Consider the following 56,074-nt stretch of genomic DNA (forward strand, 5'->3'; position numbering starts at 1 on the left):
TAAAACTTATCCACAACCCAAATGCAGGGGGTTAAACTGCAACGAGTGGGGTCAGGTTTGAATGAAAAACCGGGGTCAAGATTGGATGAAAATCAACAGTCCAGTTGCAATGATGGTGACTGAGCTCAAATATCCAAGACCGAACCCGAACTTCGCCATTTCCAGGACCCGGCCCGTTTTGGAAACGGTCGGATTTTCAGATTTCTTCATCGCGTCGATGTGTTCGTCAATGAACTCATTGACCGCGGCGCCCATGTTGTAAATGCCTTGAATAGCCTGAGCCATTTGACTCAGAAGCATTCCTGCTGGATGCAGTTTCCTGACATTCAAGAATGCCTTAACGCCGACTGACATATGTACCCCCATTTTGAAATGTTCTTTGCGGTTTACGCACCTGTTTGCAAGATGATACTAGTGGGATTGGCTCCAAAGTGGAGCATTGAGCTTGACTTGGCTCAATGCTCCTATTTACAGCAAACCACTCGCAACCCGGCGCTCAGCTTTTTGAACCAAAAGTCTTCCTCCAAATCAGCACGGCCACAAGACCAGTGATGACGAGCAGCGCTAGCTTTATGCCTGCTGCCAATATCCCAACCCATACCGACAGTGCGCCTAGTTTTATGAAGGCGAATGACACTCCGAGACCAATGATTGCTAGCCAGAACATGATTTCACTCCTATTGAGCAGTTTTAATGAACTGCAGTATTCATCTGGTGAGTGACAGGTCGTGTCGTTTCAACATTTGAAAACTAATTTTTATCTGGAGAAAGCACTTGCAAAGGCTATGGTTTGCAGTCGGATGACCATATCAACTTGTACTTCTAGAAGCGCAACACGAGTTTCAAGGCCAGCCCGCGACGCGGGGGCAACAAAATTTGGGGCAAAGCGAGAAGCGCCATTAAGCATTCCATCGGTCACACCTGCAAGGAGCTGGCATACCGTGGAAGAGCGTTACGCCGCGCGAATTTCAATTGGAAACACCTGCAAAAAGGTATAAACATTGACGATTGCCTGACCAGTTTTCCTCGTTTGATGGAGCGTGTCAATGGGAGACCACGGTGTGCACTGACGCCGATGGTGGTCCCCGTAGCGATTCAGTGCTGGGTTTTTCAGGTTATGGGTGCGACTGTCTCAGCTTATGCCAGTTGGCTGAACTCTTTTAAGAGAGCGGCCGTTTCTCAACTTATGTGACTACCTACATTGTCGGGCGCTCTGTGACTGAAAAACTCAAGCACGGGTCCTTGCCCTAGAGTGAAAAAATGGAGTTCGATGGTGACATCAACTCCATTTTTTTGCTTTTTGCTTTTTCTTGACCGTCTACCAAGTCATCCCCGGTTGGGCGAAGTGATGGGTTAAAAAATCAAGGAGCGCTCGAACCTTGGGCGAAACATGTTTGCGGGTTGGATAAACCGCATAAATGCCAAGCTCCAGTGATCGAAACTCAGGCATCAATTCAACCAAGGTTCCAGCGGCCAAATCGTCACCCACCAGGAAGCTAGGCTGCAAGATAATGCCCTGGCCGGCCAGGGCCGCCGCTCGGCAGGTGTCCCCGTTGTTGGTATGAATGCATGGATTGGTTTTGACACTCACGGCTTCAAGGAGAGGGCCCGTGAAGTGCCACTCGTCTTTGGTCGACCAGTAGCTGTAGGAAATCACGGCATGGTCAGCCAGTTCGCCGGGGTGCTTTGGCGTGCCGTGCAGCTTGAGATACTGCGGCGATGCGCACAGCACCATGCGTGTAGTCGCCAGCCTCTTGCTCACCAATGACGAATTTTCCAGGTTGGCGATGCGGATGGCCACGTCATACCCCTCATCGACCAAATCGACCAGGCGATCCGCCAGCGTCACGTCCAGTTTGACCTTGGGATGTTGGGCCCGGAAAGCCCCCCACAGGGGTGCCAAATGCAGAACGCCAAAGGTAAACGGGGCATTGACTCTCAACAACCCGCTTGCGGCGCCACTACGGGAAGTGATTTCATCTTCAGCCTCTGCCAGTTCAGCCAGCAGTTCCTTGCTGCGGACATAAAAAATCTGCCCATCGTCGGTCAGTGAGAGCCGTCGGGTTGTGCGGTGCAGCAAGCGCACGCCCAGACGGGCTTCCATATCAACGATGTAGCGCGAGACCGCCGCCTTGGACATCGCCAGCGCATCGGCCGCTTTGACAAAACTGCCCGCCTCCACCACCGCATTGAAGGTTTGCATTTCAAGAAATCGATCCATTGATCCTCCAGTTGAAACAATTAATCATATTTATCGATGTTTATCTTCTTTAAATAATTCAATAAAGTCTACCCCATGCACTGCAAAACACACTCGGTCCAGCCAGTGCAGTGTCTGCAACAGACAAATTCAAGCAACCCAAAGGAGTCATCATGAAAGTAACAGTTATCGGCGCTGGCAACATGGGCGCAGCCTTCGTCAAACAACTCACGCGTGCAGGCCACCAGGTCAGTGTGAGCGCACGCAATTTTGAAAAAGCGCAGGCGCTGGCGGCCGCCCACACCGGTGCCACGGCCGTGGCTAGCGCCGATGCAGCCGCTCAAGCGGATGTGCTCATTCTGGCCACCGGCTATGCCGATGCCGTCCATGCGCTCAGAAGTATCGGAGACTTAAGTGGCAAGGTTGTCATCGACATCACCAACCCCCTGACGGCCGACTTCATGGGCTTGACCCTGGGTCACAGCAGCTCTGCTGCGGAAGAAATCGCCAAGGCCATCCCAGCGGCGGAAGTTGTCAAAGCATTCAATACCGTATTTGCCCAAGTGCTGGTCGACGGCGCTGATTTTGGCAACGGTCAAACCGTTCCGGTTTTTGTCGCCAGTGACAGCGAGCGCGCCAAGCAGACGGCCAAGGCGCTGGCCGAAAGCATGGGCTTTGACACGGTGGATGCCGGTGGCCTGAAGAATGCTCGCTATCTGGAGCCGTTGGCTGGGCTCAATATTTACCTGGGCTACGGCGCAGGTCTGGGCACATCGATTGCGCCGACCTGGATCAGGCGCACTTGAACAAGGACCCGACATCTGCAAGCGCCTAAGGCTTGCAGAACAACCGTACATCTCCATCCATCAACCCATTTCATTTTCAGGAAACCATCATGTCCAAGACCCTTCAAAATAGCCTCACCTTGGCTTCGCGCCTGTCGTTTGTGGCGCTCTTCCTTCCTGCGGGCATCAGTAAGCTCACCGGCTTTGCCGGCACCGTGGGCTACATCTCGTCAGTGGGCTTGCCGCTCGCCACCCTGGGTGCCGTTGTGGCGCTAACGGTTGAAATCCTGGGTAGCCTGGCACTGCTGGCGGGATTCGGTACCCGGCTTGCGGCCCTGATTCTGGCGGCATTTACGCTGGTCGCCAGCTTCTTCTTTCACGCCTACTGGGCGGTGCCGGCTGACCAGGCATTTGTCACACAGCTGCTGTTCTTCAAGAACATTGCGGTGGTGGGCGGTTTGCTGGCACTGGCGGCCAACGGCGCGGGTGCCTGGAGCCTGGATGCGCGCAACGAACGTTAATTCAGACTAACAACAAACGACTGGAATCGCCATGACCTCCACAGCCAAAACGCCCGTCCTTTTCATCTCGCATGGGGCACCCACCTTTGCCATTGAGCCCGGGCTGCTGGGCCCCCGGCTGCGCACCCTGGGCACGCAACTGCCTGAACTCAAGGCGGTGCTGGTGGTGTCACCTCACTGGCAGACAAAGGATGTGATGGTCATGCGCACCGCGCGGCCAGAGACCGTGCATGACTTTGGCGGATTTCCGTCCAGTCTGTATGCCTTGCAGTACCCGGTTGCAGGTGAGCCCGCGCTGGCTGACGAGGCGGTGCGGCTGCTGCAGGTGGCTGGCTTCGCTGCAGCCAGTGATGACCGTCGCGGCCTGGACCACGGTGCGTGGGTGCCACTGATGCACTTGCTGCCAAAGGCCAAAGTGCCGGTTTTTCAGGTCTCCATGCCTTTCAACTTGAGCACCGCGACGGCGGCCAAGTTGGGTCAGGCACTGGCACCGCTGCGCGACCAGGGTGTACTTATTGTGGCCTCCGGCAGCATGACGCATAACCTGTACGAGTACCGCCAATCGGGCGTCCAACCCGAAGCCTATGCCCAGGAATTCACCGCCTGGGTGCAGACCGCTGTGCGCGCCAAGGGATTTCAATCATTGATCGACTACCGTGCTGAGGCGCCCCACGCCGAACGGGCGCATCCAAGCGAAGAACATTTTCTTCCCCTCCTGGTCGCCATGGGGGCACTCACCCAGGGGGATGAAGTGACCCTGCTGCAAGGCGGCATCACCAACGGCGTTTTGTCCATGGAGTCCTACGCATGGGGGATTGCGTGATGGCACTGACCTGGAGTTGAGGTTCCTGACGAAACAGCCGATGCCGATGCCCCCACCCAAGTGGTACCCTTGCGTGGATTGGGTGGCGGCGAGAAGCATCATTGCCGGATTTGGGTTCCTTTCTGAGCACAGCGCCCGGACAGTCAAACGGGCTTCTTGTCCTGGTTACAGGGCATCACTTCAGGGACTTGATATGCCAGATGCCATTCGTCAGAGTTACGCAGCCATTCGCAGGAATGCGTCACCAGCCACCTCCATGGTGCTCCTGCACATCGGCGACGATCGAACCTGTGTCGCAGCCGGCATGGGTATCGAGCCCGATCAGGTGCTGGTACTAGATATCGGATTTCGTCGGATTTCCAGCGAATTTTTCAAACACAATCCGCCAACCCCGATGGAGATCGAGAACGCCATCATGGTCGTTGAGGACGAAGTGACACGTGCCCAGGAAATGGCCTTGGAACGCGCGCCACTTTATTCAACGGATGAAGTGGTTCACACCATGGCGAGGATCGCGGGCTGCGCGGATGCGTTGATGGACACCCTGACTATTGAACAGGTAGAGAGACTGTTCAACCAGCTTGCCGCCAGATCCGAAGGCAGGCCATCGTCACAAGTGGAAATACCGGATGACCCGACATTTGCTGCGGCCTTGTTGATCCTGCGGGAGTTCATGCATCACTTGCACTTTGATTACATCAAGTTCGAACGAAAGTCGCAACACGCTGACAGGTCGGCGCACGAAAAGCCCTGATCGATTTGTTGAAAAATCTTTTGAAAATCTTTTTCCGTCAATGCCGGGAGCCACAGGAAGAATGGGCCTTCAACCGCTGATGTAGTTCGTCAGCTGTGCGATGGTTTGCTCATGGTCGGCAATGATGTCATCCATGATGTCGCGCATGGATATCATGCCCAGCACCTTGGTGCCATCCACAACGGGCAAGTGGCGGATTTTCTTCTGGCTCATAAGAGTCATACAGGTACGGGTACCGGTTTTCGGCGTGACCGATATGACGTCACGGGTCATGATGTCCGCCACGGTCGTTTCTTTGGAGTTGCGCCCCTGCAGTGCAACCTTTCGGGTGTAATCACGCTCGGATACCACACCCACCAGCTTCCCTTTGTCCATGACGATCATGGCACCCACGCCATATTCGGCCAACAGCCGCAGGGCTTCAAAAACGGTGACCGTAGGCGCGACCTGATAGACCGTGGCGCTGCGCTTTTTGAAAAGTTCCAGAATGGGTTTCATGAAAGCTCCAGTCAATTAGTTGTCGCTGAATTTGCAGTGTAAACAAACTGCGACGCATTGCAATAGGTGGCAATCCCGCCCCGCAGGCACATCACACAGCCGCCAGTTTGGGCGACGCCTTCTTGCGCAGCGTACTGGCCCGCCTGGCTGACGGAGCCACTTTGGCAGGCCGCACCTTTTTGGCACGCGCTGCGAGCGCCAGCTTGCGCACACGTTCGATGTCAGCGTCAGAAAACACACCGTTCACGCCTGAAATGGCTGCGAGCTTCATGCCGTGCTTCAGGCCGAGGCGGTAGATTTCACGCACCTTCTCCCACTCGATGCCGCGGCCCACCGTGAAATTCTCGAACCGCCCTTCCAGGGCCAGCACAATGGTTTCAGCCAGGCAGGCGTAGGCTACGTTTTTGGGCAGGCCAATATTTTTCATCTGCACATCGCCCGGCAACAAAATCTCGCCCGATTCAATCACCAGCACATCAGGCCGCTTGGCCACCTCTTGCGGCGGCAAGTCCAAGGGGCGCGCCACATCCGTGATGACACAGCCAGGCTTGACTTTCATGATGTCGAGCACTTTCTTGCCCGCTCCAGACGTGGCGGTCACGATCATGTCCATCTCGGCGATGTTCCGGTCAGCACGCGCAGACAGGAACAGTCTCGCATCGGGCATCTCTTTCAGGATGGATTCTTTGAGTGCCAGCAACTTGGCTGTCTCGGGCGAAACCAGATACACCTCTTCAGCCGTGGTGGCCAACAAGCGGGCGCACACCGAGCCAATGGCACCGGTCGCGCCAACCACCATGGCCTTGAACTGGACCTTCTGCCCTTTCGGCGGCGGGGCCAGCAGGCGCATGCGCAGCACTGCATCATGCGCAGCCCACAAGGCGCCGGAAGCACTGTAGCTATTGCCGGTCGTGATGGGCAAAGGGGCACGTTTGGCAACCGTCAGGCCCGCATCACCCACCACCTTGGTGAACGCACCCAGCCCCATGATCTGAGCCCCCAGACGCTTCGCCACGTCGGCAGCGGCAAGCAAGCGGCGGTAGGTGAATTCGGGGCTGTGGGCCATGATTTCCCTGGGGGTCCCACCAACCGAGATCAGCCACCCTTCTGCTTCCACGCCAGTGGGCGACTTGATGCCACTCACCCTGGAATAAACAAAAGGGGGAGCATAAGCCAACACCTTCTCCAGCGAGTTCATGAATACGGGCGGCGACACCTGTGAAAGCAGCTCGATGGGCTTGACCTGTTTGAAATACTCTTGCGACAAGGGATGAATGACGAATGCAAAGCGATTGACGCGCTTGAAACCATTGGGGTAAAGGATGCGCGGCTCCAACTGCAAATCAGTGATGATTTCCAGGTAATCGTCCTCCAACAGATCCTGGGGAGCCTTGCCGGTTGCAGCAATGATCATGGCATCCAGAATATTGGGGCCCATGACGTGCTCATGCATGCTCGGAGAGCCATCGATCACCAGGTTCACACCCTTGTCCCTGAAGCGCTGAAGCCGCTCATCGTTGACCGAGGAGGTAATGATGGTCTTGCCAGCCAATTCTTCCACGCCAAACTCGTCGAGTTCATGCACGGCAGCGACCACGACAGTTGCCTTCTGCATGGCTTTTCGCAATACAAACTGCGTCCACTCCTTGACCGGTCCGGATGACATCACACCCGGCAGTGCCCAGTCCGATACATAGTGTGCCCCGCTGGTATAGAGCTCCAGTGCATTCAACGAGGTCAAGAGCTTGGGTACACCAAGCTGCAGCAAGGGGTCCGCAAACTGGAGGTTCTGCGTGTACTCCATCATGCATTGGGCCAGCTTGTAGTTGGTCATGCCCGAGAAGAACAGCACCTTGGTGTTATTGAAGTAGTTGCCGAGTTTGACCTGCACGTGGCGCAAGGCCCATTCCTGCAATATGTCATTCAAACGGCCGCCCGTCGTCACCGGGATGCGCTTGACGACTGCGGTCATGCGGGCACTGTCTTTTTCAATATAGCGGCGCGACCCGACGTTGTAACTGTCCTTCAGCACCCCCAGCCCCAGAACGTCGGCATTTTTCTCCCAGTGCTTGAGCAACTTCACCGCCCGTGCGGTGTTGCCATCGGCCCCCAGACGGCGCACATTGATCTGCTGACCCATGAAAGGGACTGCGAGTTCGAAGTCCTGATCACGGCTACCCAAACTGATGCTGACGACATTTTTCATAGGATTCCCAAACGGTGCCAATTCGATCTTTTTAGCGTAGAAGACCGGGAGGCAAATTGCTTCAAATCAAGTTTTCCCGTTTCCGGGCTGTCTGAGGAGGCAGAATGCCTCAAATCACGCTACCACCAGGGATTCACTGCGGTGTCTCTTCGTGCGTGTAGAGTCCGCAGTGAAGCGGTCATGGCCGTCAGTGTCCGTTCAGCCAGAATGACAGGATTCATGACGGAGAACAGGATTGGTAGCCAAATATGGCTATAGCCTCCGTAAAATCGGCAAATAAAGCTATGTAATTTATAGCAAGGCAAGCAGAATGAGTGACAAGAAACCTTTTGAAATCGCACGCGAAACGCTTAAGCAGCTGACCGTTCGCAAGCTGACGCCCACGCCAGCGAATTACCAGGCGATTTACAGCGAGATTGCAGGCGTCCCCACGGAACCCCCATTCCCCGCAGACCGTCTGCGGGACATTTCGCAGGCACTGCCCACCAAAACGCCAGGCCAGCAAAGGCAACGCGGCTTGCTGGATTCAGCCATTGGCCAGCTGAACTGGGAGGGCGTGAAGGCGGCCCTGATGGCTTACGGCGGCTTCAGCCCGCCAGCCATCGAACCCACGCCCTCCATGCCCGGTGCGGCTGCGGCACCCGTCCCGCTGGCGCTGACACAAAATGCGCCGCCCGCAGCGAATGCACCCGCACCTGCGCTGACAGGTGATTTTCTGGAACAGATTGCGCGTCTGATTGAATACGCCATGCCCGCCCTGGGCAGCGACGACGCCCGCTTCGCAGAGCAAACCCAAACCCTGCTCAAAGCCATGCGTCAACCGGGTGCCGATCTCCCCATGGTGAAGCAGATGCTGGGCAATTTCGGGCACCGGCTTTCTTTTGCCGCCGAAGACCAGGCAGAGATCAAGGTCACACTGCTCAAGCTGCTGCACCTCATCATTGAGAACATTGGCGAACTCAGTCTGGACGACCGCTGGCTCAAAGGCCAGATAGACGCACTGATGACGGCGTCGGCCCCGCCGCTGACCCTGCGCCGCCTTGATGATGTAGAGCGCCGACTGAAGGACGTGATCTTCAAGCAGACCGAAGCCAAAGGCCGGGCACTGGAAGCGCAGGAGGAAATGCGCCAGATGCTGGGAACCTTTATTGAGCGGCTGTCGCAGATGACCGAATCCACCAGCGTCTACCACGGCAAGATGGAGGAAAACGCACGCCTTATCGAACAGGCCAAGACCATCGCCGACATTGCGCCGGTCTTGAAGGAAGTGGTAGGCGCAACCCGCACCATGGCCCGCGACAGCTTGACGGCACGCGACGAATTGCGCGGCATGCGCGAAAGAGTGCAGAGCACGGAAGCAGAAATTGCCAAGCTGCATCAGGAACTTGACCGCGTGAGCGCCCAGGCACGCCACGACCCGCTCACCGGGGCACTCAACCGCAAGGGTCTGGACGAGGCCCTGGATCGCGAGGTGTCCAATGTGCGCCGCAAAGACACGCCCTTGTGCATGGCCTTGCTGGACATTGACAACTTCAAGAAACTCAACGACACCCTGGGCCATGCCACGGGCGATGTAGCGCTGACCCACCTGGCCTCGGTGGCACGCGAAGTGATGCGTCCGCAGGATACTCTGGCCCGCTACGGGGGCGAGGAATTCGTGATCTTGCTGCCTGACACTCCGCTGGACAGAGGCATCGAAGCCATGACGCGATTGCAGCGGGAGTTGACCAAGCGCTTCTTTTTGGCCGGTACGGAAAAAGTCCTGATCACCTTCAGTGCGGGCGTGGCGCAACTCGGGGCGGACGAGTCCGGCCCGGATGCCATCAAACGGGCCGACCAGGCCATGTACCTCGCCAAGCGCGCGGGCAAGAATCGCGTGCTGGGTTCCTGATTTCAAGAAAGCATTTATGACTTATCTCATCCTCGGTCTGATTATTTTTCTGGGCGTGCATTCCGTGCGTATCGTGGCCGATGACTGGCGCACCCGAACGCGCGCACGCATCGGTGCAATGCCATGGAAAGGCCTCTACTCAGTGCTGTCGGTGCTGGGTTTTGGCTTGATCGTCTGGGGCTTTGGCCTGGCCCGGCAACAACCGGTGCAACTTTGGAGTCCGCCCACCGACATGCGCCACGCGGCGTCGCTGCTGACGCTGATTGCGTTTGTCCTGCTGACAGCCGCTTATATCCCGCGCAACAGCATCAAGGCGCGCGTCCATCACCCCATGGTGCTGGGCGTCAAGGTCTGGGCATTGGCGCATTTGCTGGCCAACGGCAACATCGCACACGTCCTTCTGTTTGGCTCGTTTCTGGTGTGGGCCGTTCTCAACTTCAGTGCGGCCCGCCGACGGGACCGTACCGCCGGCACGACCTATCCGGCGGGCACAGCTGCTGCCACGCTCACCACGATCGTGGTCGGCACAGTTGCATGGCTGGCATTTGCCATGTGGCTGCACGGCCTGCTGATCGGCATACGGCCAATCGGTTGACCGGAAACGGGCCTGCACATGAGCATTCGCAATCTTGACTCGCTTTTCGATCCCGGTTCGATCGCCGTATTGGGTGCCTCGCTGCGCCCGGGCAGCGTTGGGGCAACGGTGTGGCGCAACCTGAGTTCTGGCAGCTACAAGGGGCGACTTTACGCAGTCAACCCCAAGTACCGTGAGCTGGCAGGACATCCTGTCGTGGCCCGCATCAGGGACCTTTCCGAAGCGCCCTCGCTGGCGGTGATCTGTACTCCACCTGCCACTGTAGCGGGCTTGATTACAGAGTTGGCCTCGCTGGGGACGCGAGCTGCGGTGGTGATGACGGCGGGCATGGACAACGTCCAAAAGAAAGCCATGCTGGATGCCGCAAGGCCCCACTTGTTGCGCATTCTGGGACCCAACTGCATTGGACTGCTGACACCGCATCGCGGCCTGAACGCCAGCTTCGCCCACATTGATGCGCTGCCAGGTGAACTGGCGTTTGTATCGCAATCCGGTGCGTTGGTGACCGCCATGCTGGACTGGGCACAAGGACGCGGCATTGGTTTTTCACATTTCGTTTCTTTGGGTGAACACGCCGACATCGACTTTGGCGACATGCTGGACTACCTGGCCAGCGACCCCAAGACGCGGGCCATTTTGTTGTATGTGGAGTCCATCGAATCGTCGCGAAAATTCATGTCGGCTGCGCGCGCGGCGGCTCGCAACAAACCAGTGATCGTGGTGAAGTCCGGGCGTTCTCCCCAGGGTCAGCTGGCAGCCGCCTCCCACACGGGAGCCCTGGCGGGGTCCGATATGGTGTTCGAGGCTGCCATCGACCGGGCCGGCATGTTGCGGGTCAATACCCTGCAGGAGCTGTTTCTTGCGGCTCAAACCTTGTCACGCTTTCGCACCAACGCCAATGACGCCATGACGATACTGACCAATGGTGGTGGCGCAGGCGTCATGGCAGCCGATGCCGCCGCCTATGCCGGTGTGAAGCTGGCCACATTCAGCGATGCAACGCTGCAAAAACTCGATGCCGTGTTGCCACCCAACTGGTCACACGGCAACCCGGTAGATATCATTGGTGATGCGCCTGTGGCGCGTTATGAGCAGGCACTGAAGATTCTCAATGACGATCCGCAGACGGGCGCCATCCTGTTCATCCATGCACCCACGGCCATTGTGGCCAGTGCCGACATTGCGCAGGCCCTGGTGCCCTTGTCAAGGCACGATGCACATGCGCCGCCACGCCTGATGAGCTGCTGGCTGGGCGACCATGCCGTGGCCCAGGCACGCCAGACCTTCCAGGATGCGGACATTGCCAACTTTGACACCCCTGAACAAGCGGTGCGCGCGTTTTCCATGCTGGTGCGGTACCGGCTCAATCAGGCTGAACTAACAGAAGCACCTCCGGCACTGCTGCCCGGCCAACGTCTCGATACGGGAGCCATCAGGACACTGGTGAAGGAAGCGCTGGCCAATGGGCGGGAGATGCTGACCGAACCCGAAGCCAAAGCGGTGCTGGATGCCTGCGGCATTCCGGTGGTACCCACGCAGCGCGTGCGCGCCACGGCAGCGGCGGCCGTGAAGGCTGCACTGAAGATGGGATTTCCAGTCGTCTTGAAAATCTTATCGGATGATATCTCGCACAAATCCGACGTCGGCGGCGTGGCTCTGAATTTGCAGGACGAGGGGGACATTCGCGTTGCTGCGAAAACCATGCTGGCCCGCGTCAAGCGACAGCATCCCGAGGCACGTATCCAGGGCTTCACCGTGCAGGCCATGGTGCGCCGCGCGCACGCTCAGGAGCTGATTGTCGGCAGCAGCATCGACAATGTGTTTGGCCCCGTCATTCTGTTTGGCCAGGGCGGAACTGCCGTCGAAGTGATGGCGGATCGGGCGATTGCCCTGCCACCTTTGAACGTGCCACTGGCCCGCGCATTGGTCTCGCGTACCCGTGTGTCGCGCCTGCTGGCCGGGTGGCGCGACACACCAGCGGTGGACGAGGCCGCCCTGCATGGGGTGTTGGTGGCCGTGTCCCAATTGTTGGCCGAGATTCCAGAGATTGCAGAACTGGACATCAACCCTCTGATCGTCAACTACGAAGGCGCCGTGGCCCTGGATGCACGTATCCGTCTCAAGGCACGCGGACCCGCCGGGGCCAGAAACTTTGCCATACGCCCCTACCCGGCAGAGCTGGAGGAAACCGTGCAGTGGCAGGGCCGTGCGCTGTGTCTGCGCCCCATCCGGCCGGAAGACGAGGCCCTGCACATGGAGTTTCTTCAAAACCTTGACCTCCAGGATATCCGCATGCGGGTGTTCTACAGCCGGCGCACCATGGAGCGCTCCGAACTGGCACGCCTGGTACAGATCGATTACGCACGGGAAATGGCGTTTATTGCGCAGGCACCCGGACCCGACGGCCAACCTCAAACACTGGGCGTGGTCCGCGCCATGACGGACCCCGACAATGTGGATGCCGAGTTTGGCGTCATCGTCCGCTCCGAACTCAAAGGCACCGGATTGGGTCGTCTGCTGATGGAGAAGCTCATCGCCTATCTGCGTTCCCAGGGAACGCAGCGACTTGTGGCGACGGTACTGACCTACAACGAACGCATGCTCAAACTGGCCAAGGAACAGGGCTTCGAGGAAGACACCCCCCACAGTGATGGCGAAGACACAAAACAGATTTTCCTGAAGCTGCGCTGAGCCTCACAGCCAGGGCGCCGCCTGGCCGCCGGGGTGTGCCACAAGCGAGAACCACCACCGCCAGTAGCCGGGATTGTCTTTGAGGCTATTGAGAATGAGTTTGGCCTGCGTGGCTTTGAACATGGCCTCTGTCGACTGGTCCTTCAAGCCTGCGCATTCGTGCATGAAGTGCAGCTTTTCGTGCAGCGCGACCAGCGCAAGGTTGGCGCCGCGAAGATTGTCTGAGAGTTCGATGAGTCCCTGACCGACCGTGTAAAAACCATAGGCATTTGCCCGATTGCACCGCTCAGAGGCGATGAAACGGATCGTACAGGCGCGCGCGCCGCAGACGACGCGTTTGGGCGCCAACACCACGCGGCGCGCCAGGTAAGCGTTGCGCCATCCTGCCCCCGGCTTGATCAGCTTTTCGATCAATGTCAGAAACTCGCTGAAGAACTCTCGTTGTCCCAGTGCCAGTTCGACCAGTCCGGAGGCGCAGGAGTGGGCGTAGCTTTCCTCGTCGGACGAATCATTCAGGCCACTGCGGTAATGAATGGCGGTGATCAGATGCCGTGTCAACAGACTCAGGGCACAGGACTCCTTCAGGTCGCGGCGAATATGCACGATGCCAGCATTCCAGTCCGTCTCGACCTTGCGCCGCTTGTCGGAAAACATCTCCTGCGTCGCGGCAACGATCCTGAGCTGGTAGGGGCCCATTCGGTACGGGGGCAAGTTAGAAACCGATACAACCCCGGGCAGCATCAAACGCTGCCGGCGTGCAGCCAGCGGCACCTCTAACGAGTTCATAGGGAATTCCTTCTACATGGCCAAGCACAGGGAAACTGTCAACGCCCCCACTCCTTCGGACCAGACAGTGGCCAGTCTAAAAAAGGGCGGAATCAAACGCCTTGCGGTTTCTCAATGGGGCTCCCCGGGCTCCTGCCTAAAGTTGCGTTCAAGTCATCCATGAACACCTGTTGAGCCATGCCTGCCCAATTACTGACGATGCCCGCCGATGGTTTGGCCGGTCTATTGCTGTTGCTACTTGGCCTCCACTCCGGGGGCTCGCCCGGCGGGCCGCAGCGAATCAGGCACCCAAGCGCCATCGAGCCGATGGTGCTTAGCGCCGGATCTTTTAGTCACAAGGGCATGATCCCGGTGCGTCAGACCTGCGATGGGCATAACCTGTCACCTCAGCTCTCATGGAAGGGCGTGCCCACCCCCGCAAAGTCCCTGGTTCTTCTGCTTGAAAACCCCGATGCGCCAAGCGCCAAAGTACCGTCGGTGCACTGGGTCCTGTACAACATGCCAGCGCAGACAAAGGAGCTGGCCGAAGGCATTGCTGCCAGCGAACTGCCGACGGGAACTCTGGTGGGAATGAACGACTGGCGTGGGCCCGGCTATGCCGGACCTTGCTCATCCGGCGAAAGGCATCGCTACACCTACCGGCTGTTCGCGCTGGATGCCCGACTGCGTGATCTGCAATCCCCGGGCAAAGCGACACTCGAAAAAGCAATGCAAGGGCACATCCTGGCCCGGGCTGAGCTCATTGGCACGTATCAGGGGCGGCCTTAGCGTCGCGACCTGGACTTGGCGAAAGCAGTGCTATTTGAGTTCTATCGCCCATTGAATGAGGTACTTCGCCACGAAGCCCGTCATGCCGAACGCCAGGCCCAGGAAGATCACAAATGTGCCGAATCTGCCGGCTTTGGACTCCCAAGCCAGATGACCGATGATGAACAACATGTACAGCATGAAGCCGCCCACGCCAAACGTCAGGCCGAAAGCAGCGATTTGCTCTTCTGAATAACCGAACATCAGCGCGGCTCCCGCTCGGGCAAGCCCGACACATCCACCAGATCACGATAAGCATGCCAACTCGCATGACCCAATACGGGAATCACAAGCACCAGGCCCAACAGCGCCGTACCAAATCCGAGCAGGGTCAAGGCCATGATGATCGCAGCCCACAGCGCCATCGGCATGGGATTGGCCAGCACCGCACGCCAGCTGACATAAACCGCGTCCATCAAGGCAACCCTTCGGTCCAGCAACAAAGGCATGGCAATCGCGGTGGACGCAAACACCGGTGCGGCCAGTACACCTCCGAGAGTCAACCAGAGTTCAAACAACTGGCCATCCCGGGCCAGCACCACGTACCGCACAAAATCAGCAGGAGAACTGATGGGCACCGGCGACAGCAGGGTAATGAGGGCAGCCGAGGTCAATACCCAGCCCGTACCGGCCAGCGCCAACAGGGCGCCGAATTGCACCAAGCACCAATAGTCGTTGCCCCACTTATTGAAGTGGTTGTTCTGCCAGTTCAGCCAGGTTTTCAGCACCACCCCGATATCTGCGGTTTCACCCCGCTCAAGGGCGCGACTCAAGGCGTACAGGCTGGTCGCCAACACCGGCGCCACCACCAGAAAGCCGGAGAAGGCCCCGGCCAGCAACCAGAATCGATGATGGGCCAAGGCGAAGATGACCGCACCCGATACAGCCAGGGCCACGCCATGGGCAAGGCTGATCCAACCACAGCGCAGCATGTCACGCCAAGCCAGCGCGAGCCAATGCAGCGGTTGCATCAAGGTGATGGTGCGCACCGCTGGCTCAGGGTATGCAGGTGAGGTGGGAGGCATGGGGGGTATTGTTTGCATGGGAGCAATCAGTTTATCCCTTTGGCGCAAGGGCAAACACGCGCCCTTGGCCAGGCTTTGCCCCTACCGACCGCATAATGCGGCTTCAAACCACTTCCGGACACCCCATGCCACGCCCCATTCTTGACGAGTCACATATTCACCCTGCCATTCGGGAGAAGATTGCCACGCATGAGCAGGCTATTGTCCGGGAGGTCCAGGCGGCAGTGGCCAAACATGCTGTTGTGGTGGTGGGCATGGGCATGAACCCCTTTCCCAAGAAAGCCCGCAAGACGCTGGATGCGGCGGGGATCACCTACGAATACCTCGAGTATGGCAATTACCTGAACAACTGGCGTCAACGTAACGCCCTCAAACTGTGGACGGGCTGGCCGACACTACCAATGGTATTTGTCAAGGGCGTGCTGATAGGCGGGGCCAATGACCTTGCGAAACTGATTCAGACCGGCGAGCTCAAAAAGTTGCTGGCCTGAATGAAAAAGGGCCGGCGCGTCGTTGCCGGCTTTATGGCTTCACGGGTGCCGCAGGTTTGCTTTCCCGTGGGCCACCCTTGCGACCTTCACGCCCATGGTGACGCGTTGCATTGGCGTCAAACACCTTTTGTTGCTCGGGCGTCAGCGCGGCATAGAAGGCCTTGGTGGCTTCATCCCGCTTGTCCATTGCCGCAGTCATGTCGGTCATGTGCTGGTTGCGCAGGGCTTTCATTTTGTCGATGCGCTCAGGCGTGGGTAGCTTGTCGAGTTCAGCGCGATCGGTGCGTTTGGATGTCAGCTCGGCAGGCGGTTTCATGGCGCTGGTGTAGGCAATCCAGGCTCCCTCCTGGGCCGGGGTGAGTTTCAGGCGTGCCTTGAGTTCGGCATTGCGTTTATCCATCCAGGCCTGCATCTTTGCGGGGTCCATCCTGCCCATGCGCGCATGGCGACCACTGTCGTGCATGGTGGAGCCCATCATGGCGCCCCGCTCGGCCCCTGCGGGCGCTTGAGAGAAAGCGGAAAAGCCGGCGCTGGCCAACATCGCGGCGACGAGAACGGGTTTGAATACTGATTTCATATGAGCTTCTTTCGATGTAGGTCTGACGCTCAAAACCGGCATCAGGTTGAGACTTAGTGTGCGCTGGCTCTGTAACGGCCGCGTGAGGCTCGATTAAGAGTTTGTAAAGTTGCGTTGAAGATTTCCGCGCAGATTTGGTGGGATGATTGGCGCTGTTTTGGTTTATTCAATCGATAAAAGGGTGCAAGTGTTTAAGAACGTGATCGTGTATCGGATTGGGCCCGGGTGGTCGTTGTCTGTCGAGAAGATGGAAGAAAGTCTTGATGGCAAGCGCTTCGTTGAATGCGGTGCCAGCCAGGAAAAGTCGATCGGCTGGGTTGAGCCACGCGGGGAAGCACATGGCCCCCTGGTGGAAACAGTAAGTGGGCAGTTGATCCTGAAGCTGATGATCGAGACCCGCTCACTGCCCTCCTCGGTGGTGAACCGAAAAGCCAAGGACAGAATTGCGCAGATCGAGTCCACCACGGGGAGAAAACCCGGCAAAAAGGAGACTCGCGAGATCAAGGAAGATGTCAAGCTTGAGTTGATGCCCATGGCGTTTACAAAGCAGTCCTCGGTTTTAGTCTGGATGGACCGTGAGGCACAGCTACTGATCATCGATGCGGGAAGCCAGGCCAAGTCAGATGAGGTAGTGACCGAGTTGGTGAAATCACTTGATGGATTGGCACTGACGCTGCTCAACACCAAGGTGTCTCCAACAGCAGCCATGTCCGAATGGCTGGTGAGCCAGGAGCCACCGCCTGGGTTCAGTGTGGACCGCGAGTGTGAGCTCAAAGCCGCGGACGAGTCCAAGGCTGTCGTGCGCTATTCCCGCCACCCCCTGGACAACGAGGAAGTCAAACAACACGTGCAAGCGGGCAAGCTTCCGACGCGACTGGCGCTCACCTGGGACAGCCGGGTGTCCTTCGTGCTCACCGAGAGCCTGCAACTCAAGAAGTTGGCCTTTCTCGATGTGGTATTCGAGGGCGCATCCAGCGGTAAGGACGATGGCTTTGACACCGATACAGCGATCGCCACCGGCGAGCTGCGCAAATTGCTGCCGGACTTGCTGAACGCTTTGGGAGGCGAGATCCTCGGCACCTGAGGACCCGCTGCAGGCATTGCGTCCCGGGTGTCGGGACGCAATGAACTCCAATATTCTGGGGTTACTTGCTCAAGCTATAGACGACTGGTCTACTTTGTAGATAATCACGGTATGTCTGTTGATCAACGCTCGCCAAAAAATCACATCCTCGATTGCGGGGAGCGTTTGATCGCGAACAAAGGTTTTGTCGGCGTAGGTTTGACCGAAATTCTGGCTGCAGCAGGGGTTCCCAAAGGCTCTTTCTATCATTACTTCAGTTCCAAAGAGCGCTTTGGAGAAGAGTTGCTGGTCCGCTATATGGAGCGCTACCTGCGTCGCCTGGATGCCTTGCTCACGGCAGATGCAACACCGGCGCGCACGCGCCTGATGCGTTACTGGTCTTACTGGAACGTCACCCAATGCGGCATTGGGCCGGAGGCGGACGCAGAAGCCTGCGCCGGCACAAAGTGCCTGATTGTGAAGCTGAGCGCCGAAGTCGCCGATATGTCCGAGACCATGCGCGTGACACTGCGCGATGGCACGGAGCGGGTGGTGCAACGCATCGCCCAATGCCTGGACGAAGCCCGCGCGGATGGCTCTGTACCAGCAACGCTGGAGAGCAACGCTACAGCCTTGACGCTGTACGAAATGTGGCTCGGTGCCAGCCTGCTGGCCAAGTTGCGGCGCAATGCCAGCCCGTTTGACCATGCCATGCGCAGTACCGAACTGCTGCTTGGCCCCTGACCTCAACCCACCCACCTAGACACAAGGACTGACATGCTGAACTTTGATTTTCACAACCCGACACAGATTGTTTTTGGCAAGAACCGTATCGCCGACATAGGCAAACTGGTACCCGCAGATGCCAAGGTACTGATCCTGGTGGGTGGCGCCAGTGCCGAAAAAACCGGCACGCTGGGCGAGGTCCGCGAGGCCTTGGGCGCGCGGCCAAACAGCACCTTCAACGGTATTGAGCCCAACCCCAGCTTTGAAACCGTCATGAAAGCCGTCGAGCAGGTGCGCGAGGGTGATTTTAACTTTTTGCTGGCCGTAGGCGGCGGCTCAGTGATCGATGCGGCCAAATTCATTGCAGCGGCTGTGCCGTTTGAAGGCGACCCGTGGACCATTTTGCTCAAACGCGGCAGCAATATCAAAAGCGCCTTGCCCTTTGGCACTGTGCTGACCCTGCCCGCAACGGGCTCGGAGATGAACAACGGCTCGGTCATCACCCGGCGCGACATCGGCGCGAAGCTGCCATTTCGCAGCCGCCATGTGTTCCCCTTGTTCTCGGTGCTGGACCCGACCAAAACCTACACCCTGCCAACGCAGCAAATTGCCAATGGCGTGGTAGATGCCTTTGTTCACACGGTTGAGCAGTACCTGACCTACCCGGTGAATGCACCGGTGCAGGACCGGTTTGCCGAAAGTCTTCTGCAAACCCTGGTTGAAGTGGGGCCACGCCTGCTGAGCGCCACCGAACCCGACTATGACGACCGAGCCAGCCTGATGTGGACGGCCACCCTGGCGCTGAACGGCCTGATTGGCGCTGGTGTGCCGCAAGACTGGGCAACCCACATGATTGGCCACGAACTGACCGCCTTGCACAACATCGACCATGCCCGCACGCTGGCGATCGTATTGCCATCCATGCTGAATGAGCGCCGTGTCCAAAAGCACCACAAACTGCTTCAGTACGGTGAACGCGTCTGGGGCATTCAAAGCGGTACCGATGACGAGCGCATCACAGCCGCCATTGACAAGACGCGCGATTTCTTCGAACGAATGGGCATCCCGACGCGTCTGAGCGCCTATGGCCTCGCGGCCGATGCAATTGATGTGGTGATTCGCCAGTTGGAAGAGCACGGCATGACCAAGCTCAGCGAGCGCGGCGACGTCACGCCAGAGGTCAGCCGTCGCGTGCTTGAAGCCGCCCTTTGAGCCATCCAGCCGGCTTGATTCACCTGAACCATGCCGGATAATTTCAGGAACCCGGATAAAGGTTGTTTTTAACCTCTAGTCCGCGCCAAAAAAGAAGCCATAGCTATCTAATTGATAGCTATGGCTGAACTTTTTCAGGCCTTGCCTTTTGTTGCGCAGGTGCTCCAGCCAAACAGGGCATAAGGTGGGCACCAGCCAATCGCACCGGTGGCCAGCAACACGACACCCAACCAACCCCACCAGCCAACGGTGCCGGTCGCCGCCAAGCCGATCAGCACAAGCCCGATCACGATGCGCAGGATGCGGTCAATACCGCCAACGTTTGATTTCATAAAGAACTCCTTTGAGGGTTGTGGATGGCTTGATTACGCTTGATTTTCATCGCCGCGTATGTGACTCAAGTCACCCAAACCCTCAGAGATCAGCCTAAACCCAAACTACCAGCCTGGTTTTCAGGCTGGACGCTTCATCTGGCAGCTGGTGGGCGTGCTGGAAACGTACGGATCCATCTGCTTGACTGCAGCAAATGTCCAGCCCGTGTTCTCCACGTTGTAGGGGTTCTTCTTGTCGACCTTTTGCCATTTGGTGACGAACATGGACTGCTGCAACTGGTGATCCGTCTTGCGCATTTGCACCTCACCGGCAAAGCTCTTGATCGTCAGACCCTCCATAGCCGCAGCCACTTTCACCGGGTCGGTGGACTTGGCCTTGGCAATCGCAGCACTCATCAGGTTGATGCCGTTGTAGGTGGCAAAGGTGTAGAAATCGTCGTTGAATTTCTTCTTGTAGTCGGCAATGATCGCGCCGAGTTCACCTGTGTGGTTGGCGTGCCCATAGGCAATCACGTACACGGAGCTGTCGCCGCCACCAGCCAGTGCAGTGGGTGTACCGGTGACGCCCGCATAGTAGGTGTACATCGGGATCTTGAGACCCGCGTCATTGAGTGCCTTGACGAACAGCGTCAAATCAGCACCCCAGTTGCCGGTCACGATGGTGTCAGCGCCAGACTGTTTGATCTTGGCCACATAGGGCGCAAAATCCTTGACTTGGCCAATCGGGTGCAAATCTTCACCCACGACCTTCACATCGGGACGCTTGGTGGCAATGCCCTCCTTGAAGTAGCGCGCCACCTGCTGACCATGCGAATAATTCTGGTTCAACAGATACACTTTCTTGACATCAGGCTGATCCTTCATGAAGGTGGTCAAACCCTCCATCTTCATGGTGGTGTCTGCATCAAGGCGGAAATGCCAGTAGTCGCAACGCTCGTTGGTCAGGGCTGGGTCTACCGCGGCATAGTTGAGGTACATCACCTCCTTGCCTGGATTGCGCGCATTGTGCTTGGATACGGCGTCCATGATGGCCATGGCAGCACCCGAGCCATTGCCTTGAGTCACATAGCGAAAGCCCTGGTCGATAGCCGCCTTGAGCGAGTTCAAGCTCTCTTGTGGCGAGCCCTTGTTGTCAAATCCGACGATTTCATATTTGACGCCAGCCGCGTTTTTGCCGCTTGCGCGATCCGCCACGAACTGCCAGCTTTTCAGCTGGTTTTGCCCGACATTGCCAAAGGGACCCGAGAAGGGGTCGATGTGGGCGATCCGAACTGTTTCACCGCTTTGGGCGAGCGCAACTCCCATATTCAGAACAGCGGCCGAAGCGACCACAAACTTGAACGCAGACTTCATAAAAACATCTCCTGATTTTCTAAGGGTTAAGGCTCTCGCAGAGTACAAGCGTTTGAACGACAGACCCAGAGGGATTTCCCGTAAGGGGAATCACCCATGTGTCAAGATGGGGACACCACACAGCCAAACAGGTTTTTCCAACATCACCGAAAAGGTGCATCCGGCGATGCACAACTCACCTCGATCCCCCCTTTGTGGGGAGGGTTTCCGCCCGGCATTGAGGATTCGCAAAAGGTCGGGCTGAGCTTGAGGCTAGATTTCGCTAAGTCTCCATGTGCTTCGGATATCCCGCAAAGATGAGCCACGGTTGCATTGCACATGATCACAGTGAAAGGATCAGCATCATGAAATTTCTATGGGGAGTGGGGGTGCTCGTTGCTCTCGCCCTGGCCACAACGGCCTGCGACAAGATCAAAGCCCCAGTGCCTGAGCTGCAAAAACCCCCGGCGGCAAGCGATCCAGCCGCGGTCAAGGCCGACGAACGTACCGCGCTTGCCCAAACTGCGCAAAAAGAACTGGATGAACTGCGCGCGTCGATTGCCGAATTCAGGCGCAAGGCCGAGACAGCCAATCAGCAGTCCCAAGCAAAACTCAACGAGGAAATCGAGATTTTGGAAGCCGAGTTGCGCGACCTGCAGGCCAAACTGACCGAGCTCAAGTCCGCCACGCGGGAGTCATGGAATCAATTGAATACATCCTTCGATCAGGCGCTGAAGACGCTGAAGGTTCGAATCGCCGACTTCCGGCAGAAATCCTGACGTATTGACCCAGCAACGAAAGCCACGACCATGAATAAAGCACTTGTTTTGATCTCCGATGCGCACCGCGCACGCTGCTTTGAGCGCCGCGCCCCGGATCATGCCCTCACCGAACTTGCAGACTTCGTGTTTGCGCAGCAGCACATCTCTACGGCGGGCGACGCATCGGATCTGACCGGCGAAGCTGGCAAAGGCCACGGACGCACCGGACATGCAGGCACCCAGTTTGAGCCGCAAACCGATATGCGATCGAAAGAACAAAACCAGTTTGCCCGACAACTCGCAAAGTACATCAATGAGACCGTACTCGCACGGCCGTCGGATGAATTGGTGTTGATTGCCACCAGCCCCATGCTCGGTGAAATCAAACCGCACCTCAGCACCGCCGCCCACAAGGTGTTGACGCGATGCGTTGACAGCGACCTGACCCACTACACGGGACCCGAGTTGAAGGCACGTGTTGATCGGGCGATGGCGCTGCCGGATTGAAGGACACGACGCCCCAGCAGGCGCCGCGTCACAGCTTATTTCTGGACGGCGGAGCGCTCGGCCAGGAAAATCTCGATACGCCGATTCTTGGCGCGACCGGCATCGGTGCTGTTATCGGCGATAGGCTCGCGTTCGCCACGACCGTCGATCAGGATGCGGCGACTCTCCACGCCGCGTGCAACCAGGTAGTCTCGCGCGCTGGCAGCACGGTTGATGGAAAGCGGATTGTTGACGGCCTCCGATCCAGTGCTGTCGGTGTGGCCCACGATACGAACCTCGGTAAGGGGTTGGCCACTTAAGCCTTGCGCAAACTGGTCAAGAATCGGATGCAGGTTCGGCTTGATATCAGCGCGGCCCGTGTCAAACGAAATGTCGCTCGGAATATTCAGCTTGAGCTGGTTGTCAGCGGTCTGCGTCACCGCCACGCCGGTGCCGGCTGTGGCCTGCTCCATGGCCGCCTTTTTCTTGGCCATCTGTGTTGACCAGACGTAGCCTCCCAGCGCACCCACACCAGCCCCCACGGCAGCGGCACCCTTGCTGTCGCCAACCGCAGCACCGGCCAAGGCACCCACGCCAGCGCCAATGGCGGCACTGCGTTGCGCATCACTCATGTCGGCGCAGCCGCTGGCCAGCACGGCCACAGCACTCAGAGTGAAGACAAGTGAACGGCTAAGTAATGCAAGATGGGTCATAGGATTTCCTGTTAATTGGGTCAACGCAACATGCGATGCAAGAACAAAATTTTATCTGTCCATGCATCATTTCGGTGTAGGACGGCACCGCGCCTGCGCACACCACAAGGCGCCGTCGGCGCGACAGCGTTCACAGCACGGAGTCCCTGATTTTTAAAAATGAGGCGGCAACTCGTCCCGCAAACTGCGGGGCGCGCCAACACCCCCGTCCGTACTGGATTGCCGAAGATTGGCAATCTCACGGATCAGCAAATCGATCTGCGCCTGCTGACGGATGACGACCTGATCCAACTGCTCCAACAAATCCTCGGTGAAGCTGGCCTTGATCTCCAGCTCGGTCAGTCGTTGGTCAATGTCGTTTGCGTTTTCCATCCCGCTATTGGACCTGAATTCAAGACGCATCAATAGTTTTCACCAACTGCCCCGGCCTGGGCTCGCCACCACCATAGAAACCATTGATCAGCCGCAACTGTGACTCGGCATTTTCCAGGGGTGATTTGCGCGCCATCTCGGCAAAACCGCCGCGGGGGTAAGGTACGGTTTTGATGACCCAGGGCCGCGCAGCAGCACGGTCGGCCGCGGTCAGGGCTCGGAATGAGCCTTCGGCTTCCTGTAACTGGCGACGCGCCCGCAGCAGGGCAGCGGCGTCTTTGGCCGTATAGCTCAGCAGAAAAATGGTATTGCCCGGGCCGCTGACCAGGGTCACTTCCAGGGCCTGCGCCTTGCCTTGAGCATTGTTGCGAGCACCCACAAAGCGCGTGGCCTGCAGGCCGTTGATCACCAGGCGATCGGTGCGGCCTTGATCCGGCTTGAGAAGGGTTCGAATCACTTCATCATGGGTTTTCCCCGCTTTGGCGGGAACTGTTTTAACCACCAGCGCAGCATCACGTTCGGCATTGACCAGTGTGAGCTGGGCAGCGTCGTTTTGAATCTTCCAGTTGCCTGGCGCGGTGATGGCTATGCCCAGCGGCGCATGGTAGAAATTGCGCCCCCGCGTCAGCCCCTGGTCGGCCGTTTCTCCAAAAATCATGCCGTTGATCGCCTGCAGATAGCGGGCACGGCCTTCATCACTGTACGCGCCCTTGCCCTGCACCGGGTACTTGGCGGCCAACTGGGTGATCATCTGCAGGCGCTGATCATTGCTGGGGTGGGACGCCAGCCAGCTGTTCTGTGCCGGGGGCGCCCGTCCGTCGGCACGCGCCTGATCAGCCGCAAAGCGCTCCTGATTCTTCAGCACGGTAATGACATTGATCATGTTTCGCGGGTCATAGCTGCTGCGCGACAGGTACTCGGCCCCCAGACCGTCGGCCTGCAACTCCTGATCACGCCCATAGCTTGCGATGTAGCCCGAGGCGGCTGTTTGAGAAACCTGGCTGGCCACGCGCCCCGCACCCGACACGCCCTGACTCTCCAGCACCGCACCCAGCACCGTGGCGGCCAGCACACCCAGTCCGGCATCCGCCTCGCGGGTCGCACGCTGTGCGCCATGGCGTGCGGTGACATGGCCGATTTCATGGCCGATCACACCCGCCAGATCGGCCTCGTTATCCATATAGGCCAGGATGCCACGTGTGACATAGACGTAGCCGCCCGGCAATGCAAAAGCATTGATCTCAGGGCTGTCCAGCAGCGTAAAGTGCCATTGCAACTGATTGCGGTGCGAAAGCTTGGACAGCTTTTGCCCCAGGTCGTTCACATAAGCCTGCAGCCTGGCGTCATTGACCACGCCATACTCCTGCAACACCTGCTTGTGGGCTTTTTGTCCTTCTGCAATCTCGGCCTGTTCGCTCATGACGGAGCGCTCGCTCTGACCGGAAACAGGATTGACCACGGCGCTGCCGCAACCCGCCAGCAAAACGGGAGCCAAAACCAGTGAACACAAGACACGATGCATGGGAAATCTTTCAGTGCGCGGCCAGCCCACGCCAGACTGCATTTTGCCCAATATGACCTTGTACGGATAATCGGGGCATGAGCATTACTGAACCCAAGGTGGCTAGCGCTGCCGCCACACCGTCTTCCAGCTTCGCCGCCCTGGCCCTGAACCCCTCAACCCTGGACAATCTGAAGCAGCTTGGCTATTCGGAGATGACACCGATCCAGGCCGCCAGCCTGCCCATAGCCCTGGCGGGCAAGGACCTGATCGCACAAGCGCAAACCGGCAGTGGCAAGACCGCAGCGTTTGCCCTGACCCTGCTCACCAAGCTCAACCCGCGTCGCTTTGCCGTGCAAGCGCTGGTGCTGTGCCCCACGCGTGAGCTGGCGGACCAGGTCACCACAGAAATTCGCCGCCTGGCGCGTGCCGAAGAAAACATCAAGGTCGTCACACTGTGCGGTGGCATTGCCCTGCGTGGTCAGCGTGCGTCGCTGGAGCACGGCGCACACGTGGTGGTTGGCACTCCAGGGCGCATCATGGACCATCTGGAGCGGGCTTACCTGACGCTTGAAGCACTCAACACATTGGTGCTGGACGAAGCGGATCGCATGCTGGACATGGGGTTTTTTGATGACATTGCCACCGTCACCAAGCAGTGCCCCAAGGAGCGACAAACGCTGTTGTTTTCCGCCACCTACCCTGAGGGCATCGAAAAACTGGCCAGGCAGTTCATGCGCGAGCCGGTGCAAATCAAGGTCGAGGCCCAGCACACGGAAAGTCTCATTGAGCAACGCTTCTACGAGGTGACCCGCCACAATCGGCTGGCCACCGTGGCGCAACTTCTCAATCACTTTCGTCCAATCAGTACGCTCGCGTTTTGCAATACCAAGCAGCAATGCAAGGACCTGGTGACCTACCTGCAAGAACAAGGCTTCAGTGCGCTGGCTCTGTATGGCGAACTTGAGCAGCGCGAGCGCGACCAGGTTCTGGCGCAATTTGCCAACCGCAGCTGCTCGGTACTGGTAGCCACCGACGTGGCCTCGCGCGGCCTGGATATCAACCAACTCGAAGCGGTGATCAACGTGGACATCACACCCGACCCGGAGGTGCATGTACACCGCATCGGACGCACGGGTCGCGCTGGCGAATCGGGCCTCGCGTTGAGTCTGGCCAGCATGAACGAAATGGGGTTTGTCGGCAAGATCGAGCAGTATCAAAAACGTGAGTCAAGCTGGCACAAGCTGGACGAACTAACACCCACAGGGAACGGCCCCTTGCTGCCCCCGATGGTCACGCTGCAGATTCTGGGCGGTCGCAAGGAAAAGATTCGCCCCGGAGATGTTCTGGGCGCACTCACAAACACGGAAGGCGGTGCGGCTTACACCCGCGAGCAGATCGGCAAAATCCAGGTGACCGAGTTCTGCACCTTTGTAGCCGTACAACGGGACCTGGCACAAGCCGCCTGCACCAAACTCAACGCCGGCAAGATCAAAGGCAAGAGCGTCCGGGTCAGACTGATGTAACAGCCGGCCCTGTAAGGCATTTACCTACAGGGCTTCTATCCATTTACCGACTTCATTGCGTGCCGCGCGTGGCTACAGTTGTCTCAAGCGCCAATGCATCCTGATTGGACGCTGAAACCACTGGAGAAACACAATGAAGACCACGGCCCTTGAACTCAATCCTTTCAGCCTGATGATGGAGCCCGAGCTGGTATTGCAGACCATGGAACGCTCCCTGCAGCTGCGTGGCTTGCGCCGCCACAAGCTGCGTCCGCTGGACAAACCGCTGATCCCCTTCACCAAGGAAGCGCTGGCCAGCCGCGCTGCATTTGACGCCGCCATCGATGCCGACGAGCTCGATGGCATGGCCGACGCGTTTTTGTTGAACTGATCTCGCGCCGGATGGGGATCGCCTGAAGCGCCCCAGCGAGCAGCGCGAGAGTGGGTGTCAGCGGGCCAGCGTAACCCCGCCGTCCACCACCAGTGTCGTGCCCACCACATAATCACCAGCACGCGAGGCCAGGTAAATCGCCGCGCCTGCCATGTCCTCGTCCACACCAATACGACCAGCGGGAATGTGGGCAGACACTTCTTGCGCGCGATCACGCGCGTCACGGTTCATTTCCGAGGCAAAAGCGCCCGGGGCAATCGCCGTCACCACAATATTGTCCTTGACCAGGCGCAACGCCATGCGCTTGGTCAGATGCACCAGGCCCGCTTTGCTGGCGGCATAAGAATAAGTTTCTTGCGGGTTGACCGACACGCCATCGATGGAGGCGATGTTGATGACCTTGGCCACGCGGGTCTTGCCCGCCAGACGCAACTGAGGCGCCAGCGCCTGGGTCAGGAAGAAGGGGGACTTCAGGTTCAGATCCACAACCTTGTCCCAGCCGCTCTCGGGGAACTCATCAAAGGGCGCACCCCAGGCCGCACCCGCATTGTTCACCAGGATGTCGAGTTGCGGCTCGTGCGCGGCATAAGCAGCCGCCAGGGCCTTGACGCCCTCGGCAGTCGACACGTCGGCCGGCAAGGAGATGCAGGGACCCAGGCTGGACAGCTCCTTGGCGGTCTGGTCGCAGGCCGCGGCTTTGCGCGCCGAAATGTAAACCTTGGCGCCCTGTGCCAGATAGCCGGCTGCAATCATGCGACCAATGCCGCGCGAGCCGCCGGTGATCAACGCGGTACGGCCCTTGAGAGAGAAAAGATTGTCCATGGAATGCTCCTGTGAATGGTTCAGATCGGGGTAAAAAACTCCGTCAAAGCTTATCCCGGATCAGGCGCCGCGCGCGTCACATGGGCGTCTGTCCGCGCGCTGCAGCCGCGCGGAGCTTGTCCTTTTTGCTGGGTCGTTTTCCTTTGATGCCCCCGGTGGCGGGGTCGGGGCCGGCACCAGCGGCAACGGCCACCTCAGTCGGCTCAAAGCCCTCTATCTGTTCGAGCTGTAAATCCAGGCCCTGACGCTTGGCGATCAAGCGGAAATGCGCTTGCGTGCCCACACTGACAAAGCTCACTGCCACGCCGCTCTCTCCGGCACGGCCGGTGCGCCCAATGCGATGAATGTAGTCAACCGAGGAGCGCGGCAGGTCGTAATTCACGACCACTGGCAACTGGGCGATGTCCAGCCCCCGGGCGGCCACATCGGTGGCAATCACCACTTTGAGCCGGGACGCCTTGAAATCAGCCAGCACCTGCGTACGTTTGCCCTGACTCAGTTCCCCATGAAATGGCTCTGCGTTGATTCGTGCCTTGCGCAACTTGTCTGCAACCGTTTCGGCCGCATGTTTGGTTGCCACAAACACCAGCACGCGACGCCAATGGTTTTGCGCAATGAGATGACGCAGCAACTGGGTACGCCGTCCGGCATCCACGGCGATGGCTCGCTGCACGATGTCGGGCTGGCTCTGCGGCTCAGGGAGCACCTCAACACGAACCGGATCGCGCAGAAGCGTTTGCGCCAGGGCCTGCACAGCAGGGGGAAACGTAGCCGAAAAAAACAGGTTCTGCCGCTGCGCAGGCAACAAGTTCAGGATGCGCCCCAGTTCTTCGGCAAAGCCCAGGTCAAAGAGGCGGTCTGCTTCATCGAGTACCAAGGTCGTCACATGGCTCAACACCAATGCATTGTGGTCAACCAGATCCAGCAAACGCCCCGGCGTGGCCACTACCACGTCCGCGCCGCCGCGCAGCCGCATCATCTGCGGATTGATGGAAACCCCGCCAAAAACAATGGAAACCTTCACTGGCCGCGCCAGATGCGCCGCCAGCGCACGAATCTCCTCGCCAACTTGGGCACAGAGTTCACGCGTAGGCACCAAAATCAGTGCGCGAGCCCGTCTCGGGGACTCGGAGGCCGTGTTTTCGAGCTGCTGCAATAAAGGCAGGGCAAAGGCGGCGGTCTTGCCGGAACCCGTCTGCGCCGAACCGAGGACATCGCGTCCTTGCAAGGCAGCGGGTATGGCCGCGACCTGCACAGGCGTGGGCACAAGATAGGCTTTGGCACTGACGGCGCGCAGGAGTGCGGGAGACAGCCCAAGAGAGATAAATGACATGTGGAGGCGCTTTGTGGAGGTGACAGCAGAAAAATTCAACGCCAGAGGGCCCTTGTGGCCCCCCTTGGCAAGACGAGCAGAAGTTGATCCCGGACCCGCCCAGTTTAATCGGCCCAGGCCGGTCGCGAATATCGACCCGCAAGGCCCCCCTGGGAAGTGGCCACAGTCACTCGATAACACCGGGGAATCGGACCCGGCCGGCAGCGGGAAGCCTCATAATCGAGCGCTTGAGTACCACAGCCTTCAGGGGCCGGTGCAGACTGAATAAAGGCAATCATGAAGAAGACGTTCCAGCTGGCCATTGAAGGCAAACATCCCGACCGCGTGTTGGAGGCTACGAAGCACGAAATCAGGAAATACGTCAAACGGCAACGACGCGTGCCATTGCCCGAAGGCGTGGACTATTGGGATTTTGACTGCAAATTCGGCACCAGTGCGGACAACGCCACGGTGGTCCACTTCGCCACGATTACCAGCCTGATCGATGCCGTAGCCAAAGAGGGCGGGAAGGCTTTTTACCTTGAACTCATTGCCAAGAATGGCTATCGTGCAGCCAAGCTGCAGGACGCCGGAGATCCCGACCAGGCTCGTTAAGCGGAAGCAAGACGATGCGTACGCTGCCCTGGCTTGACCGTTTTCCCGTTGGTCTTTTTGCCATGCCCGTGGGTTTGCTGGCCCTGGCAGGTGCCTGGCGCAGGGCGCAGGGTTTCGGCTGGACACAGGCCTTGCCCATCGCCCAGGCGCTGGCCTGGACCGCACTGACCCTGCTGGTGGTTTTGCTGCTGCTCTATGCCGGCAAGTGCCTGCGCCATCCACGCACCTTTGCCGCTGAATTCACGCATCCCCTGGTGGGCTCCATCATGGCGCTCATTCCGGTGTCTTTGCTGCTGTGCACGGTCTACTTTGGAGCGCCCGGTCATGACGGCTGGCTGCTATTCACCCTGCTCGCATTGACATTGCAGGGTGTGGTGGCCATTCGCATTGTGGCGATGCTCACGACCGCCTCTTTGCCCGTTGCGGCAGTGACGCCTGCGCTGTATGTGCCGCCGGTCGCAGGCGGATTCGTCGGCGGCATGGCATTGAGCGCGCTGGGGTATCCCGGTTGGGCTGCACTGCTGTTTGGCATGGGCTTGGTCAGCTGGGGTTTGCTGGAGGTTCGCGTGCTCAATCGTTTGTTTGAAGGCGCCATGCCCGAAGGCCTGCGCCCCACGATCGGACTGGAACTGGCACCGGCGTCGGTCGCCACACTGGCCGCAGGAACCATCTGGCCCTTATTGCCTGGCGATGTCCTGATCGTCGGCCTGGGCATCGCTGCGGGCCCGATAGTGGCGGTCATGGCCCGCTACAAATGGTGGGGGCACATTCCGTTTTCTATCGGATTCTGGTCTTTTTCATTTCCCCTGGCGGCGTTGGCCGGAGCGGTCATCGAAGTCGTTCGTCGCGGCGGCTGGCCACCTTTGGTGGGCGGTATTGCGCTGGCTTTTTCATCCCTGGCGATCGCCTTCCTCGGCTTCAAGACCTTGGTTTTGATCCTGTCAGGCAAGCTCATTCCACCGGCGCCATCCCCATGAAATATCCCAAGCCATGGTGAATTTCTGGCCGTCCTGTGGCTTTGCTCAGTTGGAGCGCAACGCGCGTGGCTGGCTGGTACCCACCGAAGCCTATCTGCGCCTGTTTTTGGCTCGCCCGGAACTGGCGCTGGTGCCGGAATCCTGCACGGGGGAACACGCGCTGCATGCAGCCCTGCTCGCATCGCCTTTGCGACCGGTTCCCTCCGAGGCGCTCGCGGCCCTGCAAGATGAGGACGCACGTGAAAACTATGCCATGTTTCTGGGATTTCGCGATGCACTGCTGACGGCTGGCACGCTGGAGCGCTATTACCTGGACCTGTTCCTGCGAGGCACCGTGAATGTTCCGCCGCTTTTTGTGGATCTCATTGCACAGGCGATTTTGCGCAATGTGCTGGACGAGGCGCACGATCCCGTTGAAGCGCGGGCTGCCGAGATGCTGTTTCGCAGCCAGCGCATCACCATCCAGGACGGACAGATCCTGGCCGGCGACCGCACTGTCCTTGACATGTACAACGAAACCGGCGGACTGGGCGAGATGGGCCGATTGCTCAAGGAGAGCAAGGCCCCCTTGCGTGCCATCAATCTGGACGTGCTGGGTGGCGACAACGCAATGCGCTACTGGCAATCGGATGAAGACCACACCTTCTTGCTCGACCTGACGCATGAGCTGACCCAGGATCTGGGGCACGGACTGACATTCAAGGTCACGCGCGCCCGCTCAGGTCTGACGGCACTGGCCCGGGTGCTGGAACAATGGGTGCATCATTTCCTGGGTGTGACGGTCACCATTCAACCGGAACAGAAAATCGACGACGCCGCGTGGCGCTGGCATGTGGGCCTGGACACCGAGTCCACGGCCATCCTGAATGACCTTTACCAGGACCAGCCCGTCGCCCCGGAGCGCCTGCGCAGGATGATCAGCCTGTTTCGCCTGGATTTCGCGAATCCGGGCGAAATGCGAGCTGATGTGGCAGGAAAAACAGTCTATCTGGGCCTGGCCATGAACGCTGACAGCATCACCCGGATCAAACCCCAGAACCTGCTGATTAATTTGCCTTTGGCCACCGCCATGTAGGCTCACGGCAACGAGCCAAAACGGCTCAAGCCAAGTCCGGGGATAATTGGGGGTTTTCAAATTAAATGGAGTTTTTCATGGCCAAGATCATCCGTACAGAAGCCGACCGTATCGCCACACCCCGTCCCGTGCCACCCAAGGGCGTGTGCTTTACCGCCGGCAAAGGTCAATTGCGCAGCCTCGAGCGCGGCGCAGCGACCAACAACAAGAAAAACCCGGGCAAGCGCGCCAAGAAGGGCGGTTAAACCCTTTCCCAGACCGGCGCCTGTGTAACTGCTACATATTGCGCCGGTACTGGCCGCCCACCTGAAACAGGGCATCGGTGATTTGGCCCAGCGAACACACTCGCACGGCGTCCATCAGCACCTCAAACACATTCTTGTTTTCAATCACGGCCTGCTGAAGGCGTTTCAGCATGGCTGGTGATTCGTTCGCGTGCAGCGCATGAAACTCTGCCAGCCGCTTGAGCTGATTCTGCTTTTCTTCATCCGTTGAGCGGGCCAGTTCCAGCTTGTCCAGCACCGCGTCCCCATGCGGGTTGCGAAAAGTGTTGACGCCGATGATGGGCAGCTCGCCGGTGTGCTTGAGCATCTCGTAATGCATGGACTCGTCTTGAATCCGGCCCCGCTGGTAGCCGGTTTCCATGGCGCCCAGCACACCACCGCGCTCGGCGATGCGCTCGAACTCCAGCAGCACCGCTTCTTCCAGCAACTCGGTCAGCTCTTCGATGATGAAGGCGCCCTGCGACGGGTTCTCGTTCTTCGCCAGACCCCATTCCCGGTTGATGATGAGCTGGATGGCCATGGCGCGGCGCACCGAATCTTCGGTGGGCGTGGTGATGGCTTCATCGAAGGCATTGGTGTGCAGGCTATTGCAGTTGTCATAAATCGCGATCAGCGCCTGCAGCGTGGTACGGATGTCATTGAACTGAATTTCCTGCGCGTGCAAGCTGCGTCCAGAGGTCTGGATATGGTATTTGAGCTTTTGACTGCGCTCGTTCGCACCGTAGCGCTCTTTCATCGCCACCGCCCAGATGCGCCGCGCCACGCGGCCCATCACCGTGTACTCGGGGTCCATGCCATTGCTGAAAAAGAAGCTCAGGTTGGGCGCAAAGTCGTCAATGTGCATACCCCGCGCCAGATAGGCTTCGACGAAGGTGAAGCCATTGGACAGGGTGAACGCCAGCTGGCTGATCGGGTTGGCCCCGGCCTCGGCAATGTGGTAGCCGCTGATGCTCACACTGTAAAAATTGCGCACGCGATTGTGGACAAAATATTCGGCGATGTCACCCATCACCTTCAGGCTGAATTCGGTCGAGAAAATGCAGGTGTTCTGCCCCTGGTCTTCCTTCAGGATGTCGGCCTGCACGGTGCCGCGCACGTTTTCCTGTACCCATTCCCTGATTTTTTCCAGCTCGGTGTCGGTCGGGTCACGACCGTTATCGGCCTTGAATTTGTCGATGTTCTGGTCAATCGCCGTATTCATGAACATGGCCAGGATGCTGGGCGCCGGACCGTTGATGGTCATCGACACTGACGTGCTGGGGCTGCACAGATCAAAGCCACCGTACAACACCTTCATGTCGTCCAGCGTGGCAATGGACACGCCGCTGTTGCCGACCTTGCCGTAGATGTCGGGGCGCGGGTCGGGATCGTTGCCGTACAACGTCACTGAGTCAAACGCAGTGGACAAACGCTTGGCCGCCATGCCCGAACTCAGCAACTTGAACCGCGTGTTGGTGCGAAACGCATCACCCTCGCCCGCGAACATGCGCGTTGGGTCTTCACCTTCGCGTTTGAAAGCAAAGGTGCCGGCGGTATAGGGGTAGCTGCCGGGCACGTTGTCCAGCATCAGCCACTTCAGGACTTCACCGCGGTCTTCGAATTGAGGCAGAGCGACCTTGCGGATCGTGGTGCCGCTGAGCGACTTGGTGGTGAGTGCGGTGCGGATTTCCTTGTCCCGGATTTTGACAACGTATTCATCGCCCGCATAGGCGGCCTGCATGGCGGGCCATTGCTCAATCAGTTTGCGCTCGGCCGCACCCATATGCGCTTCGCGCTGCTGCGCCAGATCCATGACCGCTTTGAAGGCATTGGTCTTGTTCGAGTCGTCCAGCTTCAACATGCGGCCGGTTTCCTGCAACTGCTGAATTTCCCGCGCCAGTGTGGCCTGACTGCGTGCGCGCTTCTTGTAGCTGCGCACCGTGTCGCTGATTTCAGCGAGGTAGCGGGTGCGCGCAGCGGGGACAACGGGCGTCTGGTTGGTGCTGTAACGCACCGAAACCACGGGCAACTGCGATGAGGGCGCCAGCATCAGACCCAAAGCCACCAGACGCGCCTTCAAGGCCTGGTACAGGGCGGTCACGCCGTCGTCATTGAAACGAGCCGCCATGGTGCCGAACACGGGCATTTGCTCTGTCGGCGTGGTCCACGCCTCCTTGTTGCGCTGCACCTGCTTGGCCACATCACGAAGGGCATCCAGCGCCCCCTTGCGGTCGAATTTATTGATCGCCACAAACTCGGCAAAGTCCAGCATGTCAATCTTCTCCAGCTGACTGGCCGCGCCAAACTCCGGCGTCATCACGTACAGCGGCACATCCACATGTGGCACGATGGCGGCGTCACCCTGGCCGATGCCCGAGGTTTCCACCACAATCAGATCGAAATCGGCGACCTTGCAGGCCGCAATGACATCGGGCAGCGCAGCGCTGATTTCCGAACCGAAGTCGCGCGTCGCCAGGCTGCGCATGAAGACACGCGGCCCCTGGCGCCATGGGCTGATGGCATTCATGCGAATACGGTCGCCCAGCAAGGCACCGCCACTCTTGCGCCGCGAGGGGTCGATACTGATCACGGCCACGCGCAGGCTGTCGTTCTGATCGAGGCGCAAACGGCGAATCAGCTCGTCAGTCAAGGAGGACTTGCCTGCCCCACCAGTACCCGTGATACCCAGAACCGGTATCTTTTTAATAGCAGCAGCCCCACGTATCTCCAGGGTTAGTGCCGCCAATTGCTTGGAAGGTGCACCTTTGCCCTCGCCCGCCGCTTTTTCGTTCTCCAGTGCGGTGATGAGCTGCGCCAAGGCCCGCCAACTCATTTCGCTGTGCCCCTGGATGGCCGCCATGTCGTGAGGGGCATAGGCTGACAGATCCTTGTCGCAGCGCATCACCATCTCGCCGATCATGCCGGCCAGCCCCATGCGCTGGCCATCTTCCGGGCTGAAAATGCGGGCCACACCATAGGCCTGCAGTTCACGAATTTCGGGTGGCACGATGACGCCCCCGCCCCCGCCAAACACCTGAATGTGCGAACCACCGCGCTCTTTCAGCAGGTCCACCATGTATTTGAAATATTCGACGTGCCCGCCTTGGTAGGAGCTGATGGCAATGCCCTGTGCGTCCTCCTGCAAGGCGGCGGTCACCACTTCGTCCACGCTGCGGTTGTGTCCCAGGTGAATGACCTCGGCACCCATGCCCTGCAGAATCCGGCGCATGATGTTGATGGCCGCATCATGCCCATCGAACAAACTGGCCGCCGTGACAAAGCGCACTTTATGGGTCGGACGGTAGTTGGCGAGCGCCTTGAATTCGGCAGAGAGATCAGTCATGGTGAGACTCCGGAGTAACTTGACGTTTACGTAAACGTCAATCTTACCGTTTTTCCAAAAACAAGGGGCGCCTTCGCGCCCCTTGTCATCGTCCCGTCACGGTTTGCTATTTGTAAAGCAATTCCGGCAGCCACAAGCCAATGGCCGGGAACTGGTACAGGAGGAAGATGGCAAACACCTGAATGGCCATGAACGGCAGCATCCCGGCGAAGATCTGGTTCAAGGTCACATGGGGTGGGCTGACCCCCTTCAGATAGAACGCAGCCATGGCCACAGGTGGACTCAAAAATGCAGTTTGCAGGTTCAAGGCCACCAGCAAACCGAAGAACAGCGGATCGATACCGAAGTGCGGCAACAAGGGGATGAAAATCGGCATGAAAATGACGATGATTTCGGTCCACTCCAGGGGCCAGCCCAGCAAGAAGATCACCACCTGCGCCAGGATCATGAACTGCACCGGGGTCATGTTCATTGAAAGAACCCAGGTATTGATGATTTCCTGCCCCCCCAGCAACGCAAACGCCGCCGAGAAAATGCTGGAACCCACAAACAACCAGCACACCATGGCACTGGTCTTGGCGGTCAGATAGACCGACTCCCGCATCACCTGCATGTTGAGCCGCCGGTAGGCCGCTGCCAGCAAGATACCGCCCAGCGACCCCATGGCCGCCGCCTCGGTGGGGGTCGCCACACCAAAGACGATCGTTCCAAGCACCGCCAGAATCATCATCGCCAGCGGGAAGAATGACCCCAACAGCATCTTGAAAATTTCCAGCCGCGCAAAGCTGAAGTAGGCGTAGAAAATGCCGAGCGCCACAGCACAACTCGCCAGACCAATCCAGAAACTCGTTGGCGCTGCGACACGCGCCTGCTCTGCGGCGACCTTTGCCGGCGCCTCGACTGGCTTGGCCTTCTCTGCAGTCGCCTTGACGGCAGCCACAGGAGCGCTTGCCTCTGCGGGCGGTGATTTCGAGCCCCCCATTTCTTCTGGCTCAGAGAGACCTCCCAGCGCAGGTGTATCGTCCTCGGCGGTTTCAGAGATTCCACCGCCCATGGCCACCACGCCCTCTACCGCCTCTGGGGGCAGTGGTGCAGTGACCTTCAGGTAAATTGCACCCATGATGAGGGCTACGGCCAGCGCAGGCAGCACGGCAATCACTAAATGGTTGACCAACTCACGCATAGGCACCGCAGCATTGCGCTTGCCTTTGATCGCGCCGATCAGTCCAGGCAGAACCTTGTTGCTGACACTAGTGGACACGATTTCGGCAAATGGCGGCAAAGGCACACGACGGTCTTCCGCGGACATGGGCGGCGCCAGATGGGGTTTCCATTTGGCAATGACGACAACGTAAACCACATACAAACCAGCCAGCATGATGCCGGGGAAAAACGCACCCGCATACAGCTTCACGACGGACACCCCGGCCGTAGCGCCGTAGACGATCAGCATCACTGAAGGCGGAATGAGAATACCCAAACAGCCCCCTGCCGTGATGGCGCCCGCAGACAGCTGAACGCTGTAGCCCGCACGCAGCATGGCAGGCAAGGCCAGCAGGCCCATCAGGGTGACCACAGCACCCACAATGCCAGTAGCCGTTGCGAAAATGGCGCAGGTAATGATGGTTGCCACAGCAAGCGAGCCCGGCACCCGCGCGGTGGCCAGGTGCATGCTCTTGAACAGCTTTTCAATCAAGTTGGCGCGCTCAATCAAGTAGCCCATGAAGACAAACAACGGGATCGATATCAGCACATCGTTGGACATGACCGAATAGGTGCGTTGCACCATCAGGTCCAGGGTCTGATTGATCGCAAGATCCGGGTTTTGACTTCGATAGGCAATCCAGGCAAACACCATGCCCATACCCATCAGGGTGAAGGCCGTTGGAAAACCAAGCATGATGGCAACCACCACCAGCGCCAGCATCAGCAAGCCAAGATGACCATTGGTCATCATCGATGGGGAAGGCAACAAAATAAAGGCCGCAATCACGACCATTGCCATGATCGTCAGGCCAAACCAGACTTCTTTTTTCATGAATGGTTTCCTTTGGGGTGAACGACGTATTCGTCGAGTTTGGCAATGTCTTCGTCTTTCACGTGGACCATTTCTTTCAGTTTTGCAACGTCGACTTCTTCGACATCTTCTCCGCGCGATGGCCATTCGCCCTGCTTCAGGCAGACGATACAACGCACGATTTCAACCAGGCCCTGGGCCAGCAAGATAGCGCCGGCAATCGGGATTACCGTCTTGAAGGGATACACCGGCGGGCCATTGGCGGTAATGTTCGAATGCTCATTGATCGCCCAGGACTCCGCTGCAAAGTTGTACCCCGCCCATGCCATGGCAACTACTCCAGGGATAAAGAACAGGATGTACAAAGCGAGATCCAGCCCGGCTTGCAGGCGTGGCGGGAAAAAGCCATAGAGCACATCGCCTCGCACGTGACCATTCTTGGACAGGGTGTACGCACCCGCCGTCATGAACAGCGTGCCATACATCATGCTCATCACATCGAACGCCCACGGGTGTGGGTTATCCATCACATAGCGCGAAAAAACCTCCCAGGAGATCATCAGTGTGAGCACCAATATCAACCAGGAAAACGCTTGCCCAACGACGGTACTGAGCTTGTCAACCGCGAGTAATAGTTTTTGCATATTCAAACCACCTAAGTAAATCAGCCATCCAGACAAAGCCCGGATGGCTGAATATGGGAGCAAAAATCCTTAGGCCTTCTTGGCACCAAAGAAGTGGTTCACCGCCATACGACGACTGACATAGGTATCCTGATCCCACTTCACGGCACGTGCCGCAAATGCTTTCTGAGAAGCCACGATTTCCTTGAACAAGGGATTCTCGGCAGACTTCTTCTCCACGATTTCAGTCCACAGCTTGAGCTGATCTTGCAGCACGGAATCGGGGGTCTTGTAGAACTTGACCTTGTCCTTGGTCTGCAACTCGATATAGTCTTTGGAGTAACGGTCAATTGCTTTCCAGGACATGTCGGCAGACGCTGCCTCGGTGGCACCGGCAATAATCGCCTTCATCTTGGGTGGCAGTGCGTCGTACTTGGTCTTGTTGAACATGATCTCGAAGGTTTCCGCGCTCTGGTGGTAGCTTTGCAGCATGCAGACTTTGGAGACATCCGGAAAACCGAGCAAGCGGTCGGACGTTGCATTGTTGAATTCAGCACCGTCAAGCAAACCACGGTCCATGGCAGGAACAATCTCTCCGCCGGGCAATGCATTCACTGCCGCACCCATCGCCGTAAACAGGTCAATGGCCAAGCCATTGGTACGGAACTTCAAGCCTTTGAAGTCGGATGATTTGGTAATGGGCTTCTTGAACCAGCCCAAGGGCTGCGTCGCCATAGGCCCGTAGAGGAAAGATTGCACATTTCCACCGATGGAGGCGTACAACTTGGCCAACAACTCGGCGCCACCGCCGTACTTGTGCCAGGCCAGAATCATGTTGGCATCCATACCGAACGCCGGGCCAGAATTCCACAGGGCCAAAGCATTTTGCTTGCCATAGTGATAGCCCAAAACGCCATGTCCGCCGTCCAGCGTGCCCTTGGAGACAGCCTCCAGCAGCCCAAACGCAGGCACCACGGAACCCGCGGGCAGCACTTCAATTTTGAGATCGCCACCGGTCATGTCGTTGACCTTTTTGGCGTAGTCCAGAGCGTACTCGTGAAAAATATCCTTGGCGGGCCACGTGCTCTGCCAGCGCATATTGATGGGACCCGTCTGCGCCTTCGCAATCATCGGGGCAGACATGGTGCCCGCGGCTACGGCAACGCCCTTGAGCAGGCTGCGACGACGAGGGGTTTTGCTATCGGTCATGCGTATCTCCAAGAAGTTAAATTGTTGCAGGAACAAATACAGATCATTTACAAATTTAATTGTGTGCTTATATCCACGCAATCCACTAGGTAATAACCACGATGCCGGCGTCTTTAATTTCAACCCGTTTTGCAAAAATTTTCAGTCTTGCGAAAAATTTTGTCCTGCAGCCCTCTCGTCAGGTTGCTGCAAGGTCGGCAAGGGAAGAAGCTGCCTGCTTTCAAAATCCTTTAGAGTTCTACTTCTGCCCTGAACCTGCGGCCCCCATAACGTGCGCACCATGAAACCGATCCAGCTTTTTGACTCCCCATCTGCCACCTACACCTATCTGGTGTTCGACGAGACAACGCGCGAGGCCATCATCATTGACCCGGTGGACGTGCAGCTGGAACGCGATCTGGCAACACTGCGCCAACATGGCTTGAAGTTGCTCTGGGCCGTGGAAACCCATGCCCACGCCGACCACATCACCAGCGCCGGACAACTGGCCGAGCTCGCCGGCGCCAAAACGGCAGCGCCCGGCGCTTGCGGTATCGGCACGGCAGCGGTTCAACTCAAGGACGGCGACATTCTCCGCTTCGGCAAGGAGCAGCTCCTGGCGCTGCATACGCCGGGACACACTGCCGGAAGCATGAGCTTTTTGTGGCGCGACCATGTTTTCACCGGCGACACCTTGCTGATCAATGGCTGTGGACGAACCGATTTTCAGTCTGGCAGCGCCGAGGCGATGTACCACAGCCTGACCCAGGTGCTCTTTGCCCTGCCCGACGCAACCACGGTCTGGCCGGGGCATGACTACAACGGCCGTACCGAGTCCACCATTGGCGCGGAGAAGACACACAATGCGCGGGTAGCGGGCAAATCGCTGACCGAGTTCGTCGCCACCATGGCGGCGCTGCATCTGCCCAGGCCCAAGCGCATTGACGAAGCAGTACCCGCCAATCTCACGTCCGGCCTGAGGCATGACGCGGGCGGCGAAACTGCGCTGGCTGCACGGCCCGCGCAAGGCTATGCGGGCGATGTCTCGCCTCAGCTGGCCTGCCAGTGGTGGCAAGCGGGCGAGGCGGTGCTGGTGGATGTGCGAACCGATGCCGAACGGGAATGGGTTGGTTTTGTGCCAGGTGCAGTGGCGCTGGCATGGAAGCAATGGCCCGGCATGGTCATGAATGACGCTTTCGATGAGAGCCTCAAAGCCGCGGTGCCACCCGGGAAAAAAGTGGTGTTGCTGTGCCGCAGCGGCGTGCGCTCCATCGCGGCGGCCAGACGCGCCACAGAGCTGGGGCTGGAGGCTTACAACATTCTGGAGGGTTTCGAGGGCGACCCGGATACGCAGGCCCACCGCGGACACCGAGGCGGCTGGCGCTACCACGCACTGCCGTGGCGTCAGGGCTGAACCGCTTGGCCGCTCAAACCGCCGACGGTTTGCGTTTCAGAATGTCCTGCGCCGCCCGTTCATAGGCGTGCGCCAGTTGCAGCAACGCGAAATCGCCCTGCGGTTTGCCGATCAACTGCATACCCATGGGCAGGCCCCGGTCGTCAAACCCGACGGGCACGCTGATGCAGGGCAGGCCCGCGAAGGTGGCATAAATCACCACCTCCATCCAGCGATGGTAGGTATCCATCTCGATACCATTGATGTGGCTGGGCCAGCGCTGCCCGATGTCAAAGGGCCAGACCTGCGCCACCGGCAGCGCCAGAACATCATGCGTCTCCAACAGCGAAAGCATGTGCTGGTAAAACGCGGTGCGCTGCACACTGGCGCTCAGAAATTCACCACCAGTCAGGTTGTCTGCCTGGCTGTGCTCCCACAAAGCCTCCGGCTTGATCAACGCGCGGTTCTTCGGATTCAGTAAAAACGGGGCGATGCGCACCGCCACCAGTGCGCGCCGCCATACCAGCCAGGCTTGCCAGACTTTTTCGGGGGAAGTACCCAGCAACAAGGGTTCCACGGTGCAGCCCAGCCCTGCCAACCGACCCAACCCCTGCTCACAAACGTCCAGAATGCCCGACTCCATGGGCAGGTACCCGCCCAGGCTGCCAAGCCATCCAATGCGCGTCTTTTTACAGTCAAAAGACCCTAAACCCTCCGTGAAACATGCATTATTAGCTATTGAAAGTGGAGCACGCGGATCCGGACCCGCCTGCACATCCAGCAAGCGGGCCAGGTCCGCGACGGTGCGCGCCATCGGCCCTTCGGTGCCAAGCTGGCTGACCCAGACATCCTGTGCCGGCCACATGGGTACCCGGCCCTGACTGGGTCGCATGCCAAAGAGGTTGTTCCAGCCAGCCGGGTTGCGCAAACTGCCCATGAAGTCAGAGCCATCGGCCACGGGCAACATGTTCAATGCCAGCGCCACCGCCGCGCCGCCGCTGCTGCCGCCGGCCGACCGGGAGGAGTCATAGGCATTGCGGGTGGCGCCAAACACCTCATTGAAGGTATGCGAACCCAAGCCGAATTCCGGCGTGTTGGTCTTGCCGATCACGATGCAGCCAGCCGCCTTCATGCGCTGCACCATCAAGCCATCTTCCTGCGGCACAAAGTTTCGCATCAGGGGTGAACCCATGGTAGTGGGAATGCCCGCGCTGTTGGCCAGGTCTTTGATGGCTTGCGGCATGCCATGCATCCAGCCCATGGACTCGCCGCGCGCCAACTGGGCATCGCGTTCATCAGCCTGGCGCAACAGGAGGTCAGCATCCTGCAGGCTCACGATGGCGTTGTATCCGGGATTCAGCTGGCCAATGCGCTGCAGGTAGGCCTGCATCACTTCGCGACAGGACAGCTGCCGGCTGTGAATGGCCAGGGACAGTGCCGAGGCGTCAAGGCCGGTGATGTGTGAAGCAGGCGACTGTGGTGTATGCATGTCTGGCTTATATTGCGGCTTGGTGTTTCCATTTTCACCCACTCCTCTCAAAGGCGCGCCATGACAAACCCTCGGACCGACCTTGCCGACTGCACAGCCTGCGAGCTATTGCAGCTCTACCGGACAGGCCAGGCTACACCAGTTGATGCCACCCAGGCCGTGTTCAAACGCATTGACCAGCTGGACGGCAGACTCAACGCCTTTTGCCACACCGACCGCGCAGGCGCCGCGCAGGCTGCCGCACAAAGCAGGGACCGCTGGGCTCTTGGCAAGCCAATGGGGCCGCTCGACGGCGTGCCGGTTTCAATCAAGGACCTGATCCTGACCCGGGGCATGCCCACCCTGCGCGGCAGCCGCACCGTGGACCCCCAACAAGCCTGGGACGTTGATGCACCGGCTACCGCACGGCTGCGCGAGGCTGGGGCGGTCATTCTGGGCAAGACCAACACACCCGAGTTCGGCTGCAAGGCTGAAACCAACTCTCCCCGCACCGGCATCACACGCAACCCATGGAACCTGGACAAAACCCCGGGAGGCTCTTCCGGTGGCACGGCCGCCGCCGTGGCCAGTGGCATGGGCCCAATCAGCGTCGGCACCGATGGCGCGGGCTCGGTGCGCATACCGGCCTCGTTTTGCGGCAACTTTGGCCTCAAGCCCAGCTTTGGCCGCGTGCCGGCCTACCCGCTGTCACCCATGGGCACCGTGGCGCATCTGGGGCCGCACAGCATGAGCGTGACCGATGCAGCCCTGATGATGAATGTGCTCAAACAGCCCGATGCACGGGACTGGACCTCGCTGCCATTCGACGCAAGCGACTACACCATCGGACTCAACGACGGTATTCGCGGCCTCAAGATCGCCTACTCCCCCACGCTGGGTTTTGCCCGCAACGTGCATCCCGACGTGGCAGCTGCGGTCGAAGCAGCAGTTCGCCAGTTGCAAGCCCTGGGAGCCCATGTGGAGCAGATTGACCCCGGGTTTGAGGACCCGCTGGAGATTACCACCGGGCTGTGGTTCAGCGGCGCCTGGACGGTATGGAGCTCGCTGACCCCCGAACAGCAAGCCGTGGCCGACCCCGACTTCCGCGCCGAAGCCCTGCTTGGCGAAAAGATCACGGCGCTGGAACTGCAACGACTCACCTTGCGCCGCGGCGCACTGGGCTCCCACATGCGCCAGTTCATGCAGCGCCATGACCTGCTGGTGACGCCTACCGTTGCCGTACCCGCTTTCGACGCCCGACCTGCCGGACACTCCCCCATGGACTCGGCTACCATGCTGGGCTGGACGCCTTTCAGTTACCCCTTCAACCTCACACAACAACCTGCATGCACCATACCGTGCGGCTTGAGCCTTGACGGTTTGCCCATTGGCCTGCAAATTGTGGGGCCCATGTTTGGTGATGCACTGGTGCTGCGAGCGGCCCGCGCCTATGAAAGTATTTGCCCCATTCCACGTCCAAGTCTGGACTGAACCGACAGGACACACACCATGAGTTTTCTGGCCATTGATGCTGGCAACACCCGCCTGAAATGGGCGCTGTACGAGGCCCCCCGACCTGACTCCCCCCTTCTGGCGCAAGGCGCCGAGTTTCTCGAAAACATTGACAAGCTGGCCGAAGGCGCATGGGCCAGCCTGCCGGTCCCTGATCGCATGCTCGGGTGCATCGTGGCGGGCGATGCCATCAAACGCCGCGTCCAGGAACAGATGGAAATCTGGGATGTCCCACCTCAATGGGTTGTGTCAAGCTCAGCAGAGGCAGGCCTGACCAACGGTTACGACTATCCCGCGCGCCTGGGTGCCGACCGCTGGGTGGCCATGATCGGCGCCTGGCACCGCTCTTTGACCCAGGGTCCCGCGCGGCCTATGGTCGTGGTCATGGTGGGCACGGCGGTCACGGTGGAGGCGATTGACGCCAGCGGAAAATTCCTGGGTGGCCTGATATTGCCCGGCCACGGCATCATGCTGCGCGCCCTGGAGTCCGGCACCGCCGGACTGCATGTGCCTACTGGCGAAGTGCGTGAATTCCCCACCAACACCAGCGACGCCCTCACCAGCGGCGGAACCTACGCCATTGCTGGCGCTGTGGAGCGCATGGTGCAACACGTGCGCGCCCACTGCAAAGCCGAGCCCAACTGCGTGATGACCGGCGGCGCGGGCTGGAAGATGGCTCCCAGCATGTCCGTTCCGTTCGAATTGGTGGACAACCTGATTTTTGACGGCCTGCTGGAGATGGCGGCGCGCCGGTTTGCGACCTGACTCAGGCGCCCAGGCCGTCCGCGGCCTGAAATAGCGCTTGGCGGGCCTGGCTGATGATCTGGCCTTTCCAGGCATCGGTATCGGTGTAGAAGGCGTCCATCATCTGCTGCCTGATTTCCCCGGCCTGCGCCGGCAAAGCTTCTGGATGGTTGTGAAGCCAGTGTTCTGCGCGCAGCGCCAGCACCATCTCATTCATGGGCAAGGTGCCGTACTCCATGGCGATTCCGGTGTATTCAGCCTGAGGACACTCTTCGTAGATCGATGTCCACATGAGTCCGGTCAGAAAGGCCGAGGTCGACGAGCCGTCGTAGATTGAAGTCACCGGCGTGGCGCCCTGCCCACCCCACCACTGTCGGGCACGCGCCAGGGCGGCCGGGTCGTCCTGGCAGGCGAATATGCGTTCGCCCACACCACTGGGACCAAGACCCGTATGGAAATCAATCCAGGCAATGCTTTTTGCCCGGTGCCCATGGTGACGCAACACCTGGCGAAGCGTCTGATTGCTCCAGGTCGGCGCCACGCCGCCAAAAAACAAGCCATCGGCAAACTCATGCTGGCCCCGCGTGACGCCGGCCTGGAAAGCATCCATGCCATTCGTCGCGATGAAGTGAGCCACAGCCGCTGCATTGGCAGCATCCGGCGGCCAATGCCGGGGCAGAAGCAAAGGATGCAGCACGCGGTAGGCTTCGTTCACCGGCAGAGGCTTTGAGAAGTCCTGAAAATTCCGGTTCAAATCCACGTTTTCATGGGTCGTGCGACGCAAATGCGAAAAACCATAAGGGTTCAGCGCATGCACATAAAGCACCGCAACGCCCTGAGCCCGGGCCTTGTGCCGCCACGCCTGATCATGCAGCGCAAACACCTGCACGCCACTGCCGCAATATCCCTCGACACCATGGCAGGCGCTGGAGAGAATCAGCAGTTTGTCGGCATCGGGCGCGCCATCAAGCACCACGTCCATGGCGAGTGCTTCGCCATCGCGGCCCGCCAATGGATGCACATTGGAAGTGACTTGCAGGCCGGCTTGGGCAGCAGCCTCCAGAAACTTGACCCGTGCCTGCGCGTAACGGGACGCAAACGCGTCAACGACGTTCATCATGTGGATCAGGCTCAGGCACCGTCTTTGAACCACTCCTCGGCCAGACGCACCCAGTAGGTGGCACCCAGGGGAATCAAATCATCGTTGAAGTCGTAACTCGGGTTGTGCAGCATGCAGGGGCCGCCGCCGTGACCCATCTCGCGGTGCGCACCGTCGCCATTGGCAATGAAACTGTAGCAACCCGGCTTGGCCAGCAGCATGTAGGAAAAATCTTCGGCGCCCATGGTGGGCTCCTGCACCGACACATTGCTTTCGCCAACGATGCTCACCATGACCTTGCGCGCAAACTCTGCCTCTTTGGCGGCGTTGATCGTGGGGGGGTAGTTGCGGTCGAACTGAAACTCGCAAACCATATCGAACGCGGCACAGGTGTGCTCGGCAATCTGCTTCATCCGCCGCTCAATCATGTCCAGCACATCCAGCGTAAAGGTCCGCACTGTGCCCTGCAGTTCGCAGCTGTCGGGAATGACGTTGGTGGCCTCGCCCGCATGGATCATCGTCACGGAAATCACACCCGCATCAATCGGTTTTTTGTTGCGACTGATGATGGTTTGAAAAGCCTGCACCATCTGGCAGGCCACGGGCACCGGGTCCAGGCCAGTGTGTGGCAAGGCAGCATGACCGCCTTTGCCGCGAATGGTGATCTTGAACTCATTGCTTGAGGCCATCACGGGACCGGGGCTGACGGCGAATTTACCCACATCAGAACCTGGCCAGTTGTGCATGCCAAACACAGCTTCCATGGGATATTTTTCAAACAAGCCATCCTTGATCATCTCGCGCGCGCCACCGCCACCCTCTTCGGCAGGCTGAAAGATCAGATACACCGTGCCGTCAAAATTCCGGTGCTTTGCAAGGTGCTGGGCCGCCGCCAGCAGCATGGCGGTATGCCCGTCATGGCCGCAGGAGTGCATTTTCCCAGGGTGCTGGCTGGTGTGACTGAAGGTATTGAACTCCTGCATCGGCAGGGCATCCATATCGGCCCGCAAGCCAATGGCCCGCTCGGAAGTGCCATTTTTGACGATGCCCACAACGCCTGTTTTGCCCATGCCTTGATGAATGGGAATGCCCCACTCGGTCAGCTTTTGCGCTACGACCTCGGCCGTGCGAACCTCCTCAAAACAAAGTTCAGGGTGCGCGTGGATATCCCGGCGAATGGCTGCAATGCCCGCTGCCTGCGTAACGATCGAATCTATGATTTTCATGGCTGCTCCTGGTCCCCGAGTCTATAACTAAGCAGAGAAACATGCCATTCAGGGTCTTGCGCCAGAATGGAGCCACCTATCACACACTACCCCGCCCATGAACGCAACGACCGACCAGCCGGCCAAGGATACACACACCCAGGTGCTGGGCGCCTGCCCGCATGATTGCCCGGATACCTGCTCCATGGTGACCACCGTTGTCGGGGGCATTGCCATCAAGGTTCAAGGCAATCCTGAGCATCCCCATACGGATGGCGCGCTGTGCACCAAAGTATCCCGCTACACCGAGCGCACCTACCACCCGGAACGCATCCTGCATCCGCTGAAAAGAGTGGGGGCAAAAGGTTCAGGCCAGTTCGAGCGGGTAAGCTGGGAGGCCGCGTTGTACGACATCGCGTCCCGACTCACCTCGATTGCCAGCCGTGGCGCGGATGCGGCGCAAGCCATTCTTCCCTACAGTTATGCGGGCACCATGGGCCTGGTACAAAGCGAAAGCATCGCGGCGCGCTTCTTCCACAAGCTGGGGGCCTCTTTGCTCGATCGCACCATCTGCGCCTCGGCCGGCGCCGAGGGCTTGACCCACACTCTTGGCGGCAAAGTTGGCATGCGGGTGGAGTTTTTTGCCGAATCGAAACTCATCATCATCTGGGGTGGCAACTCGATCGCCAGCAATCTGCACTTCTGGCGCTATGCGCAAATCGCCAAACGCAACGGTGCCAAACTGATTTGCATCGATCCCCGCCGAAGCGAGACTGCTGAAAAATGCCATGAACATATTGCACTGCTGCCCGGCACAGACGGCGCACTGGCACTGGCGCTGATGCACGAACTCATCAAGCACAACTGGCTGGATCACGACTACCTGAGGCAGCACACGCTGGGCTGGGATTTGCTGCGCGAGCGCGCGATGCAGTGGCCACCAGAGCGCGCCGCCCAGGTGTGCGGCATCTTGCCGGAGCAGATCCGTTCATTGGCCCGGGATTACGGCACCTGCGCTGCCAGCGGGCAAGCCACCGCCATCCGCATGAACTACGGGCTGCAACGGGCGCACGGTGGGGGCAACACCGTGCGCCTGATTGCGTCCTTGCCCGCGCTCACAGGCGCATGGCGCAGCCGCGCGGGCGGCGTACTGCTCTCCTGCTCAGGCATGTTCCCGGTCAATCGCTCGGGCCTGCAAAGGCCCGATTTTCTCCCGTCAAATGTGCCGCGCACCATCAACATGAGCACCATTGGCGATGACCTGCTGCGCACAAGCAGTGCCGAATTTGGTCCGGCCATAGAGGCACTGATTGTCTACAACAGCAATCCGGTGGCTGTGGCCCCCGAGTCCGCCAAAGTGGTGCAGGGCTTCTCAAGGGAAGACCTCTTCACCGTTGTGCTCGAACATTTCCAGACCGATACAGCCGACTATGCGGACTACATCCTGCCCGCCACGACACAGCTGGAGCATTGGGATGTGCATGCGAGCTATGGGCACACCGACGCCCTGCTCAACCGGCCCGCCATTGCCCCACTTGGCGAGGCCAAACCCAACACGCAAATTTTTCGTGAGCTGGCCGCGCACATGGGCTACGACGAGCCGGCATTTTCAGAGGATGATTTGAGCTTGTGTCGTCTGGCCTATGGGGATCGGATCGATTTCCAAACGCTCATGGACCAAGGATTTGCCCCATTGATGGCGCCACAGGCACCATTCGCCGACGGCAACTTCCCGACGCCGTCGGGAAAGTGCGAATTCTTCAGCGCGCGGCTCGCTGCGCGTGGCTTGGACGGCCTGCCGGACTACGTGCCCAATCATGAAGCATCGAACACATCCACTACCTATCCGCTGGCCATGATCTCCCCGCCGGCCCGCAATTTCCTGAACTCCAGCTTTGTGAATGTGAAAAGCCTGCGCGACATTGAGGGCGAACCGCTGCTGGAGATGCACGCGGAGGATGCGCATGCGCGCGGCATAAAGACGGGCGAAGTGGTGCGGGTATTCAATCAGCGTGGAAGCTACCGCTGCAAAGTGAAAGTCTCACCGCGTGCACGTGCAGGCGTTGTCAATGGGCTTGGCATTTGGTGGCGCAAGCTCGGCCTGGATGGAACGAATGTGAATCAGCTAACCAGCCAAAAGCTCACCGACCTGGGCCGCGCTCCGACTTTTTATGACTGCCTCGTAGAGGTTGAGTCGGATCGGCTGAAGACTTGAACGACATTGCCGACTACATCGTGAGCGTCTACAACAGCCAGCGGCTGCACTCCAAACTGGGCAACTTGCCACCCAATGCATTCGAGCAGAGCCGGACCTCGCACCCACCTGCCAACACCCCTATTCCGGCATTCTGTTCACTGATTACTCTTTCAACTCTCGCGCTTTCATCATCCGCCACACCCTGAGCGCCAGAAGAACCATCGGTGCCACGTGATAAAGCAGATCAAATATGTCGATTGGCCGGGTCAGTGTGCCTTGCAACAACATGCGCACCTTCTCCACCAGATGGGGCTCCGGAGTAATCGGGGCAACCGCCATCCATGCAGCTACCAGAATGAGCAAGTAAAGGGGAATCCGATCCAGCCAACGCATATATCTCCTCCATTTTCACCCACACCGAACCCGTCGGACTTCCCAACGGCTATGCCTAATGCGTTTTCAACGCCGGAAAGCAAAAAGCCCATCGCAATGGACGGGCTTTTGTGCATATCGAATCCTATGGAGCGGGAAAAGAGGCTCGAACTCTCGACCTATACCTTGGCAAGGTATCGCTCTACCAACTGAGCTATTCCCGCATGTGACCACCAAGGTGGTCAAAGAAAAACCCATCACAGGGATGGGCAATTCAATTTGGTGGCCTGGGGCTGAATCGAAAAACCCGCCCAAAGCCTTATCAATACTTACATTCTAAAACGTCGCAGTTTCTTGGGTACACGTTTGGGTACACCAGACTTCGATTCCTAAATTATACAGGCTTGAATTGCGTCTTCTGTCCTTCGGACGCTCATTTTTTACAAGCTGGTCAGCAGTTGACCCGTCACAAGATCAGCCAAAATTACCGATTCGCTCTTTTTCGAACAATCGCGGGTTAGAGAGAGCGTAGCTCGCTCCGCTTCTACGGAAATACACACCGGCAGCGAATGCAATGCGCCACCCAGCGCGACGCGCGCGGGTACCGTACATTTCCAGATTTCCGACATTGGCGTGATTGGCGAGCTCCAGTAGCGCAGACCACTTGGCTCGGTCATTCGACAGCGCATATGGCTCAATGCCCCTTAGCAGTCGAACCTCTTCATCGAAGGAAAGATTGCTGAATAGCAGCACACGCGGTAAGCGCACCGCCTGTCCCTGCAACAGGAACTCACAATCCGTGTAGCTCACTGCCTGCCAGATGAACCGCGAAGCCTTGCGCGAAAAGCCGCCCTCCGGGCTTAGGTATTTCACCTCAAGTCCAATTGGACCTGGCTTGAAATCGTGTGCGATGAGATGACTCTTTGGCTGCAGCACGTAGTCAAATTTGACCGCAGCACCGCTGACAAGATGTCGGCCCGGCACCTCCCTCCAAATCTCGAAGTCTTCTTCGATCCAAGTGTCGAGCCAAGCGCGTAGTTCTATCTCAGACGTGAACTTCTCAAATGGCTGCGCCTGAGGGTCAGCAAATGCATTGGCGTGCCGCTGCAAGTGTTCAATGATGAAGGGGTGTCGGTGCTGCCATCCAAGAACACTCAGTGCCTGAACGACGCGGTCCAGTGCCGCGCGGACGCGCATTTAGCCATGTCAACCTTTCGGTCAGCTTCCGCTACAAGGCGGGTTGCGTCCGGATCCAGTATTTCCTGAATCTTGCCGTTGACATCTTTTAGCTCAGCGTACCAAACCCGCATACCCTCACGTCGAATACTTCCAATAGACTCGTCGAACGCGGGCGCTTCGTTATCTCGCAACAGCAGCACTGACGAAGCCTTGGATAACGGGCCACCCCGTTGATCGCCGCAGACCTGACACTGCTTTACGTAGTGCCGATGTCCGCCCGCGACAACACGAGTGCGTACTTGCAACTGAGGCTCGCAATCGTGCGGCTCGATGCTCACGGCGAGCAGTTCTTCTTTGCGTGCAAATAACTCGTTTAAGTCCATGATCGGTCAGTTGTCATTGGCAACGATTTTGGCCAAGCAGCACTCGCCAGTACGGCAAAACGGAGCATGCCAATCAGCCGCCAGGCAAGCACTTGATCCAGGAAACGTGCTTCTGGTCTTCTGGAATGGGCCTTGCACGCGGAACAATAACATCTAAAACTATATTTAGCAGTGCTACGAAGCACTCGTGCTTCGTAGCATATCACATATTTTACCAAATACAACCTCAATTAGCCCTGTACCTGGCTTCTAAAATGAAGCATTAATGCTTCATTTTAGAAGCCAGCAATGCCTCATTCCTTCGCAGGCTACCTTTATGTACGCTGGCAAGGCAACTTATCAAGCATGCTACCGCCCCCGATTTCAGTTCTAAATGTATGTTATGCTATGCAGCGCTAGCGCTGCATAGCACATTTCTTCGAACATTCGATTCCTCCGCCCATACATTCCTTGCTGAGCCTCTTGTCAAATCGGAATAATTTTGCCATACTTAGCAGCATGTATGCTGCTAAGTACGAAGATATCAAACGAGCGCAAAAATGAGCCGCTCTAGGATGCAGATCGCCAAGGCCGACATCGTCAGTCACTTCGACGGCCTTTCCAGTCACGTATTGAAGCTAAAAGAGATCCGAGCCATCTTGGCCGAACAGCGGGGTTTCTGGCGCTTGGCCCAAAACACCACGTCAGCGCAGTTTATCGGCTTTCTTGAGAAGCACTCAAAGCTGAAACCTTACGAATTTCCATTCCCACAGCGCGGTGAGAAATGCTACTCATGGGGAGAGGTACCTCTCCTCACAATCCTGCTGAGCCTCAAAAAGGGGCTGCACTTCAGCCATTACACAGCGATGCGGATGCAAGGTTTGACTGAACAGTTGCCCAAATCTGTCTACTTAACCGACGAGCGCACGACCAGTCACCCGACAGAAAGAGAAAAACTCAGTCAGTCAGATATTGACCAAGCCTTCAACCACCCTGCCCGAATTTCCAGTAACTGGGTGGAATACGGTGACAAGAAAATCTACCTGCTCAACGGTGCCGACACTGGCCATCTAGGCGTCGTCGTTCAACAAGCCACCGATGAGGATGGCCAGGAAGCGCAAGTACGCGTGACCAACGTCGAGCGTACCTTGATAGACGCTACGGTCAAACCGATGTATGCAGGCGGCGTGTTTGAAGTGGCCAAAGCATTTGCATTGGCCAGTGACCGGTTGTCGGTCAACAAGCTGATCGCGATGCTTCGGAAACTCGACTTTGTCTACCCGTACCATCAAGCGATTGGATACTACCTTGAGCGCGCCGGCTACAAATCCAGTCAGTTGGACCTGGTTCGTCGGCTTCCCATGGAACACGACTTCTATCTCGCCCACGAAATGGGGGAGACGCGATACGAACCGACTTGGCGACTATTTGTGCCAAACGGGTTTTAGCTGGTCAATCAGCGCCAGTGTGTACTTGAAGTAGTAGTCAAAGTCCTTGAGCTGAAACTCAGGAGAGACGGTATCCTTCACCGAGGCATAGCCAGCCAGGTGAAATTCGTAGGTGTCGGGGACCTTTCCCAAGAAATCCATGGGCACCTTCTTCATTTCGAACATGGCGATGAGGGTTTCGCGGGCCGTCTCTGTCATCAAATCAAGCTTCAACGTGTCCATCAGAACGAAGATGTCCACGAAATCTCGGGCGCGAGCGCTGCCTGCGCGGTCCCTCTTGATGATTGGTCCGTACTCAGGCATTTGCTGACAGATGGCCCGAAGTTTTTCACAGACGATCATTTCCGGCGAGTAAACATAGATGACGTACCCGTCGAAGTCGACCAATTGCTTGCCCGCCACATACTCGAAACGACTGATATCGATAAGGAATCTGGTCCCTTGTCCCAGATTGATCGCTCTGCGCCTCAGTGTCTCCAGGTCTGCCGAATATTCAGCGTAAACCGCTGCTGCCGCCAGTTTGAACTCAACGCCATAGCCACCCCAAAAGTGCTTCATGTCATCAGAAACGGCTTTGGGCTTCTCGACCATCTTAAAGTCGAAGACCTCGAAGCCGTGGGAGCGAAAGGTGTTTACTAGGGCGCGGGAAATACGGCCCTCCACTTTCGCGATGTCACCACCAAAATCCTGCCGCAACGAGAAGTCCAGGTCCACCGATGCACGAGCGCTTATCTGATGCACTAGCGCCATCGCGTTCCCGCCCTTGAGAACGAGTTGCTCCAAAAGTTCGTCGTCGGAAGACATGGCCTGGACGGCCCAGATTTTGATCCTGTCAAGCAGCTTCTTGAAATCTTCGGGGCTAGTCTTGGGCTTGTTCACTATTGACCTTAAGGGGTTATCCGTCTTTGCAACACAAGATAGTACAGCCCAGCGCCACATGCCTTCGACCTTAAGGCATTGGGTGATCCGGTTTCATCTACTCAAAAGTTAAGGATTTGGACTTGTGCAATGTACGCCATGAAAGGCGCTACTCAATATTCAGTAGCGCCTTAAGAAGGATGCGGAATTTCGTGCGCCAACACACAGCGGAACGCCATTCACCACATTTGGCGTGAGAGCCCGTCACACCCGTACTTGGATACCTCAAGGCACCTGACGGAATAAGACACCGAGTGAAACCTATCAAACGGAGCTTGTGGATTTTGTTGACTTGCTCTGCAACGCCTTGAACCCTCGATCCCGCATCATGAACGATTCCAGCATATGAGGAATCAACGTGACGGAATCCACCGGCTCGCCGTAAGTTTGTGCGTGCAGCGCGGCATAGCGATCCAATTCATCCTTCAACGTCGCAGTCATTGCGATGGTCAGTTTCACCGTTTCGGTCTTGGGAAGCCGTCCCAGCCGCAGTTTGCCAACGTTCGTGCTCATTGCGAAGCCCCCCTAACAAAAAACAGTGGCTGATACGGTCGCAAAATCAAATCCTTGCTCACCATCACCCGCATCGGAAACCCAGGCCGAATCGTCAGCGTCGGCTGGATACCCATGTTCCGCTTAGTCATCTCCTGACCGACCTGGTTCACCGTATCCTGCGCACCCTGGCGCACGGCAATGATCACCTTGCCATCAGCGCCGTTACGGTCCGGCGCCGCCAGTTCAGCACCCACGCCCAACAGCGTGGACAGCGCCGCACCCGCAAGAATGCGATCCCAGTGCCAATCAACACCATCCTCCAATCCAGCGTAACCCGCCGGATCAATCCCCGGCAGCCGGTCCAGCGCAATCGACGAGGTATCGGGCAGAATCAACCGCGTCCACACCAGCAACACCCGTCGTTGTCCGAAAGCCACTTGACTGTCATAGCGTCCGATCAAGCGTGAGCCCTGCGGGATCAACAGATAGCGCCCCGTTGCCGTGTCGTAGACCGCCTCGGTGACATTGGCAATAACCTGCCCCGGCAAGTCAGAGTTGATGCCCGTCACCAGCGCTGCTGGAATGACAGTACCTGCCATCACCTGGTAAGGCGATACAGGCATTTGCAGACTGACCGGATTGCGCGTAGCCGTGTCACCCGCATTCGCGACAAAAGCGGCCTTCTGCTCCTGCCGATTCTGCGCAGCGGTCGGGTCGGCGGGCTGCGCGGTGGCGGTCGGCGGTCCCATCGGATTGAACGGCTGATTGCCCGACACCGGAACGGACGGACTGCCAACCGAAGCCGTGGCCGCAGCCATTGCCGGCTTCGCACCATTGCCACTGCTCCTAAAAAACACTGTAGAGCGCGCCGCCTCCTCCGCATCCCGCAATCGCGTCAATCGATCCGCATGCGCTGGATCGTTGTACGCCGCCGATACGTTCGCTTGGCGCTGGCGTTCTGCACTGACGATGGCCGGCCCCAAGTCACCCGGCAGCGGCTCGCCTAGAACAGGGATGGCAGGTTTGGTCGGAGTCGGTATCTTCGAATAGTCCTTGGGCAACTGGTCCAGACTCTCGGCCCGTGAGACGCGATCCACGTTGTACAACTCGGCAGCAGAGCTACGCTCGCGCTTGTGCGACTGCAGCGACCACAAGACACCTCCGAACACGGCAGCGGCCAGCGTGCCGGCACCTAACGCCAGCATGCGTCGGTTGAGCCGCACCACCGGACGCGGCGGGGCACGCAGGGTCATGGTGTCCGGATCGACCTTCGGAGGCACCGGCGTGTCCGCCTGCGGTGTAGCGGGCGTACTCATGCTCAGTTCCTCCGTGCCGTGCTGGCAATACCATCGGTGCGCTCGATGCGCACCACCTGGGCCTTGTCAGCCCCCAGCCGCAGCTCGGCGGCGCCAAACAGCCTGTCCACCACGTAATACGGCGAACGGAAACGGTAGTTCACCAACTGTCCATCGCCTTGCAGCCCAATCACGAACAGCGGCGGCAACTCGCCTTGCGCGATACCCCCAGGAAACTGGATGTACACCCGTTGCCCGTCATCAAAGGCACGCAGAGGCTTCCACGGAGGGTTGTCGCCGGTGATGGCATAGCGGAACCTGATCTGCTCCAGCGACAAACCAGAATCGACCGGCGCAGCCGCTTGAGCCTGCTGCGCCTGCTTCTGCAAGGCCAGCATCCGGTCCTTCGGGTAGTCCCAGGACACCGAAGCCATCCAGGCCTGCGGCGTCGAAGACAGCTCCAGCAGGTACATGCGCCGGTTCGTGGTGATGACCAGGTTCGTCTTCAGACCGGTGCGGGTGGGTTTTATGAGCACTGTCACGCGCAAGTTGGTACCTGCGCCACTGGCCGTGTCACCCACAATCCAGCGCACCGTGTCCCCTGCTGAGACCGTCACCAGCTCCTCGCTCTCCTGAAGGGCAACGGCAGTGACCCGGCCTGGACTCGTATAGACCTGGTACAGCGCACCATCGGCATACGGCCAGACCTGGATGGCATTGACGTAACCTTCCCGGCTCGGTGCCACACGTGCCTCCAGATTTGCGCGCGCGACACGAACCTTTTCGTCGATGGATTCCGGTGCGACCTTGGTCTCCGCCTCTGTCGATAGCGGCTTCAACTGTGCAGGCAGTGGCAGCGGTTCAGACAGCGTCACCACCTCGATAGGTTTCGGTGTCTCCGGTAGCAGTTGCGCAGCAACGGGCTCATCCAGTGTGATCGTGGGCGGCGGCTTGCCGCGGGTGGCGCAGCCAGTGATGGTCGCCAAGGCAGCGACCATCACCAACGGCAAAGCGCAAATACGGATTCGTGTCTTCATGGTTTTGCTCCTTGTGTCGCATCGAGTTCACGGCTCCAGGACAGGCCGTTGACATAGATGCCCAGTGGATT

Annotated in this window: 56 protein-coding genes, 1 tRNA gene and 1 pseudogene (1 of these 58 cut by a window edge); 26 read left to right on the top strand and 32 right to left on the bottom strand. The window is 58.5% G+C overall.

Annotated elements, in window-relative coordinates; genetic code table 11:
* Positions 1-75 precede the first annotated feature (75 nt).
* The 3 genes from IV109_RS18495 to IV109_RS18505 all read right to left on the bottom strand — a co-directional run bounded on the left by IV109_RS18495 (position 76) and on the right by IV109_RS18505 (position 2,221).
* Positions 76-354, bottom strand: a complete 279-nt coding sequence (locus IV109_RS18495) for a hypothetical protein (RefSeq protein WP_296700393.1) — start codon at positions 352-354, stop codon at positions 76-78.
* Positions 355-496: 142 nt separating this feature from the next.
* Positions 497-667, bottom strand: coding sequence for a hypothetical protein (locus IV109_RS18500; protein WP_296700396.1), 171 nt, complete (start codon positions 665-667; stop codon positions 497-499).
* Positions 668-1,318: 651 nt separating this feature from the next.
* Positions 1,319-2,221, bottom strand: a complete 903-nt coding sequence (locus tag IV109_RS18505; RefSeq protein WP_296700399.1) for a LysR family transcriptional regulator — start codon at positions 2,219-2,221, stop codon at positions 1,319-1,321.
* 152 nt (positions 2,222-2,373) lie between these two features.
* Between IV109_RS18505 and IV109_RS18510 the strand changes: the two genes are divergently transcribed.
* The 4 genes from IV109_RS18510 (at position 2,374) to IV109_RS18525 (ending at position 5,083) form a co-directional block, all read left to right on the top strand.
* Positions 2,374-3,006 (top strand): NAD(P)-binding domain-containing protein, encoded by a 633-nt coding sequence (locus IV109_RS18510; RefSeq protein WP_296700402.1) that lies wholly within the window; start codon positions 2,374-2,376, stop codon positions 3,004-3,006.
* A gap of 89 nt (positions 3,007-3,095) precedes the next feature.
* The gene (locus IV109_RS18515; RefSeq protein ID WP_296700405.1) at positions 3,096-3,506 is read left to right on the top strand and encodes a DoxX family protein; all 411 of its coding nucleotides are present in this window, start codon (positions 3,096-3,098) and stop codon (positions 3,504-3,506) included.
* 31 nt (positions 3,507-3,537) lie between these two features.
* Positions 3,538-4,329: a class III extradiol ring-cleavage dioxygenase gene (locus IV109_RS18520; RefSeq protein ID WP_296700408.1), complete on the top strand. Its 792-nt coding sequence runs from the start codon at positions 3,538-3,540 to the stop codon at positions 4,327-4,329.
* A 193-nt stretch (positions 4,330-4,522) separates the two neighbouring features.
* Entirely contained in the window at positions 4,523-5,083 is a 561-nt protein-coding gene (locus tag IV109_RS18525) for a hypothetical protein (protein WP_296700411.1), read from the top strand.
* 69 nt (positions 5,084-5,152) lie between these two features.
* On the opposite strand, the gene IV109_RS18530 is transcribed toward IV109_RS18525, so the two are convergent.
* Together IV109_RS18530 and IV109_RS18535 are read right to left on the bottom strand one after the other, a co-directional pair.
* Positions 5,153-5,581: a CBS domain-containing protein gene (locus tag IV109_RS18530; protein WP_296700413.1), complete on the bottom strand. Its 429-nt coding sequence runs from the start codon at positions 5,579-5,581 to the stop codon at positions 5,153-5,155.
* A gap of 91 nt (positions 5,582-5,672) precedes the next feature.
* A complete protein-coding gene (locus IV109_RS18535) occupies positions 5,673-7,787 on the bottom strand; it encodes a dehydrogenase (RefSeq protein WP_296700416.1) in 2,115 nt (704 codons plus the stop codon).
* Positions 7,788-8,097: 310 nt separating this feature from the next.
* Between IV109_RS18535 and IV109_RS18540 the strand changes: the two genes are divergently transcribed.
* Genes IV109_RS18540 through IV109_RS18550 form a run of 3 tightly spaced genes read left to right on the top strand, consistent with a single transcriptional unit; the run spans position 8,098 to position 12,964 of the window.
* On the top strand, positions 8,098-9,678 hold the full coding sequence (locus tag IV109_RS18540) for a GGDEF domain-containing protein (protein ID WP_296700421.1): 1,581 nt from the start codon (positions 8,098-8,100) through the stop codon (positions 9,676-9,678).
* Between the two features lie 16 nt (positions 9,679-9,694).
* A complete protein-coding gene (locus tag IV109_RS18545) occupies positions 9,695-10,273 on the top strand; it encodes an NnrU family protein (RefSeq protein WP_296700424.1) in 579 nt (192 codons plus the stop codon).
* 18 nt (positions 10,274-10,291) lie between these two features.
* Positions 10,292-12,964: a bifunctional acetate--CoA ligase family protein/GNAT family N-acetyltransferase gene (locus IV109_RS18550; RefSeq protein WP_296700427.1), complete on the top strand. Its 2,673-nt coding sequence runs from the start codon at positions 10,292-10,294 to the stop codon at positions 12,962-12,964.
* 3 nt (positions 12,965-12,967) lie between these two features.
* Here the strand turns inward: IV109_RS18550 and IV109_RS18555 are convergent, their stop codons facing one another.
* Positions 12,968-13,750, bottom strand: a complete 783-nt coding sequence (locus IV109_RS18555; RefSeq protein ID WP_296700430.1) for a hypothetical protein — start codon at positions 13,748-13,750, stop codon at positions 12,968-12,970.
* A gap of 177 nt (positions 13,751-13,927) precedes the next feature.
* On the opposite strand from IV109_RS18555, the gene IV109_RS18560 reads away from it, so the two are divergent.
* Positions 13,928-14,518: a YbhB/YbcL family Raf kinase inhibitor-like protein gene (locus IV109_RS18560; RefSeq protein WP_296700433.1), complete on the top strand. Its 591-nt coding sequence runs from the start codon at positions 13,928-13,930 to the stop codon at positions 14,516-14,518.
* A gap of 30 nt (positions 14,519-14,548) precedes the next feature.
* Here IV109_RS18560 and IV109_RS18565 read toward each other — a convergent pair whose 3' ends face one another.
* Entirely contained in the window at positions 14,549-14,761 is a 213-nt protein-coding gene (locus IV109_RS18565; RefSeq protein ID WP_296700435.1) for a DUF2788 domain-containing protein, read from the bottom strand.
* Positions 14,761-15,582 carry a DUF2189 domain-containing protein gene (locus IV109_RS18570; RefSeq protein ID WP_296700438.1) on the bottom strand — a complete coding sequence of 274 codons (822 nt, stop codon included), beginning with the start codon at positions 15,580-15,582 and terminating at the stop codon, positions 14,761-14,763. The genes IV109_RS18565 and IV109_RS18570 overlap by 1 nt, the downstream gene beginning before the upstream one ends.
* Positions 15,583-15,707: 125 nt before the next feature.
* Between IV109_RS18570 and IV109_RS18575 the strand changes: the two genes are divergently transcribed.
* Positions 15,708-16,073: a glutaredoxin gene (locus IV109_RS18575; RefSeq protein ID WP_296700440.1), complete on the top strand. Its 366-nt coding sequence runs from the start codon at positions 15,708-15,710 to the stop codon at positions 16,071-16,073.
* Positions 16,074-16,104: 31 nt separating this feature from the next.
* On the opposite strand, the gene IV109_RS18580 is transcribed toward IV109_RS18575, so the two are convergent.
* Positions 16,105-16,650, bottom strand: a complete 546-nt coding sequence (locus IV109_RS18580) for a Spy/CpxP family protein refolding chaperone (protein WP_296700443.1) — start codon at positions 16,648-16,650, stop codon at positions 16,105-16,107.
* Positions 16,651-16,837: 187 nt separating this feature from the next.
* On the opposite strand from IV109_RS18580, the gene IV109_RS18585 reads away from it, so the two are divergent.
* The 3 genes from IV109_RS18585 (at position 16,838) to IV109_RS18595 (ending at position 19,651) form a co-directional block, all read left to right on the top strand.
* Complete coding sequence (locus tag IV109_RS18585; RefSeq protein WP_296700446.1) at positions 16,838-17,734, top strand: recombination-associated protein RdgC; 897 nt, start codon at positions 16,838-16,840, stop codon at positions 17,732-17,734.
* 111 nt (positions 17,735-17,845) lie between these two features.
* On the top strand, positions 17,846-18,457 hold the full coding sequence (locus tag IV109_RS18590) for a TetR/AcrR family transcriptional regulator (protein WP_296700449.1): 612 nt from the start codon (positions 17,846-17,848) through the stop codon (positions 18,455-18,457).
* A 33-nt stretch (positions 18,458-18,490) separates the two neighbouring features.
* Positions 18,491-19,651, top strand: coding sequence for an iron-containing alcohol dehydrogenase (locus IV109_RS18595; RefSeq protein WP_296700452.1), 1,161 nt, complete (start codon positions 18,491-18,493; stop codon positions 19,649-19,651).
* 134 nt (positions 19,652-19,785) lie between these two features.
* Here the strand turns inward: IV109_RS18595 and IV109_RS18600 are convergent, their stop codons facing one another.
* Together IV109_RS18600 and IV109_RS18605 are read right to left on the bottom strand one after the other, a co-directional pair.
* A complete protein-coding gene (locus IV109_RS18600; protein WP_296700454.1) occupies positions 19,786-19,983 on the bottom strand; it encodes a DUF2892 domain-containing protein in 198 nt (65 codons plus the stop codon).
* Positions 19,984-20,103: 120 nt separating this feature from the next.
* Complete coding sequence (locus IV109_RS18605; protein WP_296700455.1) at positions 20,104-21,336, bottom strand: branched-chain amino acid ABC transporter substrate-binding protein; 1,233 nt, start codon at positions 21,334-21,336, stop codon at positions 20,104-20,106.
* A 422-nt stretch (positions 21,337-21,758) separates the two neighbouring features.
* Between IV109_RS18605 and IV109_RS18610 the strand changes: the two genes are divergently transcribed.
* A complete protein-coding gene (locus IV109_RS18610; protein ID WP_296700460.1) occupies positions 21,759-22,094 on the top strand; it encodes a hypothetical protein in 336 nt (111 codons plus the stop codon).
* A 30-nt stretch (positions 22,095-22,124) separates the two neighbouring features.
* On the top strand, positions 22,125-22,583 hold the full coding sequence (locus tag IV109_RS18615) for a host attachment protein (protein ID WP_296700463.1): 459 nt from the start codon (positions 22,125-22,127) through the stop codon (positions 22,581-22,583).
* Positions 22,584-22,618: 35 nt separating this feature from the next.
* On the opposite strand, the gene IV109_RS18620 is transcribed toward IV109_RS18615, so the two are convergent.
* The 3 genes from IV109_RS18620 to IV109_RS18630 all read right to left on the bottom strand — a co-directional run bounded on the left by IV109_RS18620 (position 22,619) and on the right by IV109_RS18630 (position 25,169).
* Positions 22,619-23,275, bottom strand: a complete 657-nt coding sequence (locus IV109_RS18620; protein ID WP_296700466.1) for an OmpA family protein — start codon at positions 23,273-23,275, stop codon at positions 22,619-22,621.
* A gap of 153 nt (positions 23,276-23,428) precedes the next feature.
* Positions 23,429-23,647, bottom strand: coding sequence for a SlyX family protein (locus tag IV109_RS18625; RefSeq protein WP_296700472.1), 219 nt, complete (start codon positions 23,645-23,647; stop codon positions 23,429-23,431).
* Positions 23,648-23,666: 19 nt separating this feature from the next.
* Positions 23,667-25,169: a M48 family metalloprotease gene (locus IV109_RS18630; protein ID WP_296700474.1), complete on the bottom strand. Its 1,503-nt coding sequence runs from the start codon at positions 25,167-25,169 to the stop codon at positions 23,667-23,669.
* A gap of 77 nt (positions 25,170-25,246) precedes the next feature.
* Here IV109_RS18630 and dbpA point away from each other — a divergent pair, with 77 nt between their 5' ends.
* Positions 25,247-26,674, top strand: a complete 1,428-nt coding sequence (dbpA, locus tag IV109_RS18635) for an ATP-dependent RNA helicase DbpA (protein ID WP_296700479.1) — start codon at positions 25,247-25,249, stop codon at positions 26,672-26,674.
* 133 nt (positions 26,675-26,807) lie between these two features.
* Complete coding sequence (locus IV109_RS18640; protein WP_296700481.1) at positions 26,808-27,044, top strand: hypothetical protein; 237 nt, start codon at positions 26,808-26,810, stop codon at positions 27,042-27,044.
* A gap of 57 nt (positions 27,045-27,101) precedes the next feature.
* On the opposite strand, the gene IV109_RS18645 is transcribed toward IV109_RS18640, so the two are convergent.
* Positions 27,102-27,866, bottom strand: a complete 765-nt coding sequence (locus IV109_RS18645; protein WP_296700484.1) for an SDR family oxidoreductase — start codon at positions 27,864-27,866, stop codon at positions 27,102-27,104.
* A 76-nt stretch (positions 27,867-27,942) separates the two neighbouring features.
* Complete coding sequence (locus tag IV109_RS18650) at positions 27,943-29,199, bottom strand: DEAD/DEAH box helicase (protein ID WP_296700487.1); 1,257 nt, start codon at positions 29,197-29,199, stop codon at positions 27,943-27,945.
* Between the two features lie 276 nt (positions 29,200-29,475).
* Here IV109_RS18650 and IV109_RS18655 point away from each other — a divergent pair, with 276 nt between their 5' ends.
* The 4 genes from IV109_RS18655 to IV109_RS18670 all read left to right on the top strand — a co-directional run bounded on the left by IV109_RS18655 (position 29,476) and on the right by IV109_RS18670 (position 32,090).
* Positions 29,476-29,793, top strand: a complete 318-nt coding sequence (locus IV109_RS18655; protein ID WP_296700490.1) for a DUF6172 family protein — start codon at positions 29,476-29,478, stop codon at positions 29,791-29,793.
* A 14-nt stretch (positions 29,794-29,807) separates the two neighbouring features.
* Complete coding sequence (locus IV109_RS18660; RefSeq protein WP_296700493.1) at positions 29,808-30,770, top strand: hypothetical protein; 963 nt, start codon at positions 29,808-29,810, stop codon at positions 30,768-30,770.
* Positions 30,771-30,783: 13 nt separating this feature from the next.
* A complete protein-coding gene (locus IV109_RS18665) occupies positions 30,784-31,845 on the top strand; it encodes a DUF6352 family protein (RefSeq protein ID WP_296700496.1) in 1,062 nt (353 codons plus the stop codon).
* Positions 31,846-31,922: 77 nt separating this feature from the next.
* Positions 31,923-32,090, top strand: coding sequence for a hypothetical protein (locus tag IV109_RS18670; RefSeq protein WP_296700498.1), 168 nt, complete (start codon positions 31,923-31,925; stop codon positions 32,088-32,090).
* Positions 32,091-32,121: 31 nt separating this feature from the next.
* On the opposite strand, the gene icmF is transcribed toward IV109_RS18670, so the two are convergent.
* From icmF to IV109_RS18690, 4 genes are all read right to left on the bottom strand, one after another.
* Positions 32,122-35,451 carry a fused isobutyryl-CoA mutase/GTPase IcmF gene (gene icmF, locus IV109_RS18675; protein ID WP_296700501.1) on the bottom strand — a complete coding sequence of 1,110 codons (3,330 nt, stop codon included), beginning with the start codon at positions 35,449-35,451 and terminating at the stop codon, positions 32,122-32,124.
* A 106-nt stretch (positions 35,452-35,557) separates the two neighbouring features.
* Positions 35,558-37,489 (bottom strand): TRAP transporter large permease subunit, encoded by a 1,932-nt coding sequence (locus IV109_RS18680; protein ID WP_296700503.1) that lies wholly within the window; start codon positions 37,487-37,489, stop codon positions 35,558-35,560.
* Positions 37,486-38,112 carry a TRAP transporter small permease subunit gene (locus IV109_RS18685; RefSeq protein WP_296700506.1) on the bottom strand — a complete coding sequence of 209 codons (627 nt, stop codon included), beginning with the start codon at positions 38,110-38,112 and terminating at the stop codon, positions 37,486-37,488. Before IV109_RS18685 ends, IV109_RS18680 begins: the two co-directional genes overlap by 4 nt.
* 69 nt (positions 38,113-38,181) lie before the next feature.
* Complete coding sequence (locus IV109_RS18690; RefSeq protein ID WP_296700509.1) at positions 38,182-39,300, bottom strand: C4-dicarboxylate ABC transporter; 1,119 nt, start codon at positions 39,298-39,300, stop codon at positions 38,182-38,184.
* Between the two features lie 280 nt (positions 39,301-39,580).
* Between IV109_RS18690 and IV109_RS18695 the strand changes: the two are divergent.
* Positions 39,581-40,081: pseudogene (locus IV109_RS18695) on the top strand (MBL fold metallo-hydrolase); the annotation flags it as partial.
* 174 nt (positions 40,082-40,255) lie between these two features.
* Positions 40,256-40,693, top strand: a complete 438-nt coding sequence (locus IV109_RS18700) for a rhodanese-like domain-containing protein (RefSeq protein ID WP_296700733.1) — start codon at positions 40,256-40,258, stop codon at positions 40,691-40,693.
* A 13-nt stretch (positions 40,694-40,706) separates the two neighbouring features.
* Here IV109_RS18700 and IV109_RS18705 read toward each other — a convergent pair whose 3' ends face one another.
* On the bottom strand, positions 40,707-42,161 hold the full coding sequence (locus IV109_RS18705; protein ID WP_296700512.1) for an amidase: 1,455 nt from the start codon (positions 42,159-42,161) through the stop codon (positions 40,707-40,709).
* Positions 42,162-42,221: 60 nt separating this feature from the next.
* Between IV109_RS18705 and IV109_RS18710 the strand changes: the two genes are divergently transcribed.
* Both IV109_RS18710 and IV109_RS18715 read left to right on the top strand, forming a co-directional pair.
* The gene (locus IV109_RS18710; RefSeq protein ID WP_296700515.1) at positions 42,222-43,631 is read left to right on the top strand and encodes an amidase; all 1,410 of its coding nucleotides are present in this window, start codon (positions 42,222-42,224) and stop codon (positions 43,629-43,631) included.
* A gap of 18 nt (positions 43,632-43,649) precedes the next feature.
* Positions 43,650-44,417 (top strand): type III pantothenate kinase, encoded by a 768-nt coding sequence (locus tag IV109_RS18715; RefSeq protein ID WP_296700518.1) that lies wholly within the window; start codon positions 43,650-43,652, stop codon positions 44,415-44,417.
* A 1-nt stretch (position 44,418) separates the two neighbouring features.
* On the opposite strand, the gene IV109_RS18720 is transcribed toward IV109_RS18715, so the two are convergent.
* Complete coding sequence (locus tag IV109_RS18720; RefSeq protein ID WP_296700521.1) at positions 44,419-45,516, bottom strand: M14 family metallopeptidase; 1,098 nt, start codon at positions 45,514-45,516, stop codon at positions 44,419-44,421.
* 11 nt (positions 45,517-45,527) lie between these two features.
* On the bottom strand, positions 45,528-46,721 hold the full coding sequence (locus IV109_RS18725) for a M20 aminoacylase family protein (protein ID WP_296700525.1): 1,194 nt from the start codon (positions 46,719-46,721) through the stop codon (positions 45,528-45,530).
* A 97-nt stretch (positions 46,722-46,818) separates the two neighbouring features.
* Here IV109_RS18725 and IV109_RS18730 point away from each other — a divergent pair, with 97 nt between their 5' ends.
* The gene (locus tag IV109_RS18730; RefSeq protein ID WP_296700528.1) at positions 46,819-48,915 is read left to right on the top strand and encodes a molybdopterin oxidoreductase family protein; all 2,097 of its coding nucleotides are present in this window, start codon (positions 46,819-46,821) and stop codon (positions 48,913-48,915) included.
* Positions 48,916-49,059: 144 nt separating this feature from the next.
* Here IV109_RS18730 and IV109_RS18735 read toward each other — a convergent pair whose 3' ends face one another.
* The 4 genes from IV109_RS18735 to IV109_RS18750 form a co-directional block, all read right to left on the bottom strand.
* Positions 49,060-49,290 (bottom strand): hypothetical protein, encoded by a 231-nt coding sequence (locus tag IV109_RS18735; RefSeq protein ID WP_296700533.1) that lies wholly within the window; start codon positions 49,288-49,290, stop codon positions 49,060-49,062.
* Positions 49,291-49,417: 127 nt separating this feature from the next.
* A tRNA-Gly gene (locus IV109_RS18740) sits at positions 49,418-49,493 on the bottom strand.
* A 250-nt stretch (positions 49,494-49,743) separates the two neighbouring features.
* Positions 49,744-50,466: a hypothetical protein gene (locus IV109_RS18745; protein ID WP_296700537.1), complete on the bottom strand. Its 723-nt coding sequence runs from the start codon at positions 50,464-50,466 to the stop codon at positions 49,744-49,746.
* Positions 50,424-50,831: a hypothetical protein gene (locus IV109_RS18750; RefSeq protein WP_296700539.1), complete on the bottom strand. Its 408-nt coding sequence runs from the start codon at positions 50,829-50,831 to the stop codon at positions 50,424-50,426. Before IV109_RS18750 ends, IV109_RS18745 begins: the two co-directional genes overlap by 43 nt.
* Before the next feature lie 554 nt (positions 50,832-51,385).
* Between IV109_RS18750 and IV109_RS18755 the strand changes: the two genes are divergently transcribed.
* A complete protein-coding gene (locus IV109_RS18755; protein ID WP_296700543.1) occupies positions 51,386-52,258 on the top strand; it encodes a hypothetical protein in 873 nt (290 codons plus the stop codon).
* Here IV109_RS18755 and IV109_RS18760 read toward each other — a convergent pair.
* From IV109_RS18760 to trbF, 5 genes are all read right to left on the bottom strand, one after another.
* Positions 52,235-53,137: a nucleotidyl transferase AbiEii/AbiGii toxin family protein gene (locus IV109_RS18760; RefSeq protein ID WP_296700547.1), complete on the bottom strand. Its 903-nt coding sequence runs from the start codon at positions 53,135-53,137 to the stop codon at positions 52,235-52,237. The two genes, IV109_RS18755 and IV109_RS18760, sit on opposite strands and share 24 nt — an antisense overlap.
* A 303-nt stretch (positions 53,138-53,440) precedes the next feature.
* Positions 53,441-53,689, bottom strand: a complete 249-nt coding sequence (locus tag IV109_RS18765; RefSeq protein WP_296700550.1) for a DUF2274 domain-containing protein — start codon at positions 53,687-53,689, stop codon at positions 53,441-53,443.
* Positions 53,686-54,987, bottom strand: coding sequence for a TrbI/VirB10 family protein (locus tag IV109_RS18770; RefSeq protein WP_296700553.1), 1,302 nt, complete (start codon positions 54,985-54,987; stop codon positions 53,686-53,688). Before IV109_RS18770 ends, IV109_RS18765 begins: the two co-directional genes overlap by 4 nt.
* Positions 54,988-54,989: 2 nt before the next feature.
* Positions 54,990-56,003: a P-type conjugative transfer protein TrbG gene (trbG, locus tag IV109_RS18775; protein WP_296700556.1), complete on the bottom strand. Its 1,014-nt coding sequence runs from the start codon at positions 56,001-56,003 to the stop codon at positions 54,990-54,992.
* Positions 56,000-56,074, bottom strand: the final stretch of a protein-coding gene (trbF, locus tag IV109_RS18780; RefSeq protein WP_296700559.1) for a conjugal transfer protein TrbF. 630 nt of this gene lie beyond the right edge of the window; only the last 75 of its 705 coding nucleotides appear in the window; its start codon lies off the right edge, out of view — the gene reads right to left on this strand; the stop codon is at positions 56,000-56,002. Before trbF ends, trbG begins: the two co-directional genes overlap by 4 nt.

The sequence above is a fragment of the Rhodoferax sp. genome (assembly GCF_018780565.1).
In the GTDB taxonomy this organism is placed as follows: domain Bacteria; phylum Pseudomonadota; class Gammaproteobacteria; order Burkholderiales; family Burkholderiaceae_C; genus Rhodoferax.

What these genes read in the sequence shown, in the direction of transcription:
- IV109_RS18495 (WP_296700393.1), bottom strand. Translation starts at nt 354, where the DNA reads ATGTCAGTCGGCGTTAAGGCATTCTTGAATGTCAGGAAACTGCATCCA.
- IV109_RS18500 (WP_296700396.1), bottom strand. Translation starts at nt 667, where the DNA reads ATGTTCTGGCTAGCAATCATTGGTCTCGGAGTGTCATTCGCCTTCATA.
- IV109_RS18505 (WP_296700399.1), bottom strand. Translation starts at nt 2,221, where the DNA reads ATGGATCGATTTCTTGAAATGCAAACCTTCAATGCGGTGGTGGAGGCG.
- IV109_RS18510 (WP_296700402.1), top strand. Translation starts at nt 2,374, where the DNA reads ATGAAAGTAACAGTTATCGGCGCTGGCAACATGGGCGCAGCCTTCGTC.
- IV109_RS18515 (WP_296700405.1), top strand. Translation starts at nt 3,096, where the DNA reads ATGTCCAAGACCCTTCAAAATAGCCTCACCTTGGCTTCGCGCCTGTCG.
- IV109_RS18520 (WP_296700408.1), top strand. Translation starts at nt 3,538, where the DNA reads ATGACCTCCACAGCCAAAACGCCCGTCCTTTTCATCTCGCATGGGGCA.
- IV109_RS18525 (WP_296700411.1), top strand. Translation starts at nt 4,523, where the DNA reads ATGCCAGATGCCATTCGTCAGAGTTACGCAGCCATTCGCAGGAATGCG.
- IV109_RS18530 (WP_296700413.1), bottom strand. Translation starts at nt 5,581, where the DNA reads ATGAAACCCATTCTGGAACTTTTCAAAAAGCGCAGCGCCACGGTCTAT.
- IV109_RS18535 (WP_296700416.1), bottom strand. Translation starts at nt 7,787, where the DNA reads ATGAAAAATGTCGTCAGCATCAGTTTGGGTAGCCGTGATCAGGACTTC.
- IV109_RS18540 (WP_296700421.1), top strand. Translation starts at nt 8,098, where the DNA reads ATGAGTGACAAGAAACCTTTTGAAATCGCACGCGAAACGCTTAAGCAG.
- IV109_RS18545 (WP_296700424.1), top strand. Translation starts at nt 9,695, where the DNA reads ATGACTTATCTCATCCTCGGTCTGATTATTTTTCTGGGCGTGCATTCC.
- IV109_RS18550 (WP_296700427.1), top strand. Translation starts at nt 10,292, where the DNA reads ATGAGCATTCGCAATCTTGACTCGCTTTTCGATCCCGGTTCGATCGCC.
- IV109_RS18555 (WP_296700430.1), bottom strand. Translation starts at nt 13,750, where the DNA reads ATGAACTCGTTAGAGGTGCCGCTGGCTGCACGCCGGCAGCGTTTGATG.
- IV109_RS18560 (WP_296700433.1), top strand. Translation starts at nt 13,928, where the DNA reads ATGCCTGCCCAATTACTGACGATGCCCGCCGATGGTTTGGCCGGTCTA.
- IV109_RS18565 (WP_296700435.1), bottom strand. Translation starts at nt 14,761, where the DNA reads ATGTTCGGTTATTCAGAAGAGCAAATCGCTGCTTTCGGCCTGACGTTT.
- IV109_RS18570 (WP_296700438.1), bottom strand. Translation starts at nt 15,582, where the DNA reads ATGCCTCCCACCTCACCTGCATACCCTGAGCCAGCGGTGCGCACCATC.
- IV109_RS18575 (WP_296700440.1), top strand. Translation starts at nt 15,708, where the DNA reads ATGCCACGCCCCATTCTTGACGAGTCACATATTCACCCTGCCATTCGG.
- IV109_RS18580 (WP_296700443.1), bottom strand. Translation starts at nt 16,650, where the DNA reads ATGAAATCAGTATTCAAACCCGTTCTCGTCGCCGCGATGTTGGCCAGC.
- IV109_RS18590 (WP_296700449.1), top strand. Translation starts at nt 17,846, where the DNA reads ATGTCTGTTGATCAACGCTCGCCAAAAAATCACATCCTCGATTGCGGG.
- IV109_RS18595 (WP_296700452.1), top strand. Translation starts at nt 18,491, where the DNA reads ATGCTGAACTTTGATTTTCACAACCCGACACAGATTGTTTTTGGCAAG.
- IV109_RS18600 (WP_296700454.1), bottom strand. Translation starts at nt 19,983, where the DNA reads ATGAAATCAAACGTTGGCGGTATTGACCGCATCCTGCGCATCGTGATC.
- IV109_RS18605 (WP_296700455.1), bottom strand. Translation starts at nt 21,336, where the DNA reads ATGAAGTCTGCGTTCAAGTTTGTGGTCGCTTCGGCCGCTGTTCTGAAT.
- IV109_RS18615 (WP_296700463.1), top strand. Translation starts at nt 22,125, where the DNA reads ATGAATAAAGCACTTGTTTTGATCTCCGATGCGCACCGCGCACGCTGC.
- IV109_RS18620 (WP_296700466.1), bottom strand. Translation starts at nt 23,275, where the DNA reads ATGACCCATCTTGCATTACTTAGCCGTTCACTTGTCTTCACTCTGAGT.
- IV109_RS18625 (WP_296700472.1), bottom strand. Translation starts at nt 23,647, where the DNA reads ATGGAAAACGCAAACGACATTGACCAACGACTGACCGAGCTGGAGATC.
- IV109_RS18630 (WP_296700474.1), bottom strand. Translation starts at nt 25,169, where the DNA reads ATGCATCGTGTCTTGTGTTCACTGGTTTTGGCTCCCGTTTTGCTGGCG.
- dbpA (WP_296700479.1), top strand. Translation starts at nt 25,247, where the DNA reads ATGAGCATTACTGAACCCAAGGTGGCTAGCGCTGCCGCCACACCGTCT.
- IV109_RS18640 (WP_296700481.1), top strand. Translation starts at nt 26,808, where the DNA reads ATGAAGACCACGGCCCTTGAACTCAATCCTTTCAGCCTGATGATGGAG.
- IV109_RS18645 (WP_296700484.1), bottom strand. Translation starts at nt 27,866, where the DNA reads ATGGACAATCTTTTCTCTCTCAAGGGCCGTACCGCGTTGATCACCGGC.
- IV109_RS18650 (WP_296700487.1), bottom strand. Translation starts at nt 29,199, where the DNA reads ATGTCATTTATCTCTCTTGGGCTGTCTCCCGCACTCCTGCGCGCCGTC.
- IV109_RS18655 (WP_296700490.1), top strand. Translation starts at nt 29,476, where the DNA reads ATGAAGAAGACGTTCCAGCTGGCCATTGAAGGCAAACATCCCGACCGC.
- IV109_RS18660 (WP_296700493.1), top strand. Translation starts at nt 29,808, where the DNA reads ATGCGTACGCTGCCCTGGCTTGACCGTTTTCCCGTTGGTCTTTTTGCC.
- IV109_RS18665 (WP_296700496.1), top strand. Translation starts at nt 30,784, where the DNA reads ATGGTGAATTTCTGGCCGTCCTGTGGCTTTGCTCAGTTGGAGCGCAAC.
- IV109_RS18670 (WP_296700498.1), top strand. Translation starts at nt 31,923, where the DNA reads ATGGCCAAGATCATCCGTACAGAAGCCGACCGTATCGCCACACCCCGT.
- icmF (WP_296700501.1), bottom strand. Translation starts at nt 35,451, where the DNA reads ATGACTGATCTCTCTGCCGAATTCAAGGCGCTCGCCAACTACCGTCCG.
- IV109_RS18680 (WP_296700503.1), bottom strand. Translation starts at nt 37,489, where the DNA reads ATGAAAAAAGAAGTCTGGTTTGGCCTGACGATCATGGCAATGGTCGTG.
- IV109_RS18685 (WP_296700506.1), bottom strand. Translation starts at nt 38,112, where the DNA reads ATGCAAAAACTATTACTCGCGGTTGACAAGCTCAGTACCGTCGTTGGG.
- IV109_RS18690 (WP_296700509.1), bottom strand. Translation starts at nt 39,300, where the DNA reads ATGACCGATAGCAAAACCCCTCGTCGTCGCAGCCTGCTCAAGGGCGTT.
- IV109_RS18705 (WP_296700512.1), bottom strand. Translation starts at nt 42,161, where the DNA reads ATGCATACACCACAGTCGCCTGCTTCACACATCACCGGCCTTGACGCC.
- IV109_RS18710 (WP_296700515.1), top strand. Translation starts at nt 42,222, where the DNA reads ATGACAAACCCTCGGACCGACCTTGCCGACTGCACAGCCTGCGAGCTA.
- IV109_RS18715 (WP_296700518.1), top strand. Translation starts at nt 43,650, where the DNA reads ATGAGTTTTCTGGCCATTGATGCTGGCAACACCCGCCTGAAATGGGCG.
- IV109_RS18720 (WP_296700521.1), bottom strand. Translation starts at nt 45,516, where the DNA reads ATGATGAACGTCGTTGACGCGTTTGCGTCCCGTTACGCGCAGGCACGG.
- IV109_RS18725 (WP_296700525.1), bottom strand. Translation starts at nt 46,721, where the DNA reads ATGAAAATCATAGATTCGATCGTTACGCAGGCAGCGGGCATTGCAGCC.
- IV109_RS18730 (WP_296700528.1), top strand. Translation starts at nt 46,819, where the DNA reads ATGAACGCAACGACCGACCAGCCGGCCAAGGATACACACACCCAGGTG.
- IV109_RS18735 (WP_296700533.1), bottom strand. Translation starts at nt 49,290, where the DNA reads ATGCGTTGGCTGGATCGGATTCCCCTTTACTTGCTCATTCTGGTAGCT.
- IV109_RS18745 (WP_296700537.1), bottom strand. Translation starts at nt 50,466, where the DNA reads ATGCGCGTCCGCGCGGCACTGGACCGCGTCGTTCAGGCACTGAGTGTT.
- IV109_RS18750 (WP_296700539.1), bottom strand. Translation starts at nt 50,831, where the DNA reads ATGGACTTAAACGAGTTATTTGCACGCAAAGAAGAACTGCTCGCCGTG.
- IV109_RS18755 (WP_296700543.1), top strand. Translation starts at nt 51,386, where the DNA reads ATGCAGATCGCCAAGGCCGACATCGTCAGTCACTTCGACGGCCTTTCC.
- IV109_RS18765 (WP_296700550.1), bottom strand. Translation starts at nt 53,689, where the DNA reads ATGAGCACGAACGTTGGCAAACTGCGGCTGGGACGGCTTCCCAAGACC.
- IV109_RS18770 (WP_296700553.1), bottom strand. Translation starts at nt 54,987, where the DNA reads ATGAGTACGCCCGCTACACCGCAGGCGGACACGCCGGTGCCTCCGAAG.
- trbG (WP_296700556.1), bottom strand. Translation starts at nt 56,003, where the DNA reads ATGAAGACACGAATCCGTATTTGCGCTTTGCCGTTGGTGATGGTCGCT.